Source organism: Microbacterium sp. dk485, from assembly GCF_004570445.1.
GTDB classification, from domain to species: Bacteria; Actinomycetota; Actinomycetes; order Actinomycetales; family Microbacteriaceae; genus Microbacterium; species Microbacterium wangchenii.
The window spans coordinates 1,908,822-1,965,115 of sequence record NZ_SPQW01000001.1 but is presented as its reverse complement, the minus strand read 5'-3'; the positions used below and the strand labels follow the sequence as shown (position 1 = coordinate 1,965,115).

Sequence of the window (56,294 nt, the reverse complement as noted above, 5' to 3'; positions counted from 1 at the left end):
ACATCCCGGTCGGCGTGACGATTTACTTGAAGGCGTCCTTGACGTTCTCGCCGGCCTTCTTCAGGCTCGCGCGAGTCTGATCGCCCTTGCCCTCCGCTTCCAGCTTCTCGTCGTCGGTCGCCTTCCCGGTGCCCTCCTTGGCCTTACCGGAGAGGTCTTCGGCAGCATTCTTGATCTTGTCGTCGAGTCCCATGGTGGGCTCCTTCCATCTCGATCGTCGAGGCCGTGGCCTCCTGCCGCGAGAATACGGCGCGCTCCTGCGTGCGGAGGGGGGCTGGAATTCTCGCGCGAATGGGGTTATCGGGCGCTGCCCACCCCTCATCCGAGGCCGTCTCCGCGCGCCCAGGAAGCGACCTCGGCGATGGCAGCGGCGAACGGCCGCGGAGCCTCCTGCGGCACGTTGTGCCCCACGCCCGGGAGCATCCGGTGCCGGTACGCGCCGGTGAAACGGTCGGCGTAGGCCCGCCCGTCGGCGGCAGCACCGTCGAAGTCGCTGCTGATCGTGATCGCCGGCACGGGGATCTGCGGCCGGGCGGACAGCCTCGCCTCCACCGCGTCGTACTGTGCTTCCCCCTGCGCCAAGCCCAGACGCCACCGGTAGTTGTGGATGACGATGTCGACGTGATCCGGATTCTCGAACGAAGCGGCCGTGCGGGCGAACGTGTCGTCGTCGAAGGCCCACAACGGGGACGCTTGCCGCCAGATCAGTCGCGCGAACTCCCGGCGGTGCCGTTCGTACCCGCGCCTCCCGCGTTCGGTGGCGAAGTAGTACTGGTACCACCATCCGAGCTCGGCCTGCGGGGGGAGCGGCTGCTGATTGGCTTCGAGGTCGACCACGATGTAGCCGCTGACGGACACCAGTCCGGCACACCGCTCGGGCCACAGCGCGGCGAGGATCACCGCGGTGCGCGCCCCCCAGTCGAAGCCCGCCACGATGGCCGTGTCGATCCCGAGAGCATCCAGCAGACCGATCGCGTCGAGGGCGACGACCGACTGCTGACCGTTGCGGACGGTCTCCTCCGAACGAAACCGCGTGCCGCCGAACCCGCGCAGGAACGGGACGACGACGCGGTGACCCGCCGCGGCCAGCTGCGGGGCCACCTCGGCGAAGCTGTGAATGTCGTACGGCCATCCGTGCAGCAGGAGCACCGCCGGGCCGCTCGCGGGGCCGGCCTCGACGAATTCGATGCGCAGCGGACCGGCATCGACATGACGCAACTGGCCCCAATCGACGTCCATGGTCGGCTCCCGTCATCAGGGCGGGCGCCCTTGCGGCATCCGCTGACACCCACCGTGCGCGGTGCGGAAGCCGATGGCGTCGGTGGAAACGCCCAACTCCCCCGCGCGGTGGCGGGCGGATGCGGACAATCCCCCAACTGCGCGCTCCACCGTTGACACCCCGCATCCACGCGCCGACATTCGATGCAGGAGGCCACGATGTCCACTCGCGCGAGCGCACCACGACCGGAGCAGGCGCCACCACCGGATCAGGGTCCAGCACGGTTGCCCTCGTTCGAGCGCGGCACCGGCTGGCTCGGCTCTGGCCCGTTGTCTCCTGCCACCCTGCAGGGGCGGGTGGTCCTGGTGGACTTCTGGACGTTCACGTGCGTGAACTGGCTCCGCACCTTCCCGTACCTGCGCGCATGGGAGGAGAAGTACCGCGACGCGGGTCTCACAGTGGTCGGCGTTCACACGCCGGAGTTCGACTTCGAGCACGACCCTGGCAACGTCGCGGCCGAATGCCGGCGTCTGGGCGTCGAGTATCCGGTACTGCTGGACGCGCGCTACGGGGTCTGGGAGGAGTTCGCCAACCACTACTGGCCCGCCGTCTACGTCGCCGACGCCACCGGACGCATCCGGTACCACCGCTTCGGAGAAGGCGAGTACGCAGCCACGGAGATGGTGATTCAGCGACTCCTGACCGATGCGGGAGGGGAGATCGGCGCCGACCTGGTGGAGGTGGCGCCGCAAGGGCTCGAAGTCGCCGCTGACTGGCGGACACTGCGGTCGCCGGAGACCTACCTCGGCTTCGACCGCAGCACCGGTTTCGTCTCGGAGGGGGTGGCCTCCTTCGGTCGGACCGGCCGCTTCGAGATCCCCGACCGCCTTCCCCTGAACGCGTGGGGACTCGACGGAGACTGGACGGTGTCGGCCGAGTGGGTGCGGCTGGATGGGCGGGCCGGCCGCCTGGCGATGCGCTTCGGCGCCCGTGACGTGAACCTGGTGATGCGCGCGGGCGGCGACGGGCCGATCCCGTTCCGGGTTCTGCTGGACGGCAGAGCCCCCGGCGAGGATGCCGGCACCGATCTCGGTCCGGACGGCCGGGGCGAGTTGGCCCGGCCGGGCACCTATCAACTGATCCGCCGCGCGGATGCTCCCGGAGACCGTCTCTTCGAGATCGAGTTCTCCGGCCCCGGCGCCCACGGTTACTGCGTCACATTCGGGTGAGCGCTCCCGCTTCCCGGCATCGGGATCGCGGCCGCGATGGGCGGCGGCAGGCGCCGTTGTGCCGGGCGGAGGCGTGCGTTACTGTCCCGACAGCGGACCACGATCTCGCCCGGACCTCCGTCCCGCAGGAGTGTTCGACCCGGCGCGAGGCTCCTCCCCATCACGGGTCCACCACGGCGGATCGAGCGATCGATGAACACACCCCCCAGCGGCGACGCGCCGCCCGTCACCTTCGCCGGCGGAGTGCTGGACAGATACCGGCACGTCTGCGCCTTCATCAACTCCGAGGACGAGGAGAGTGTCGTGCTCGACCCGTTCCTCGCCCAGAGCGTGGAGGCGGACGACCGGCTGCTCTTCCTCGTGGACGCCACTCGGGCAGGCGAGCCCATCAGGCGTCTGCGCCACCTCGGCTTCGACACCGCCGACCTGCTTGCCCGCCATCGATGCGAGGTGCGGACCTGGGCGGAGACCTACCTCCGCGGAGGCCGATTCGACCAGCAGGCGACGCTCGAACTGCTCCGCAGGCTCCTCGCCGGGACACCATCCCCACCGGTGCGGATGTGGGCAGACATGGGGTGGGCGGTCGGTCGGCCCGACATCGCCGAAAGCCTCATTGAGTTCGAGGCCAAAGCCAATTTCATCCACGCCCACCATCGCAACGTCGTCATCTGCACGTACGACACCGCGAAGTTCGACGGCGCCTTCATCGTGGACATCCTGCGGACGCACCCCATGGTGCTCCTGGGCGGCGTCCTGCAGGAGAACCCGTACTTCGTCGCGCCGTCGGAGTTCCTGCAGGAACGAGGCGCGCGTGCCGACCGCTGAGGCGACCGGACGCGGCGGCGCCGGGTCCCCGGACGGCCGCGACTCGCGCAGATGGCTGCGCGATATGGCGGCACTGTTCGCGCTTCCCGCGATGTGGATGGACCAGACGCCCGCCGAGATCGGCGCCGGTCTGCTGAGCGTTCTCACCGGCATGCTGGACGTGCGCGCAGCCTTCGTGCGGTTCGACGGAGCGGGAGCGGACGCGCCCGTCATCGCCTGGCGCCCTGAGGACCCGCAGATCGCGCCCGAGTTCACCGCCGCGCACGAATCGCAGGCGGCAGCGGCAGCGGGAATCACGACGACGGCCGTCGAGGTGCGCGGCGCGATCCTCCGCGTCACGCGAGTGCCCCTCACGCTGCCCTGGGAGAGCGCGGTCGTCCTGGTCTCCTCCGATCGACCCGATTTCCCCACGCCCGCCGAAACGCACGTGCTGCGGGTGGCGGTCGGACAGGCCGTGATCGCCTTCCACACCGCCCGGCGACTCGCACTCGAACAGCGCGCCCGGCGTGCCGCGGAGACGGCGCTTCAGCGCCGGGACGCGCTCGTGCACTCACTGACCCACGACATCGAACCCGCCCTGGCGTCTCTGTCGCACCGGATGCGGGACGCGCTGCACGAACTCTCGCGGACGGAGTCCACGCCACCTCGCAAGACCGCCGACATCACGGCGGAGGAGGTCGCCGCGGACCGGAACGCCGCGATCGTGCAGCCGCCGGCCGCGCTCACCCGGCGCGAGGCGGAAGTGCTCGGCCTGCTCGCGCAGGGCCTGAGCAACAAGGAGATCGCGGGCGTGCTGTGGCTGAGCGACCGCACCGTGGAGCGGCACATCACGAGCCTCTACCGGAAGATCGGGGTCGCCAGGCGCAGCGAGGCGACGGCGTTCGCCCTGCGCCATCCCGCTCCCCCGTCGGCGGAGGGGGACGCCGCCCACGGTTGAGGGGTTCTCCCCCACACCGCCGGAGCGGCCCCACAGGTTGGGGAGTCCTCCGGACGAGGTACGGCCGACGGTGCGGAATCGTCGATCACGACGTCATCCACGACGCCGCAGCATCGAAAGGACCCGTCCCATGACCATGACAGAAGCCGCATCCGCGGTCGAGACCACCGGTGAGAACCACGCCATCCGTCCCTTCCGGTTCGACGCGCCCCGTCGAGAACTGCACAACCTGCGCCGCCGCATCCATGACACGCGATGGCCCGAGCGCGAGACCGTGGTCGACGCCTCGCAGGGCGTGCAGTTGGACGTCGTGAAAGCGCTCGCGGAGTACTGGGAGGACGAGCACGACTGGCGTGACGTGCAAGCGCGCCTGAACGCGCTGCCGCAGTTCACCACGAGCATCGACGGTCTGGACATCCACTTCATCCACGTGCGATCGTCCTCGCCCGGCGCGCTCCCGATGATCGTCACGCACGGGTGGCCGGGCTCCATCATCGAGCAGATGAAGATCATCGGCCCGCTCACCGATCCGACGGCGCACGAGGCGGCGGCATCCGACGCCTTCGACCTGGTCATCCCGTCGCTGCCCGGACACGGGTTCTCCGGCAAGCCGCGGGAGACCGGCTGGGACCCCATCCGCATCGCGCGGGCATGGATCGAACTCATGCGGCGTCTGGGCTATGACCGATATGTCGCGCAGGGGGGCGACTGGGGCAATGCCGTGACGGAGCAGATGGCGCTTCTGCAGCCCGAGGGGCTGATCGGGATCCACACGAACATGCCCGCCACGATCCCCGCCGCCATCGCCGACGCCCTCGCGAGCGGAGCGGACATGCCCGCGGGACTGTCGGAGGACGAGCGGACCGCCTGGGATCAGCTGTCGTTCTTCTACGCACACGGCCTCGGCTACGCGCAGGAGATGGCCAACCGGCCGCAGACGCTGTACGGGATCGCCGACTCGCCCGTGGGCCTTGCCGCATGGATGCTCGATCACGACGCTCGCAGCTACGACCTGATCGCCCGGGTCTTCGCCGGCCAGTCGGAAGGCCTGACCCGCGACGACGTCCTGGACAACATCACGCTCTACTGGCTCACCGAGACCGCCGTGTCATCCGCACGGCTGTACTGGGAGAGCAAGCTGGCGTTCTTCGCTCCCAAGGGCGTCACACTGCCGGTCGCGGTGAGCGTGTTCCCGGATGAGATCTATGCCGCCCCGCGCAGCTGGACCGAACAGGCGTATCCGAACCTCATCCACTACAACCGGCTGGATCGCGGAGGGCACTTCGCGGCATGGGAGCAGCCCGCGCTGTTCGCCCAGGAGATGCGTGACGCGTTCAGATCACTGCGCTGAGCCGCCGCGTGTGGACGCGGCGGCTCAGGAATCGGTGACGACTAGCCGGCCGTGACAGGCACGCCGAGCCGCCCGTCCACCATCTCCAGCACGCGGTCGCAGTGCTCCAGAACGTCGCGGTCGTGCGTGACCATGACGACGGCGACATCGGAGGCGTGCGCGCGGTCGGCCAGCAGCTCGACCACTTCGTGGCTGCGGCGGCGGTCGAGCGCCGCCGTGGGCTCGTCGACGAGGAGCAGCGAGGGGTCGTTCACCAGAGCCCGGGCGATACCCACGCGCTGACGCTCGCCACCGGAGAGCTGACCGGGACGATGCCCGGCGCGGTGCGCCATCCCCACCGAGGAAAGCAGCCCGGCCGGATCGACCTTCCGGTTGCCGGCGAGCCGCCCGGCGAGGCGCAGCTGGTCGGCTGCCGTGAGGGAGGGCAGGAGGTTCCCCGACTGGAAGACGAAGCCGATGTTGCGAAGGCGGAAGCGGGTGGCGGCGCTCTTGGAGAGAGTCCCGAGCTCGGTGCCGTGCACGCGGACGACACCCCGGTCGGGCCGTGCCAGCGCGCCGGCGACGGCGAGCAGCGACGACTTCCCCGATCCGGAGGGGCCGACGATGGCGACGAACTCGCCGGGCATGATGGTGAACGACACGTCGTCCAGGGCGCGCACGCGGGAATCGCCGTCGCCGAGTTCGAGGACTGCGCCCGAGACATCCAGGGCGGGTGTGGTGGCGGAATTCATCGCTGACCTCCCAGGGCGCGAAGCGGGTCGATTCGGGTGATGCGGAGCACGGCGATCGCCGCGCCCAACAGGCCGAGGCCGATGGTGAGTGCGGAGGCGACGGCGATGGGTGCGACTTCGAGGTCGAAGGGCATGGCGTCCGGCATCGCCGCGCCCATCCCGACTCCCGCCGCGACCCCGAGCGCCGTGAAGCCGACCAGAAGGATGGCGGCCTGCACGAGGCTGTCGCGCAGGAGATAGCCGCTGGATGCCCCCGTGGCCCGCAGTACGGCGAGGTCGTGGCTGCGCTGGATGGTCCAGACCGTGAAGAACGCACCGACGACCAGGGCGCAGATCGCGTAGAGGAAGACCTGGATCATGCTGAGGGTGAGTGTCTCGGCTTCGTACCCCGGCGACGCGTTGAACGACTCCGTGAGGGTCATCGTCGTGGTGGCGGCCGTCTCATCGATGCCGGCGAAATCGGGCGCGACATCGTCCTGGGCGAGCAGGGCCACGACACTGGCGAACGGGAAGTCGAGCGCGTCGAGTTGCGCAGCGGTCGGGGCGCCGGGCTCCGCCATCCCCGCGGCCATGAGGCGCCACGTGTCGATCGGCAGGTAGGCGACGTCGACGTGACCGAAGGTCGCCTGCCCCTCGGTGAAACCGACGACGGTCAGTTCGACGTCCAGCCGGTCCAGGGTGACCACGGTCCCGATGTCGAGACCCTCCTCGCGGAGGGGCTCCGACACGATGATGCCGTCGACCCGGCCGAGTTGATCGCCGGCCGAGACCGGCGGAGACAGGAAGCCCCGGGGTTCAACACCGAAGAGGGTGAGATCGATCTGAGTGTCGTCATCGGTCACGCCGTTGACGATGTTGACGCCCATCGGCTCGGCCTCGGCGATGCCGTCCGCGTCCTGCCAGACCGACAGCTGTTCGTCGTCGACGACCGATCGACTGAACGCGTTGTCTTTCATGGTGCCCTCATCGAAGGCGAAAGCAGTGGCGGGCATGGCCTTCAGGCCGGAGACGCCGTCGTTCACGAGGCCGGAGGAGAGTCCGGAGAGGAGGACGACGAGGACGGAGATGAGAGCGATCACGATGCCCATGAGGGCGAAGCGACCGCGAGCGAACCGCAGTTCGCGTAGAGCGAGGAACATGAGATCTTTTCCGTCAGAGGTTTACCGACTGACTGTCGGAATCATACCGACAGTCTGTCACCAAAATCTCTCACGGCCAAATCGCCGGACGCCGGGTCAGCCGGTGAGCCCCCGGGCGAGGAGACCGAAGACGTCGCGCGCCACCTCACGGTGATCGGTGCCACGCGAGATCAACTGGATCCCCGCACCGAGCACTCCCTGGGCGAGCACGGCCGCAGAAGGCGGGTTCGGCACATCGAGATGGTCCAGCACGCGGACCAGCGGTCGCATGAGGGCATCGTGCAGGGCCATGAGATCGTCGAACCGGCTCGGGCTGAGATTCGCATCCCGCAGCGCGCCCGCGATGGCGTGCTTGCCATCCGCGGTCATGGCCATCGTGGCGTCCACGAAAGCGCGGAGTTCGTCCAGACCCGGCTCGACCCCCACCAGCGCTTCGTCGATCTCCGCATCCCACCGCTCGATCGCGTCGATCGCGATCGCGACGAGCAGATCGTCCAGCGAGGGGAAGTAGTCGTAGAAGCTCGACCGCGACATCCCCGCACGCTCGCACACACTGCGCGGCGATACGCCCGCGAGCCCGGACTCGGCCAGGAGTGCCTCCCCGGCACGGACGAGGGCCGCGCGCTGCGCTGCACGGTGCTCGGCGACGGTGGGTGCGGAGATCTTCGGCATCACGCAATTATGCTCGCCGCGCGGCCCCGCCGCTCCGAGTGCGAGAATCGAGGATGCCGCGCGGCGCGCGCACGGTCTACTTCCAGACGGTGGCCAGAACGACGTTGAGCACGGTGAGCCCGCCGATCGCCGGCAGCACCCACGTGGCGACGGCCTCGCGCTTGCGGTGGATCAGGGCGATCACGATGATCGCCACCAGGACGACGAGCTTCACGCTGATCTTGACGTTGTTCACCTCGTTGCCCAGGGGGTACTGCAAACCCACCAGCAGAACGCCGGTGACGAGCATGGTCCACGCGCCGTGCATCATCGCGGGCAGCACGCGGGCCTTGCCCTGGCGCATCGCGGCGATCTGGTACAGCACACCGCCGAGCAGAGCGGCGACACCGATGATGTGCAGGGCCAGGACGACGTTCTTGAGGATCTCCATACGTTCCAGCTTACCGACATGCTGTCGGCTAATTCGCCAGGCGGCGGATCACGACGCGGTTCTGTTCGGCACCGTCGCGACGCAGGATGGCAGTCCGCAGGGGGTGCGGCGGAGCGAACCGTCGGCTACGGTCGCGGCATCCGAAAGCACACCCGTGCGCGAGAGGAGACCCGGATGGATCCGGAGGTCTTGGTCGTGGGCGCCGGCCCCACGGGACTCACGACCGCCCTGGAACTGGCGCGCCGCGGCATCGGCGTCCGGATCATCGACCGGGCGGCGACTCCCAACACCCAGACACGAGCGCTGGGGGTGCAGGCCCGCACGCTGGAGCTGTTCGCCCGGACCGGCGTCACGGACGAGCTCCTCGCACGTGGGCTCCGGGCCGACCGCTTCAACGTCTTCAGCGAGGGCCGCCGCATCCTCCGTGCGGATTTCAGCGGACTGCCGACGCAGTATCCCTTCCTGTTGATGGTGCCGCAGAACGAGGTCGAAGACGTCCTCATGGGCGCCCTCGCGCGGTTCGGGGTGACGGTCGAGCGCGAGGTGGAGTTGACCGCTCTGACGCCGAGCATCGATGGCGTCACCGCCACGGTCACCTACGGCGAGCACCCCGCCGACGCCCGGACCTACCCGTGGATCATCGGCGCCGACGGTGCGCACAGCACCGTCCGCTCGCTGCTGGGCGTCGGATTCCTCGGCAGCGCGTTCGACGAGCACTTCGCCGTCGCCGATCTCCGTGTGGACTGGGACCGGCCGCCGACGGAGTTCTTCGCCTTCCTGAACCGAGGACGGTTCGCCGCGTTCTTCCCCATGCTCGGCGGTTGGCACCGCGTCGCGATCGCCCGGCCCGCCGGCGAGGAGGGATGGGAGCGCGGCAGCGTCCCCACCGAGGATCTGCAGGCCGCCGTGGACACGATCGTGCCAGGTCGCCCCCAGATCGTGGAGGTGCGGGAGTCCGGTCGGTTCCGCATCAATCAGCGCCGCGCCGCCGCGCACCGCGCGGGCCGCGTGTTCCTCGCGGGCGATGCGGCGCACATCCACTCCGTGATCGGTGCGCAGGGCATGAACACCGGCATCCAGGACGCGGTCAACCTGGCGTGGAAGCTCGCCGACGTCATCCACGCAGACGCGCACGCCGGGCTGCTGGACAGCTACGAGGCCGAGCGCGCCCCCGTCGCGGCCCGCCTGGTGAAGGGCACTCGGGCCGTGACGCGGATGACACTGCTGCGCAATCCGATCGCGCTGGCCGCCCGACGCACCGTCGCGCCCAGGATCCTCGGCCGTCCCCACACGCAGCGCGCCCTCACGCGTGCCGTCTCCCAGCTCGACGTCTCCTACCACGACGCCCGGGGCGCCGCACCGGCCGGCCGCGCGGCCGTCGGAGATCGCGCACCGGATGCGGATGCGGGCGGCCGCCGCCTCCACGAGCTGCTCGACCCGGTCGGCTTCACCCTGCTGGAGTTCGGGACCGACACGGCAGCCACGACCGGCCTCGCCCTCCCCGGCTCCGCGGCGGTCGTGCGGGTGCCGGATGCATCGCAGGCCTCCGCGGCGTACGGCATCACCGACCCCACCTTCGTGCTCGTGCGCCCCGACGGCTACATCGCCGCGCGCGGCGGGGCGGAGGAGATCCGTCGGTATGTGACATCGCGCGCCCGGATCGTCGCCGAGAGCAGCCGGGGCATGCGGTGAAGGACGTCCGTTCGGCGGAACCGATGCGAAAGGAGCATGCCCATGCCCGGTGACACGACCGTGCTGATCTCGGGAGCGGGGGTGGCCGGACCGGTGCTGGCCTACTGGCTCGCCCACCACGGATTCGCCCCCACCGTGGTCGAACGGTTGACGTCGATCCGCCGGTCCGGCGGGCACGCGGTCGACCTGTGGGGCTCGGCGGTGGACGTCGTGGAGCGGATGGGGATCCTGCCCAGGATCGCGGCGGCACGGACCGGCAACACCGCGGCGTCGCTGATCCGCCCCGGCAAGCCGCCCGTGCACATGCAGGTCGGAGACCTCACCACCCCCCTCACCGAGCGATCGGTGGAGATCCCGCGCGATGACCTGACGTGGCTGCTCAACGACGCGGCCGGCCCGAACGCCGAGTACATCCTCGGCGACTCGATCGCCGCGATCGAGGAAGGCCCCGACGGCGTCACCGCGACTTTCGAGTCCGGGTCGCGACGCCGGTTCGACCTGGTGGTCGGCGCCGACGGCCTGCACTCGCGCGTGCGGCGACTGGCATTCGGGGACGAATCGCAGTTCCGCCGCTACCTCGGGGGGTACATCGCCATCTGCTCCGTCCCCGACTTCCTCGGGTTGGAGGGGCGCATCCTCAACTATCGCGACGTGGACCGCACCGTCGTGATGTACCCGGTGCGACAGACCGGCGACGTGCGCGCCGTCTTCATGTTCCGCCGCGCGGAGGAGTTCGACGGAGACCACCGGGACATGAGCCGGCAGAAGCGCCTGCTGCGTGCGGCCTACGCCACGAGCGGGTGGGAGGTGCCGAGACTGCTCGACTACGTCAGTCGCAGCGACACCCTCTACTTCGACTCGATCAGCCAGATCCGGATGGATGCGTACACGCGGGGCCGCATCGCGCTCGTCGGCGACGCCGGGTATGCGCCCGGCTCCGGCGTCGGCGGTGGGACCAGCCTGGCCACCACCGCCGCCTACATCCTCGCCCGGGAGCTCGCGGCGGCCGACGGCGACCACCGCGTCGCGTACGAGCGGTACGCCCGGGCGCTGCGCGAAGTCATCCCGAAGACGCGCGCCATCGGGCCGGCGCTGGTGGCCTCGCTCATCCCCCGCTCGCGAGTCGAGCTCGCCCTCGGGACGCAGGTCGCCCGCGCGTTCCCCCGCCTCCCCCGGCGCCTCCGGCAGGCGATCCCCCTGCTTCCCCGGCCCGCCGCCGAGGGCCTCCGGGCGATGGCGGCGCTCCCCCTGGCGGACGAGATGCCGCAGAAGACCTGACCGGGATTGCACGGCGCCGGCGGATGCGGGCGTCAGCCTCCAGGATGACCCCCGGCGGCAGACCTCATTCCTGCGAGCGACGACGCGGGCGCCACCGCTGACGAGGCTGTAAGCATGACCTCCTCAGTGCTACAGGCCACCCGACTCGTCAAGACCTTCGGATCCACCACCGCCCTGGCCGGAGTCGACCTCACCATCCGCCGCGGAGAATCCGTCGCCGTGATGGGAGCGTCCGGCTCGGGCAAGACCACCCTTCTGCACGTCCTCGCCGGCATCACCACCCCGGATCAGGGCGAGGTGACGTTCACCCCCGCAACCGGCGCCGCCGTGCAGGTCACCACCCTCGGCGAGACCGGACGCTCGAAGCTGCGCCGTGACAACTTCGGCTTCGTCTTCCAGCAGGGGCTGCTGATGCCCGAACTCACCGCGGTGGAGAACGTCGCGCTGGCTCTCATGATCACGGGGGTCGGGCGGGCCGAATCGACCGAGCGCGCCGCATCCTGGCTCGCCGCCCTGGGCCTGGGCGGCATGGAGGACCGGCGCATCGGCGAACTCTCCGGCGGGCAGGCGCAGCGGGTCGCCATCGCACGCGCCCAGGTGACCGGCGCAGAGGTCGTGTTCGCCGACGAGCCCACGGGGGCGCTGGATTCGCGCACGTCTGGTGAGGTCATGGACGCGCTGCTGTGGGCGACGACGCAGCAGGGGCGCACGCTCGTGGTCGTGACGCATGACGCCGACGTGGCCGCCCGGTGCGCGCGCACGATCTCCGTGCGCGACGGCCGCCTCATCACGGCGGGGGCCTCGGCATGAACCCGCGCGTCCTGGCCCTGTTGATGCGGCCGACTCCCGGGCAGAACGATGTGCTGGTCCTCCCGCTCATCGCGTTCGCCACCGTGAGCGCACTCGTGCTCACCGTCATCGGCGGCGCACAGTCGTTCTGGGGATGGGATGACCCGGAGGCGCCGATCTACCACGCCCTCGCCGCCATCGCGCTGGTCCTGCTGGTCGTGCCGCTCCTGACCCTCGGGGGTGCCGCCGCGCGACTCTCGGCCCGTCGCCGGGACGAGCGTCTGTCCACTCTCCGTCTCCTGGGAGTGACCCCCGCCGGCGTCGTCCTGGCGACGGTGGTCGAGTCCGCCCTCCTCGCCGCCGTCGGCGCCCTGGCCGGGCTCGTGCTCCACATCCTCCTCGTGCCACTGGTGGGCCTCATCCCCTTCCGAGGCGCCGCCCTGGGCGCGGGAGCGGTCTTCGTACCCGTGCCCACGACCCTCGCGATCCTCGTCGGCATCGTGCTCCTGGCCGCGGGCAGCGCGGCCATCGGCCTGCGTAAGGTCGTCATCTCCCCGCTCGGCGTGCGCACGCGCACGGTCGTCACGAAGCCGCACTGGATGCGCGCGGTTATCACGGTCGCCGCCCTCGTCGCGGCGTTCGTGCTGATCTCGCTCGTGCCCTCGGCCGCCAGCATGCTGCCGACCATCATCGTGCTCACCGCCGTCTTCGCGATCGCGTTCGCCGTGCTCAACGTCATCGGTCCGTGGGTGCTCGGAATCCAGGCGCGCCGGCGGCTTCGCCGCGCGGATCGCCCGGATCAGCTGCTGTCCGCACGCACGGTGCTCGAGTCGCCCAAGGCGGCCTGGCGGCAGGTGAGCGGGATCGCGATGGCGAGTTTCATCGCCGTCTTCGCCGGCAGCGCCGTGGCGGCCCTGGAGATCATGGGCAGCGGATCGCGCGAGGACATCCAGCTCGCCGCTGACATCCGCACGGGCGTGATCATCACCCTGGTCGCCTCGTTCCTCATGGTGGCGGCATCCGTCGGTGTGAACCAGGCCGCCGAGATCCTGGACCGGCAGGAGCTGCACCGCAGCCTCCACCGCCTGGGCATGCCGGTCGAGACGGTCGAGCACGCCCGCCGCGGGGCGATCATGAGTCCCCTCCTCATCACCGCCATCGGCTCGGCCGTGTGCGCGGGCGTGCTGATCTTCCCGCTGCTGGGCATCGCGCTCATCACGGCCCCCGCGTCGCTCATCACGATCGCGACCGTCATCACCGCCGGCATCGTCGTGGTGTGGCTGAGCACGCGGGCAACGGCGCCGGTCCTGCGCCGCGCCTTCGCCGCCGGCTGAACCGCCGCCCGCGCTGCGCGGGCTCAGCGGTGTGCGGCGTTCCGGGTCAGTTCGGCCCGGAACGCCGCCGCGCGGTCCACAGCAGGTACCCGCTCAGCGTCGTGACCACGGTCACGCCCGCGCTCACGAGCGCACTCTGCCGTGACTTCCACCGGCTGTCACGCGCGATGAAATTACCCACGGCGTTGATCAGAGCTGCCGTGATGACGCCGGCGACCAGCCGGTTCCCGATCCGCTCGGCCCGGCCGACCAGCGGCTCCAGCTCCGCCGCCCGCAGGTGCACCTCGAGCCCGTTGCGGTCCACCGCGGCGATCGCGCGCCGCAGGCGCGTGGGCAGCTCCAGGGCGAGGGTGCCGGCGTCGGCGGAGGCACGCGCCAGCCGGGTGGCGATGGCCGCCGGGGCGAACCGTTCGCGCACGAGGCGCCGGGCATACGGGGTGAGCACGGCGGTCAGATCGAACTGCGGATCGAGCTGGACCCCGATGCCCTCGATCATCATGAGGACCTTGAAGATCAGCGCCACCTCCCGCGGCAGCTGCAGCCGCTGCTCCCGGAGGAGCGCGAGCATCTCGCCGGCCAGGCGGGCGAACCCCACCTCGGTGAGGGAACGGTCGGAGTACAGCGCCACGAACGAGCGCAGCGCCTCCCGGAATTCGTAGCGATCCACATTCCCCCGGGTCACCGAGACGCCCTCCAGCGCGTCGGCCAGGGCGTCGGGGTTGCGGAGGGTGAAGGCGATGAGGAAATCCGCGAACCGATCGCGCAGCTCCTCATCGATCTCGCCGACCATGCCGAAATCGATGAGGGCGATGCGGCCGTCGGGGTGCACGAAGAGATTGCCCGGATGCGGATCGGCGTGGAAGAAGCGGTGCTCGAAGACCATGCTCAGCACGATGTCGGCACCGGTGCGCGCAAGCGCACGCCGGTCGACGCCCGCGGCGTCGAGGGCAGCGAGATCGTTGATCTTGATGCCCGTCATCCGCTCCAGCGTGAGCACGCGCGAGGTGGTCCGCTCCCAGAAGACGCGCGGGATGAGGACCTCGGGCCGGTCGGCGAACTGCGCGGCGAAGCGCTCGGCGTTGTGAGCCTCGCGGCTGTAGTCCAGCTCGGCGCGGAGGGTCCGGGAGAATTCGCGGACGATGCCCCGGACGTCGTATTCCCGCGCCGGCGCCCACGCGCGGTCCACCCGCGTGGCGAGGCCGTTGAGGATCTCCAGATCCTCCTGCACCTGCCGCACCGCGTCGGGGCGGCGCACTTTCACCACGACCGAGGTGCCGTCCTCCAGCTTCGCGGCATGCACCTGACCGATCGACGCGGACGCGAGCGGCGTCCACTCGAACTCCGCGAACAGCTCCTCCGGCTCGGCTCCGAGCTCGCGCTGGATGGCGTCGCGGATGTCGGCCGCAGGCACCGGGGGCGCCGCATCCTGCAGCTTCGACAGTTCGATGATGTAGGCCGGCGGCAGGAGGTCGGGCCGGGTGGAGAGCAGCTGGCCGAGTTTCACGAAGGTCGGGCCGAGCTCCTCCAGCGCGACGCGCACCCGCTGCGGCACCGTGTACGACCGGGTCTGCGCGTGGGTCGCGTCGCCACGGCGCGCCGGCACCCACTTGGCGAGACCTGTCGCACCGGCGAGGAAACCGAGGCCGTGACGCGTCAGCGTGTCGGCGATCTCCTGATACCTGCTGAAGTGGACCCTCACCGGCGGGCTGACCCGGTGCCGGAAGGGGACGGGATGCAGGGGGGAGTCACCCTCGTTTGCGCCATCGTCTCATTGTCGCCGAGCCCATGTGCGCGGGCAAGGATACCCCGTGTGCCGCGTCCGCGCTGGCTGGGCTGGACGCAGATGTGCGGAGCGTAAAGTTGCTCTCTTGATGGACCGAGCCAGATGGGTGCGTTCGACGGAGGTTCTGTGGCCGGAAATGCGACCACTCGCTTTGACAATGTCTCGCTGCTGTCGGTGGCGAGCACATTGCCTGGACGAGTGACGACATCCGAGGAGATCGAGGATCGTCTCTCGTCGGCACTGCGGCGGCTGAAGCTGCCGGGGGGCCTGCTCGAGCGCGTCGCCGGGGTCCGCGAGCGCCGCAACTGGGCGCCCGGGGAATCCTCCGACGACGCCACGGTCGCGGCGGGACGGCGAGCCCTGGCAGAGGTCCGCGTCGACCCTTCGGACGTCGGTCTTCTGATCAACACCTCCGTCTCGCGCAAGCACCTGGAGCCGTCCGTGGCCGTGCGTCTGCACCACGGGCTCGGGTTGCCCAGTTCCGCCATCAACTTCGACGTCGCCAACGCGTGCCTCGGCTTCGTCAGCGGCATGAGCCTGGCGGCGAACATGATCCAGTCGGGTCAGATCCGCTACGCCATCGTCGTCAACGGCGAGGACGCCGACGAGATCCAGACCAACACGATCCGCCGCCTGTCGGGCACCGACATCGGCCGATCGAGCTTCATGAGCGAATTCGCCTCACTCACCCTCGGCTCCGGGGCAGCCGCCGCGGTCCTCGGGCGCACGGACGAGCATCCCGACGGCCACCGGATCCTGGGCGGGGTCACCCGAGCGGCGACGCAGTTCCACGACCTGTGCGTCGGCAGCGTCGACGGCATGTTCACCGATGCGAAAGCGCTCCTCAAGGGCGGCCTCGACCTCGTGGTCTCCGCCTGGAAGGAAGCGTCCGGCCCGTGGAACTGGTCGTCGATGGACCGGTACATCACCCACCAGGTCTCCTCCGTGCACACGAATGCGATCGTGAAGGCGGCGAGGCTGGACCGCGCCCGCCTGCCCGTGACCTTCCCGAAGTACGGGAACGTCGGACCGGCGTCGATCCCCATCACCCTCGCCGAGGAGCAGGCGACGCTGAACCGGGGCGACCGTGTGCTCCTCATGGGCGTCGGATCGGGCCTGAACACCGCCATGATGGAACTGGCCTGGTGAGCGCCGGCGCGACGACGCCGCCGCCGGGTCTCCCCGGTCTCGAGCCGGGGTTCAGCCGGATCGTGGCGGTCCCCGGCGTCGGCGTGGATTCCGGCGCCGTGCGGGAATGGCACTGTCTCGACACCGGCCCGGAGCTGGCACGCCTGGGCGTCCCGGTGGTGGGCACCATCCTCGCGGTGCACGGCAACCCGACCTGGTCCTACCTGTGGCGTGCGCTCGTGACGCAGTCGGTGCGCGCGGCCGAGCGCGGCGACCCGGCATGGCGCGTCGTGGCGGTCGACCAGCTCGACATGGGCTTCTCCGAGCGCACGGACGAGGATCGACCGCTCGCGCAGCGCGTCGCCGACCTCGGCGCCTTCACGGCGGCGCTCGGTCTGGACGCGCCGGTGGTCACGCTCGGCCACGACTGGGGCGGGGTGGTGTCCGCCGGCTGGGCGGTCGATCATCCGGAATCCCTCACGGGCGTCATGCTGCTGAACACGGCGGTCCACCATCCCGAGGGCGTCCCCATCCCCGCACCCCTGCGGCTCGCCGGTGCCCGCGGAGTCCTCGCCGCTTCGACGGTGGCCACCACCGCGTTCCTGGACACCACGCTCGCCCTCGCCACCCCCGGAGTGGATGCGGCGACCCGCCGGGCCTACCGGACTCCCTACGGCTCGGCCGCCCGGCGTCGCGCGATCGGCGGCTTCGTGGCCGACATCCCCGCCGACCGCCGGCACCCCAGCCACTCCGAGCTGGAGCGCATCGCCGCGGGCGTCGCCGAGCTCGAGGTGCCGGCGCTCCTGCTGTGGGGCCCGGAAGACCCCATCTTCAGCGACCGCTACCTCGACGATCTCCTGGACCGCCTGCCGCACGCCGACGTGCACCGGTTCGAAGGCGCGAGCCACCTCGTCGCCGAAGACCGCCCGTACGCGGAGGCGGTGCTGGCCTGGCTCCGCGAGCACGGTGATCGGCTGGCCGCCCCCGGCACGACCTCGCCGGCGCGTCCGGGACCGGATGCCGACGACTCGGTGTTCACCCCCATCTGGCACGGGCTGGAGGAACGTCGCGCCGACGACGAGACCGCCATCGTGGACATGTCCCCCACGCGCACCGGCGCCATCCGCCGGGTGAGCTGGCGGCAGCTGGACGATCGCGTCCGGCGCCTGGCCGCGGGCCTCTCCCGCATCGGCGTCCGCAAGGGCGACCGGGTGTCGCTCCTCGTGCCCCCCGGCCCGACGCTCTCCGCCGTCGTCTACGCGTGCCTGCGGATCGGGGCGGTCATCGTCGTCGCCGACGCCGGCCTCGGCATCCGGGGCCTGACGCGCGCCGTCCGCGGGTCGTGGCCCGACTTCATCATCGGCGAGACCCTCGGACTCACCGCCGCGCGCGCCCTGGGCTGGCCGGGGGTGCGGATCTCGGCCGCGCGGCTGCCGAAGGCGGCATCCGTGGCGCTCGGCGTCTCCTGCAGCCTCAGCGACATCCTCGCCACCGGCACCGGCCAGCCGCTCCCCGAGCCGCCCGGGCCCGGCGACGTCGCCGCCATCCTGTTCACGTCGGGGTCCACCGGCCCGGCGAAGGGGGTCGCCTACACGCACGGCCAGCTCGCGGCGCTCCGCGACGTGCTCGCCGATCATTTCGGGGTGACGCAGGAGACGGGCCTGGTGACGGGGTTCGCGCCGTTCGCGCTGCTGGGCCCCGCCCTGGGAACGCGCTCGGTCACGCCCCGGATGGACGTGTCGTCGCCGCGGACGCTCACCGCGACGGCGGTGGCCGCCGCCGTGCGCGAGTCGGGTGCGGGCATCGTGTTCCTCTCCCCCGCCGCCGTCCTCAACGTGGTGGCGACGGTGGATGCCCTCACGGCCGAAGACCGCGCCGCGCTCGCCGGCGTCCACACGTTCCTCTCCACCGGCGCCCCCATCAGCGCTCGCCTGCTCGAGTCGGCCGCCGAGATCATGCCGAACGCGACCCCGCACACGCCCTACGGGATGACGGAGTGCCTTCTGGTCACCGATGTGACCCTCGACGGGGTGCACGACGCCGCGCAGGCTCCGGATGCGGGCGTGTGCGTGGGCATGCCGATCGGGGCCAACCGCGTGCTGGTGAGCGCGCTGGACGCGGACGGCCGCGCGACGGGCACGCCGACGGCGGAGCCGGGGGTCCTCGGCGAAATCGTCGTCTCCGCCCCCCACCTGAAAGACCACTACGACCGCCTGTGGCTCACCGACCGGGAGTCCGCCCGGGGCACCGAGGGGCTCGATCCCTTCGAGCCCGGCGCGCGCTGGCACCGGACCGGCGACGTGGGGCACCTGGACGAGCACGGCCGCCTGTGGGTGGAGGGGCGCATGCCGCACGTCCTGGTGACCGCGGACGGCCCCCTCGCCCCCGTCGGGCCGGAGCAGGAGGTCGAACGCGTCGAGGCGGTGCGCCGGGCGGCCGTCGTGGGGGTCGGCCCCCACGGGCTGCGCCAGGCCGTCGCGGTCGTCGAGACGATCCCGCCGACCAAGCGGGCGGCCCTGGCCGACCCGGGCCTCGCCGCCGCCGTGCGGGAAAGCACCCGCACCCCGCTCGTCGCCGTCCTGGCCGTGCCGCACCTGCCCACCGACATCCGGCACAACTCCAAGATCGACCGGTCCCGGCTCTCCCGGTGGGCCGAGGGGATCCTCTCCGGCGGAAGGCCGACAGCACCGTGATCGTCCTCGTCACCGGAGCCTCGGGCTTCCTCGGACGCGCGGTCGCCGCGCAGCTCATCGCCGACGGCCACCGCGTGCGCACCCTGCAACGACGTCCCTCCGGTGTGGACGGAGCCGCCGACGTCCTCGGCTCGATCACGTCGCCCGCCGACGTCGAGCGCGCCGTCGAGGGGGCCGAGGCCGTCGTGCACCTCGCCGCGAAGGTGTCGCTGGCAGGCGCCGCATCCGAATTCCGCGACGTCAACGTGGGTGGGACGCGCGCCCTCCTCGACGCGGCCGAACGGGCCGGAGCATCCCGGTTCGTGCAGGTCTCCTCCCCCTCGGTCGCGTACGCCGGCGCGGCACTCGCGGGCGTCGGGGCAGAACCGGCCGATCCCGCCAGGGCCCGCGGGGACTATGCGCGTACGAAGGCGGAGGCGGAGCTCATCGCACTGGGACGCCATTCGCCGTCGATGCACGTCGTGGCGGTACGCCCGCACCTCGTGTGGGGTCCGGGCGACACGCAGCTGATCGAACGGATCGTGGCGCGGGCGCGAGCGGGGCGGCTCCCCCTCCTCAACGGCGGCACGGCTCTCATCGACACGACCTACATCGACAACGCCGCGACCGGCATCCGCGCCGCGGTGGAGCGGGCCGAACAGGCCGGCGGCCACGCCTACGTCCTCACCAACGGCGAGCCCCGGCCCGTGGGCGACCTGCTCGCGGGCATCTGCCGTGCGGCCGGTGTGCGGCCCCCGCGGGTGAGCATCCCGGCGTGGGTCGGGCGCACCGCGGGCTCGGTCATCGAGCGGGCGTGGGCGGTCAAGCCCGGCGTGGACGAGCCGCCGATGACCCGGTTCCTCGCCGAGCAGCTCTCGACCGCGCACTGGTTCGATCAGCGCGACACCCGCCGGGCACTGGACTGGTCCCCGGCGGTGTCGATCGACGAGGGCCTGCGCCGCCTCGCCCTCGCCTACGCACCCTGACGCCCCCTCCCCCTCCCCCTCCCGCCCCCGCCCCCAGCCGAGACACCACATTCCGGCTGAGACACCGCGCGTCGCCGGGTGTCTCAGCCGTTTTCGCGTGTTTCGTGGTGCGGTCGCCTGCCGGCCGCTAATGTCGGGCCGCAACGCAGGGGCGGATAATCCACCACGAGGAGGCGCCATGCTGCTGGCAGGAAAGACGGCCGTGATCTATGGCGGAGGCGGCTCCATCGGCTCGGCCGCCGGCGAGGTGTTCGCCCGGGAAGGGGCGCACGTCGTCCTGGCGGGACGCACCCTCGATTCCCTCGAGCGCACCCGGGAGACGATCCGCGCACAGGGCGGCCGGGCGGATGCGGACGTGGTCGATGCGCTCGACGAAGACGCGGTGGCCCGCCACCTCGCCGACGTCGCGCGGACCCAGGGGCGCGTGGACGTCGTGCTCAACGCCATCGGCGCCGACCACGTGCAGGGCCATCCGATCGGCGAGACGTCGCTGGAGCAGTTCCTCGACCCCGTCGTGACCTACCTCAGCGCGGCGTTCGTCACCGCGAAAGCGGCTGCCGCAGTCATGACCGTGCAAGGATCCGGCGTCATCCAGAACATCTCGACACCCGGTGCCCGGCTGGGCGGCGTCGGGATCATCGGCAACGCCGCCCAGAGCGCCGGGCTCGAGGGGTTCTCGCGCGCGCTCGCCGCCGAGCTCGGACCGGCCGGGGTGCGGGTCCTGTGCGTGCGGCCGCACGCGCTGGCCACCGGAGCATCCGGTTCGTACACGCGCCGGATGTTCGGCCGCATCGCCGCGCGCGCGGGGATGTCGACCGATGACTGGCTGTCCGGCGCCGCGGCCGGATCGGCGCTCGGCCGCCTCCCGGGGGCGCGGGATGTCGCGGAGTATCTCGCCTTCGCCGCATCCGACCGCGCGGCGGCCATGACGGGCGTCGTCGGGAACCTCACCGCCGGAGCCATCCTCGACTGACCCTAGGCCGCCCGTCCCAGCCGAGACACCAGAAAACGACTGAGACACCGCGCGTCGCGCGGTGTCTCAGTCGTTTTCGCGTGTTTCAGCGTGCCCGGGTGCTCACCCAGGCCCCGGGCGCGAGCTCGCTCAGAGGTCGCGTCGGCGGATCGCCACGGTCGCGGCGGCGAGGATGAGGGCGACCCATCCGGCCAGCCCTGCCAGCGCGACCAGTGAGGGGATCTCCGACGGCGTGCTCCCGATGGCGGCCTGGCTGAGCGTGAGCGGCAGCGCCTGCCCCCACAGCGGCCACGCACCGGTGGCGAGCACGGCGACGCCCTGCGTCATGAGCTCCAGCACGACGGCGCCGAGCATGATCAGCACGCCGGCGAGCTGGCTGCGCGCCAGGACGCCGATGCCGAGGCCCAGGAGCGCGAGCAGCGCCACCACACCCGTTCCGCGCGCCATCACGGCGGCGATGTCGGGGATCCCGATCTCCAGCGTCGTGCCGGTCGCGGGCAGCGACACCAGCAGTGCGACGAGGCTCACGATCGCATACGCAGCACCCAGGACGAGCCCGGTCACCGCCGTGGCGCCGACCTTCGCCGCCAGGATCCGTCCGCGCCGAGGTTCTGCCAGCGCGGTGGGCACGATGCCCCCGAACCGGTAGTCCGTGGTGCCGGCGAGCACACCGAGCACGAGGACGGCGAGCGCCGCGATGCTGAGCGATCCGCCGCCGCCACTCGCGCCGAGGGGGCTCAACGACGCCAGCTGGGCGGATGCTGTCGCCACACCGGATGCGGGCAGGTCGTCGCCGAGGGCGTCGGCGCCGGGGCCGATGGTGCCGCTGGCGAGGGCGGGCAGCAGGACGACGAGCACAAGCTGGGTGGCGACCAGGCCGAGCACGCCGACGGCGAGGGCGACCTTGGTCGCAGCCGTGGTGGTCAGCTTCAGGAGTTCTCCGCGGAACATCAGCGCACCCCCGCCCGGCTCGCGGTGACGTCGAGATAGAACCGCTCCAGATCCCCGCCGTGGGCGGAGACGAGGGAGGCCATGTCACCCGCGGCGACGACGCGCCCGTGCGCGATCACCACCACATCGTCGGCGACGAGGGCCACCTCGGAGAGCACATGGGACGAGAGCAGCACCGCGCCGCCCGCATCCGCGAAGGCCCGGATGCGCTCGCGCAGCCAGTGCATGCCCTCGGGGTCGAGGCCGTTGGCGGGTTCGTCGAGCACCAGCACCGTGGGCTCGCCCAGGAGTGCGGCGGCGATCGCGGTGCGCTGGCGCATGCCGAGGGAGTACCCCGCCACGCGACGGCGGGCGGCGGCCGTCAGCCCCACTTCCTCGAGCACGGCGTCGACCCGTTCGGATGCGGCGCCGATCTGGGCGGCGACGATGCGAAGGTGATCGCGGCCGCTCCGGCCGGGGTGCAGTCCCCCGCCGTCGAGGACGGCGCCGACGGTCCGGGCCGGATGCGGAAGCTCCGCGTACGGGCGACCGTGGATGTCGGCGGTGCCGGCGTCGGGGGACGCCAGGCCCAGGAGCATGCGGATGGTGGTGGTCTTGCCGGCCCCGTTGGGTCCGAGCAGGGCCGTGACGCGCCCGCCGCGGGCGTCGAATCCGACGTCGTCCACGGCGGTGTGCGCACCGAAGCGCTTGGTCAGCCCGCGCGCGGCGAGGGCTGGTGTGTGGTTGTTTTCTTCCATACCGCCAGCGTCGTCCTCGCGGCGGACGAGCACCCCGTCCGCGAGGACAGTCGGCCCTGGCCGCCCGAACAGAACGCTCGGCCGGCGAGGGCTCCGCCGTCACGCGCCGGCGCGGACGGTCAGCCGAGTGACCGGCAGACGCGCCGCGGCATACCTCAGCACCCGCGGGGCGAAGAAGCGATGGAGATGCGAGATGACCGCCCACATGCGCCTGCCGGACGGGGTGGCCCGGTGCACCGCCGTCACCAGCGACACGGAGTCCCCCGCCACCACGACGACGACCTGATCCGCGGAGCGCGGAGACTCCACCCTGCCCCGCAGGACGCCGAGCTCCGACACGGCGATGGTGTAGTCGCCGATCCGGTCCGGCGATCCCGGCCGACTCAGCATGACGCCGAGCAGCCCGCGCGTGACCGCCCGGAGGAGCAGCGGACGGTCGTCGATGAACATCGCTCGCGCCCACTGCTCGGCCGACCAGCGGTCGGCTTCCGGGAACTCCAGCGTGAAGGCGTCGAGGTAGTCGTAGCGGGGCAGGGTCACCAGCTGCGCGAAATCCGCCGGCACCTGGCCGACCCCCACCACGGACCGAACAGACCACCGCGAATGGCTCATGTGAATCCCTCCTCGTCTCCGCCAGCCTCCGCCGCGGAGCCCGCCGGCGCCCTCCCGCGACCGCCACGGTGCATCGCGATACTGCCGTGTCACGGCGACCGCGGTCATGCGGATACCGGCCGCGGGTCAAGCCCACCGCGATGGGGGCGGAGTGCCGGTACCGTGCTGGCATGAAGGCCATCGTGTACTCCTCCCCCGGCGACTCCTCCGTCCTCTCCCTCGTCGACCGCGATCCGGCGGAACCGGGCCAGGGCGAAGTACGCGTGCGCGTCGAGGTGTCCGGCGTGAACCCCACCGATTGGAAGGCGCGGGTGGGAACCACCCGCCGCGACGACTTCGCCGAGATCGTCCCGAATCAGGATGGCGCGGGGGTGGTGGATGCGGTCGGCGACGGTGTCACGGATCTCCGGGTCGGCGACCGGGTGTGGCTGTACCTCGCGCAGCACGGGCGCCCCACCGGCACCGCGCAGGAGCAGGTGGTGGTGCCCGCCGCGCGCGCGGTCAGGCTGCCCGAGGGCGTCGACATGGCGGTCGGGGCTTCTCTCGGCGTGCCCGCCATGACCGCGCACCGCGCGCTCACCGTGCACGAGCACGGCCCGGCACGACTGCATCCCGGCGCCCTGGAGGGTCGCACGGTCCTGGTGGCCGGCGGCGCGGGTGCGGTGGGGCACGCCGCCATCCAGCTCGCCCGATGGGCCGGGGCCACCGTGATCGCGACGATCTCGTCGCCCGCCAAGGCGACGCTGGCCCGTGCCGCCGGCGCCGACCACACGGTCGACTACACCTCCGAGGATGTCGCCGCCCGCGTGCGCGAGCTCGCCCCCGACGGCGTCGATCACATCGTGGAGGTCTCGATCGCCGCCAACGCGGAGGTGGATGCCGCCATCGCCGCCGATCACGGGTCGATCGCGTACTACGCCGACGACGGCGGCGAGACGTTCGCGATGCCCATCCGCCCGAGCTTCGCGAAGAACCTCCGCATACAGGGGGTCCTCCTCTACACCGTGGGTGCCGAGGCGTGGGAGGCCGCGGCAGCCGACATCACGGCGGCGCTGGAGGACGGCGCGCTCCCCGTGGGAGAAGAGGCGGGTCTGCCCCTCACGTGGTTCTCGCTGGCCGAGACGGCGGCGGCGCATGACGCCGTCGAACAGGGGACGGTGGGCAAGGTCCTCATCCGGGTGTGAGCCCCGCAGCGCTCAGCCGCGCACGTGGACGCCCAGGTGCGCGGCGAACATCTCCGCCATCATGGCGAGCTGGTCGTGGTCGATCGTGGCTCCGGCCAGGCCCGCCGGCCCGTCCACGGCGTCGAACCGCAGCCCCCGCAGGTCCACGTGTTGGAGCCGGCTGGCCGCCAGGTCGAGACGGCCCGCCGTGCAGCCCTCGAACGCCACGCGGTTCAGCCGCGCACCGCTCAGGTCGATCTCGTCGAACCGGCAGTTGCGGAAGACCACGTCGCGAAGCTCGCCGGCGCGCAGGTTGATCCAGCCGATCTTCGAATCGGCGACGACGACGTCCGAGAGCGCTGCGTCGTACAGCTCGACGGAGCCCAATCGCGACGCGAGGATCTCGACCTCGCGCAGGCGCGTCCGCCCGGCGCGCAGGGTGGGCGCGTTGAGGCGGTCGATGCGCACCTGCGAGAACTCCGCGGCCTGCAGCACCGCGTCGTGAGCCGACCACTCGGAGAGCTCGCATTCCAGGAACCGCGCGCCGGAGAGGTCCCTTCCGGCCACATCCGCGCCGGTGAACCGGGATGCCTCGTAGGAGCCGCCCGCGCGCAGATCGCGTGCGTCGGCATCGGCCAGAGCCGGAAGGTTCGGGGATTGGATGCGGGGCTGCTGCAGCGGGGTGGGTCGGGTCACATCATCCAGTCTGCGCCCCGCCACCACGCCGCTCGTCCCTCCCCGGCACACACCGCCGACGATCAGACGGCGAAGCCCAAGGAGCCGAGGGCCACCGTGACCATGTCGACGAAGGTCGTCTCGCGCTGCTGCGCGGTCATCTCCTCCTCGCGCAGCAGATGGTCGCTGATGGTGCCGACCATGAGCGTCTCGATGCCCTCCGCCGCACCGACGGCGTAGAGGCCGGCGGCCTCCATCTCCACGGCCAGGACGCCGTGCGCGGTGAGGCCGGCCGTGGTCTCCGGGCGGACGCCGTAGAAGCTGTCGCTCGTGAACACGGCGCCCACGTGAGTGCGCAGGCCCCTGTCCGTGGCGACGGCGACGGCGTCGCGCAACAGCGCGAACGAGGGGGCATGACTGAAGTGCACACCGGGGATGCGCAGCTCACTCATGGCCGAATCCGTGTGCGCCGCGGAGGCGATGACGACATCGCCGATCGCGACGTCCTCCTGCATGGCACCGAGCGTCCCGGTGCGCACGATGCGGGTGACGCCGAAGGCCCGCGCGAGCTCGGTGGCGTAGATCGACACCGACGGCATACCCATCCCCGATGCCAGTACCGAGATCGGGCGGCCGCCGATGGATCCGGTGAACCCCAGGATGCCGCGCACGTCGGTGACCAGCCGCGGCTCGTCGAAGAACGTCTCCGCGATGCGGCGCGCGCGGCGGGGGTCGCCGGGCAGGAGGACGTCGGAAGCGAAGTCGCCGGGGGCGGCGGCGATGTGAGCAGTGGTCATGGCGACCTTTCGGGTGGGGACGGGGCTCGTCAAGGCGACGGCTCGAAGACCAGGGTGACAGCAATGGCACCCATCGGCTCGCCCGCGGGCGCTCTCTGTGCAGCCTCCGCGCTGCTCGAACTCCTCAATTCCGCCGCCGTAGGCGCTGGTTGGGACGGTTTCGACCGCACTCACTCACGGTTTTGAGGAGTTCGGAACTGCGCGGGCTCAGGGCAGGCCGGGGAGGGTGTCGGCGAGGACCTCGAGCACGTGCCGGTAGGCGTGCCCGGTCGCCCGCGTCATGCCGAGCTCGCACGTGCGGTTGAGCGAGGCGTGCGCCACCGACCCGCCGGCTGCGACCTCGGCGGCCTCCGGCGCGGTGGCCGAAGCGGTGAGTTCGGGATGCAGCATCCCGCGATCTCCGGCGAAGGCGCAGCATCCCCAGTCGTCGGGGACGTGCACCTCGTCCGCGGCGGCGGCAGCCACTCGGGCGAGGGCGGGGTTGATGCCCATGCGGGTCGACGAGCACGTCGGGTGGATCGTGAGCGAGGCGACGCGATCCCCGGCCGGAAGACGCTCGAGCACCACCTCGTCGACGAACTGGACGGCGTCGAGAACGCGGATGCCCGCGTCGCCCGCCGCCTCCAGCAGCACTTCCAGGCCCTCCGTGCAGGACGAGGCGTCGCACACGACGGGCAGCCGGCCTTCGCGCGTGGCCGCCCGCAGCGATGCGGCGACACGGTCCTTCATCGCCGCGTACCCGTCGGTCAGTCCCTTCGACTTCCACGGCGTCCCGCAGCACAGCGACGGGATGTCGGCCGGCGTCGCCAGCGGCACGTCCGCTCGCGCGCACAGCTCGCGGAACGATTCGGATGCGCCGCGCGCACCGGGTTCGGCGGGGCCGAACATCGTCGTGGTGCAGCTGGGGAAGTACACCGCGACGGCGCCCGGTTCGGTGAACGGCCGGCGCTTCGCACCCCCCGCGGGCAGGTCTCCGCTGTACTTCGGAACCACGTCATCCCCGAGCACGGCCCGCGCGACCGTCGTGGCCGCCGCCGGCAGTGCCCCCGGAACGGCATCCGCCACCGACAGCGCCATCCCGCCGACGCGACTGACCGTGCCCCACTGCTTCGCTGCGAGCGTCCACCCGGCCTGTGCGAGCGCGTTCTGGTTCTCCGCGCGCAGACGCCGCACGAGGTCACCGGTGTTGATGAGCACGGGGCACGCGGTCTGGCACATGCCGTCCACGGCGCACGTCTGCACGCCGTCGTAGTCGTACTCCGACCGCAGCTGCTCGGCGAGCGCGGTGTCGCCGGCAGCTTCGGCCCGCGCCATCTCCCGCCGCAGGACGATGCGCTCACGGGGCGTGAGGGTCAGGTCCTTGCTGGGGCACACCGGCTCGCAGTAACCGCACTCCACGCACCGGTCGACCTCCTCCTCCACGGTGTGGACGATCTTCAGGTCGCGCACGTGGGCGCTCGGGTCCTCGGCGAGGAGCACCCCCGGGTTCAGGAGCCCCTCCGGGTCGACGAGCGCCTTCAGCTCGCGCATCACGTCGTACAGCTCGTCGCCGTACTGGCGGCGCACGAACGGCGCCATGATGCGGCCGGTGCCGTGCTCGGCCTTGAGCGTGCCGCCCTGGGAGAGGACGAGTTCGACCATCTCCTCCGTGAAGGCCTCGTAGCGCAGCAGCGACCGGGGGTCGTCGAAGCGTTCGTTGAGAAGGAAGTGGATGTTGCCGTCCTTGGCGTGCCCGAAGATCACGCTGTCCTCGTAGCCGTGCCGGTCGAACAGCTCGATGAGGCTCGTGCACGTGTCGAGCAGTCGCTCCACGGGGACCGCGATGTCTTCCAGGAGCGCGGTCGTCCCGGAGGGACGTGCCCCCGCCACCGCGGTGAACAGTCCCTTGCGGATATGCCACAGCTGCGCGCGGATCGCCGGGTCGGTCGTGAGCACGGCCGGCACGGCCAGCTCCAGCGCCGACAGCAGCGGACCAGACGCCGACACGAGCTCGTCCAGCCCGCCGGCCGTCTCGGCCTGGTGCTCGACGAGCAGCGCCGCGTGTCCGGCGACCTCGAGCCCCCGCAGCTCGGCCGTGGCGTCGGGGTCGCGTTGCGCGACGCGCAGGCTCGTGGCATCCATCAGCTCGATCGCGGCGAATCCCGCTGCCACGAGGGCCGGAAGGGCCGCGGTGGCCGCATCCAGCGTCGGGAACACCAGGAGCCCCGTCGCGACGTGGGTGGGCATCGGCACGGTGCGGAAGGTGGCCTCGGCCACGAACGCCAAGGTGCCCTCGCTGCCGATGACCAGGTGCTCGAGGATGTCGATCGCGCGATCGTGGTCGACGAACGAGTTGAGGCCGTAGCCCATCGTGTTCTTGATGGCGTAGAGCTTCTCGATCGTGCGCAGCGAGGCGGGGTCGGCCCGAACGCGGTCGCGCAGGGCGAGGAGTCCCGTGTGGATGCGCGGCTCCCGGGCCCGGAGGATCTCGTCCGCATCCGGCGACGACGTATCGATGACGGTGCCGGAGGGCAGGACGAGGACCGCGGAGTCCAGCGTGCGGTACGTGTTGGCGTGGGTGCCGCAGCACATGCCGCTGGAGTTGTTGGCGACCACGCCCCCGATCGTGCAGGCGATCTCGCTCGCCGGGTCGGGCCCGATCTTGCGCCCGTGCCGCGCGAGGCGGAGGTTGACCGCCCGCACCGTGGCGCCCGGGCCGGTCTGCACGCGGGCGCCGTCGTCGAGCACCGTGATGCCGCGGAAGTGCGTGCGCGTGTCGATGAGCACACCGCCGGTTCCGGCCTGACCGGACAGGCTCGTCCCGCCCGAGCGGAAGGTGACGGGGACGCCGGACTCGTGCGCGGCGCGCATGGTCGCCGCCACGTCGGAGGCGTCCTTCGCCTTCACGACGGCCTGGGGGGTCAGGAGGTAATGGGATCCGTCATGGGCGGCCGCGAGCCGGTCGGTCGCGCGGGTGCGCACGTCGACACCGGCCGTGCCGAGGTTGCGCAGCAGCTCTGCGGCGGGCGCGGGCAGCGTCGCCGTACCCGTGGGGTCCATTGCCATCGTGCATCACCCTTCGCAGTGATCGACCGGGGAACGTCGGGAACGCGTCAGGCCATGATCCATCCGCCGTCGACGCCGAGGGTCTGTCCGGTGATGAATGACGCGTCGTCTCCCGCCAGGAACGATACCGCCGCAGCGATGTCGGCCGGCATGCCGCGGCGCGGGAGAGCCTGAACCTCCGCCTGCGCGGCGGCGATGGCGTCCTGATCGGGGAAGTTGGCGATGTCGGCCTCGGTCTGGATGGATCCCGGCGAGACGGCGTTGACGGTGATGAAGTCCTGCCCCACCTCCCGCGCGAAGGCGCGCGTGAAACCGACGACGCCTCCCTTCGAGGCGACGTAGTCGACGAGGTTCCGCATCCCGAGCGCGAACGTCACCGACGAGATGTTCACGATCCGCCCCCATCGGCGTTCGCGCATGTCGCGCGCAGCGGCCCGCGAGCACAGGAACACCGAGCGGAGGTTCACGGCCATGAGCTCGTCCCAGTCGGCGACCGAGACGCTCTCCCACGGCCGGTGCACGCCGGTGAGCGCGGCGTTGTTCACGAGCACGTCCACCCGCCCCTCCTGCTCGAGGATCGACGCGAAGGCCCCGTCGACGGCGGCCTCATCGGAGACGTCGGCCACGATGCCGCGCCACCCGGCCGACCGGGCGACCTCCTCGACGGCGGCATCGACGTCGATCACGACCACGCGATGCCCGTCCGCGGCCAAGCGCTCGGCGATCGCACGGCCGATGCCGCGGCTTCCTCCGGTGACGACGGCCACCCGTCCTGTTGCGCCCTCAGTCATGGCTCGCACCCGCCTCCTGTTCCGGTGTCCATCTGGATTCGGCTTTTCCCGCGACATCGACACGCGCACGGAACACCGCACCGGCGTGCGGCTCGTCGACATCCTCGGCGGCCGTGGTGAGGAGCACTTCGTCCAGCTGCGGGCCGCCGAAGCACAGCGACGTCACCTGCGACGCGCCGGGGGTGCGGATGACGTGCGTGCGCCGGCCGTCACTGTCATACCTCTCCGCGCGGCCCCCGCCCCACAGGGCGATCCACAACCCGCCGCCGGCGTCGAGGCACAGCCCGTCGGGGAGCCCGTCGACGCGCACGGCCTCCTCGACCTGCGCGATACCGCCGTCCGGATCGAGGCGGTAGCGGTACACCACGCGATCGAACGTGTCGGCGTGGTATGCGGTGCCGTCGGCGTCGAAGTCCAGCCCGTTCGACAGCGTGAGTCCGGAGCGCACGACGGTGGGCGCGGCCGCGTCGAGGCGCCACAGCACCGCGGCGCGGGCGTCTGCTCCTCGTCCCACCGTGCCGACCCACAGCCGCCCCCGCGGATCGACCCGCGCGTCGTTGGTGCGCCCGTGCCGGTCGGCGAGGTCGGGGAGAGGGTGCTCCCGCTCGATCCGCCCTTCCCGCAGCACGAGGATGCGGTCGCCGGCGACGACGCCCTCACATCCGTCGCCCGCGTCGAAAACGGCCGAGACCGTTCCCCCGAGTTCGGTGCGCTCGAGAGGTCCGTCGGATCGGGCGCGCAGCACCGATCCGGTCTCGATGTCCACCCAGTGGTAGGCACCGCCGAACCAGCGCGCGGACTCCCCGAGTCCGTGCCCCGTGGCCCACCAGAGTTCTGCGTCTACGTCCATGTCCTTGCGCCTTCCGGTTCAGCCCGCGGTGGCCGTGGGAGTGAGTGCACGGATGAAGAGATCCGGGTGGTCGACGAACACGCCGTCCACCCCCGCCTCGAGGAGCTCGCGCCACTCACCGACGTAGTCCCCGTGGGCGGCCGGGTCGTCCCCCCGCCGGTAGCGGGGTGCGAGGAACGTGTTCTCGGGGCGCAGCGTCCACACGAGAGGCCGCCATCCCTCGCCCCGGATCGCGCGGACCGCCGCCGCGGCGCCCTCCGGATGCTGCAGGACGAGGTCCTTGTCGATGCTGAGGTAGGCGGGGCCATCCCCGTCGCGCCCTGCGGGACCGAATGCGGCCTCGGCCTGCTCGAGGACCTGGGCGAGTGAGCCGCCCTCCCGCAGGAGGGCGCTGTCGCCGCGAAATCCGGCTGCGCGCATGCGCCGGAGCGCCTCCGGCTCGAAGCTCTCCACCAGAACGGTGCGCGTGCGGCCGTCCGGCCGCGGGGAGGCGGCGAGCACGTCGATCACCGCACGCTCGAGATCCAGCCCGTGCGCGCGCAGGTGGTCCGAGTGCTTCAGCTCGATGACCAGCGCGCACTCGCCCCCGGCGGTGTCGTCCACGAGACCGATGAGCTCGGCGAGCGTCAGGACGGCGCCGCCCTCGCTCGCCGCGCTGCCGGGGCGCAGGTGCGGCCAGCGCTCGTGCCGGCGCAGCCCCTGCAATTCGACGCTCGTGAAGTCCTCCGCGAACCACCCGTCGCGCGAGGATCCGTCGACGACCTTGACGGTGCGGCGCTCGGCGAACTCCGGCCTGCGGGCGACATCGGTCGTGGCCGACAGCTCCGTCTCGTGCAGCACCATCGGCACGCCGTCGGCCGAAAGCACGACGTCGGGTTCGACGGCATCCACGCCGAGCCGGATCGCCGTCTCATACGATGCGCGGGAGTGCTCGGGGCGATGTCCCGGTGCCCCGCGGTGGCCGATCACCCACGGTGTGCGGAGACGGCTTCCTCGTTCAGTCATCCGCGCCGGCCACGACGCGCCGCGACTGCGCGCCGAGCCCGTCGATCTCCACCTCGACACGGTCGCCGTCGGCGAGGTACGGGAACCGTCCGGACAGCGCGACACCCTCGGGCGTGCCCGTCAGCACCAGATCGCCAGCCTCCAGCCGCACGTACTGGCTGAGGTGCCACACCAGGAACTCGACGGGGAAGATGAGATCGGCGGTCGTGGAGTCCTGCCGGACCTCTCCGTTGACGCGGCTGCGGATACCGAGGTTGCCCGGGTCGATCTCGTCGGCGGTGACCAGGAAGGGGCCGGCGGGCGTGAATCCGGGCGAGATCTTGCCCTTGGACCACTGTCCGCCGGGACGTTCGAGCTGGTACTCGCGCTCCGAGACGTCGTCGGCGAGGACGTATCCCGCGATGTGCGCCCACGCGTCCGACGGGTCCTTCAGCCGGTACGCCGGCGTGCCGATGACAACGCCGAGCTCGACCTCCCAGTCGGTCTTGCGGCTTCCCGGAGGGAGCACCAGGTCATCGTCGGGACCGCACAGGGTGTTGGGGGTCTTGAGGAACAGGATGGGCTCGGTCGGAGCGGCAGCGCCGGACTCGGCGGCGTGGGCTGCATAATTCAGCCCGATGCACAGCAGAGCGTGGGGCCGCGCGATCGGCGGTCCGAAGCGGCGAGCTTCGTCGGCGGGCAGCTGCGGGAGGCTCCCGTCCTCCAGCGCGACGGCCACGCGCGCGCGGGCGGTGGGGTCGGCGAGGAAAGCACCGTCGATATCGGCCGTGATCGGCGTGAGGTCGAACAGGGCGTCGCCGCGCGCCACGACCGGTTGCTCGGCCCCGGGTCGGCCTACTCGCGCGAATCTCATCCGTTCCTCCTGTTTCGGCATGCGGGTGTTACAGTTTACTTATCAAACTTTCAATGCGCATCGCGAATCGCGGTGTGCAGAGGGGGAACAACATGGCCGCATCCGATGAGACGGTCACGCGACCCAGATCCCACACGGTCGGTGTGCTCTCGAAGGCGGTGGACGTTCTCGAAGCGCTGGTCTTCGGCGAGGCGCAGACGTTGCGCGAGATCGCCGAGGCGAGCGGGATCGAGAAGGCTGCCGTCTACCGCATCCTGAACACGCTCGAGGAACGCGGGCTCGCGATCCGGGATGCGCACAAGCGCTACGTGCCCGGTCCGCAGCTGCTGGCCATGTCGTCGGCCCTCATGAAGGGGCAGGACGTCGTCGCCGACCTCCTGCCGGTCATGAACGACCTTCGCGACGAATTCCACGAGACGGTCAACCTGGGCGTGCTGGTCGGCGATCACATCCAGTACCTCGCGATCGTGGAGAGTCCCCTGAGCCTGCGGATGACCGCTGAGGTCGGCAGTCTGCACAGCGCGCGGTCCACGGCACTCGGCAAGGCGATCCTCGCCTCGCTCGACGACGACCAGCTGCGCTTCGCACTGGGTGCGGACATGCCCGACGGCGACGAGGCACGCATCCTCCAGGACGATCTGCAGCAGACCCGTGATCGTGGGTATGCGATCGACTTCGAAGAGAACGAGCGCGGCGCCATCTGCGTCGCCGCCATCGTCGGCGGCGCCGGCCACGGCAGGCAGCACGCGCTGAGCGTCTCCGGACCGATCACCCGCATGACCCCGCCGGTCATCGAACGCCTCGGCGCGCGGCTGCGGGAGCTGAGCGCCCGCAGCCGCTGAGCGCTCACCCGCACGACCCGCCCGGGACGTTCGGCGGCAGCACCGGCCAGCCCGGCCGGCTCCACGCCGGCCCGCAGCGGAAGTCCACGCGGTCCGTCGCCGGCGGCGTCACGACATCCTGTCCGCCCCACCAGGACGTGAACGCGAAGTAGTCCATGTCGGAGCGGACCGGGTCACGCGGGTCCGCCAGCGCCGGAAAGCCGTCCATTCCGAGGGCCAGGCGCGACGACATCGACACCACGTAAGAGTGATGGGCCAGTAGAGGCCGGCCGTCGACGCGCACGCTCTTTATGCGCTGACCCTCCGGCTGCGTCGGGTTGGCCACAACCGTGACGCCGGAGAGGCCGAGGGGCACGTACTGCTCGGCGCCGGCCGCATCCGTCCGCCACTGCTGCTCGAGGACGTCACGGATCTGCGCCCCGGTCAGCCGCCCGGTGACGATCGACGATCCGCGGCCCTGAGCCGCCCATGCCTCGCCGAACAGCACGCGGGCCGGAGCATCGGCGGCGTTCGTGCCGACGGCGTGGGAGATGCCGCCGCGCACCTGATAGGGCTCGACCATCGCCAGATCGGGACGCGTGCCGAGGTTCTCGCCGCCGATGTCGCGGTAGGCGTCGGCGACGAGGTTCTTCATCGGGGATTCACCGGTGTCATCGAGGGTCATAGGCACGTCGGCGGTGACGGTGCCGAGCGGATCGGCCCACAGCTGCCCGCCCACGCCGTTCCAGTAGTCCACGGTCGCGGCGATCCCCGCGTCGGCGGGGATGTCCCGCGTGACCGGGACGTTCGTCGCCGCTGCCGTGCCGGGCACGACGTCGCCGGTGACCGCATCGACGTCGAATCGGATGTCGGCGAACAGCCGCCCGTGGTGCCCGGGCGAGATCACCGGCCGCTCCGTGCCGTCGGGGCCGGGCAGCATGCACGAGAAGGCGGTGTGCCAGTGGCCACCCACGATGACGTCGACGAGGGGGCTCGCGTGCGCCGCCAGGTCGACGATGGGACCCTGCACATCGGCGCACTGATCGAACGTGCCCGTGGTCGAGGCACCCTCGTGCGCGAGCACGACGATCGCGTTCACGCCCTGGGCTGCGAGGCGCTCTGCCTCGGCGTCCACGGCGTCCAGCATCTCCCCCGCCTGCAGCGCACCCACCTGATACGACGCGAAGATCCGCTCCACGGCCGGCGTGGTGACGCCGATGACGCCGACCTTGCGCGTACCCCGCCCTCACCGCGGACCTCGCGCACGTAGGAGGCCGCGAAGGGCTCGCTCCCATCGGGCGTGCGTGTGAGGTTGCCGGCGAGGAACGGGAAGTCGGCCCCGGCGAAGGCGGTGCCGTCGGACTGCGGGAAGCACATCCCCGGATCGCCGTCGCAATCGCCGGCGGCCATATGGTCGGCGAGGAACCACTCGGAGATGTCGAGCTCGTGGTTGCCGACGGTCGACGCCTCGATGTCCAGCGCGTTCAGAACCTCGATCGTCGGCTCGTCGCGGGTCATCGTGACCTGCCACTGCCAGCCCGTGAAGCTGTCGCCGTTGCTGACCCGGAGGGAGTTGTCCACGCCCTCCGCGGCGGCGTCGAGGTGCGTGGCGAGGTACGCCGCGCCGCCGACGCTGAGCACGCGCCCGTCCGAGGTGCCGATGGTGCCGTTGGCCTGGTCGGCCGGCGGACTGAGGTACCCGTGCAGATCCGTGATCGCCAGGACCTGCACGTCGATGGGTGCGGCCTCGGATGCGACGGCGGGTGCGGCGAGCGCAGACCCGGTGAGGACGGCGGCGACGACGGTCGCCATCAGCGCGCGGCGGCGGGTGGATGCCATGATCGCCCCCGTCAGCTCTCGAGTCGCGTGGTACGCACCACGACATCTTCGCCGGCGAGGAACTCCGGGCTCAGTTCCGTGCCGAGGCCCGGCGCCGTGGGCAGCGCGAACGTGCCGTCGGTCACTTCGGGCACGTAGGTGACCATCGTCGGGTAGACCGAGCGCAGGTATGCGCGCACCGACTCCTGGTACCGGAGGTTGGGGGTCGCAGCCGAGAGGTGGATGCCCGCCAGGAGCGTCAGCGGACCCGTGCAGTCGTGGTACGTGACCGGCAGCCCGAACGTGTCCGCCAGCACCGCGATCTTGCGGCTCTCCGTGATGCCGCCGGCCCACGTGGGATCGATCATGATGAGATCCGCGGCATCCTGCTCGAGGATCGGCATGTACTCCTGCCGCGTCACGAGGTACTCGGAGACGGAGATGGGCGTTCGCGACGATGCGCGCAGACGCGCGAGCGTGCGCGGGTTGTCGGCGAGCGTGAGGTCTTCGGCCCACGCGAGGTCGTACTGCTCCAGGCCCTTGGCGATGCGCATGGCGGGCGTGAGATCCCACAGCCCGTGGCCGTCCACCATGATCTCGATGGCGTCCCCGACGGCGTCGCGGATCGCAGCGACCGTGGACAGACCGGCTTCGAGGTCTCCCGCCTCGATCGCGCGCGAGCCCTTGGCCTGGGCGAAGCGGTCGAAGGGCCAGATCTTCATGCCCTTCGCACCCTCGGAGACGAGATCCTGCGCGAGCTCCCCCGGACGGTTCAGGAACGCATCGAAGTCATCCCACATGCCGGCCACGCGCGAGCTGCCGTAACCGGCCTGCGATCCGCCCTCCACGGAGGCGTACAGGGGGCCGCCGCACGTGTTGTAGGTGGGGATGCTCTCCTGTGCCGTGCCGAGGAGGCGGTGCACGGGCTGGCCGGAGGCCTTGCCGAGGATGTCCCACAGGGCCACGTCGACCGCCGACAGCGCGCGGATCTCCGCTCCCCGCCCGCCGAAGCGCGCGTAGGCGCGGTACAGGTCGCGCCAGTGCCGCTCGATCGCGAGCGCGTCCTGGCCGAGCAGGACGGGTGCGATGTGCTCGTGGATGAGCGAGATGCAGGTCTGCGGCAGGTAGAACGTGTCGCCGATGCCCTGGATGCCCTCATCCGTGTGGATGCGGACGAACACCAGGGCCGGCATGGCGCTGCGGGCGCCGGGGTAGATGGTCTCGACGGCGGTGATCTTCATGGGCGGAGGCTCCGTTCGTTGTCGATGGCAGGGCGCGGCGATCCCGCGCGGTCGTGCTCGGTCTCGAGGGGGAAGAGGGGACGCCGGCGGTGCCGGTAGTCCAGGGCGGAGAAGTCGTTGGCCGTCGCGCCGGGCGTGTCCGCGTACGCGATCCGGTCGACGTAGGCCCGGTAGCCGGCCACCGGGGAGTGCACGCCCTTGGCGATGACGATCTCGTGCGCGCGCGGATCGACGCCCAGGCTCAGCAGCTGCTGAGCCGAGGAGGGCAGGATGGCGCGGCTGCACAGCACGAGCGTCTGACCGCCGTCCAGGGCCAGCGCCGCGGAGGGTCCGGCATCGAAGTAGCGGTGCCCCACGTGCGTGGGACCGGGGTCCTCATAGCGGCCGTCGGAGATCGCCGTGACCGTGCCGCGGACGGACAGGGCGGGGTCGCCGACCGCGAGTTCCACCGCTGCGCCGACACCGGCCTGGTGCGCTCGCGCGGCGGCGCCCCGGTCGCACACGATGCCGACGACGCTGCGGCGTCCCGTGGCGATGGCATGCCGGAGGAGATGCGTGCGGGCCCCGGTGCCGCCGGCGCCGATGTTGTCGCCCACATCGAGCAGGAGTGTCGTCGCGTCCGCGGGCGCATCCGCGAGGGCGGCAGCGGGAGCCGCCGGGTCGGAGCGGAATCCGTCCCGGCCCGCCCACATCACCTCTGCCAGCCGCTCGGCACTGTCGCGCGCGGTGGGGTCACCGAGCGGTGCCACGACGAGCACCGACATGCCCATCTCCGGGACGTCCGCCCACGGGAATCCCTGGAACAGCGATACCGACAGGATGCCGGGCAGCCCCCGGGCCTCGTCCGCGGCGCGGGCGAACCGCGCCCAGGGCTCGGCTGCGGTGGCCTGCGCGAGGATCCCCATCACCGCCGGCACCGTCACCAGCTCGCAGCGGGGGCGCATGCCCTCCGCCAGGGCACGCGCCACGATATCGGCGGCCTCCTGGCCGCGATCCTTCGCGTCCACATGGGGGTTCGTGCGGTAGCCGACCAGCACGTCCGCCGCTGCCGCCATCCGCGGCGAGACGTTGGCGTGCAGGTCGAGGACGGCGGCGATGAGGGTCTCCGATCCCGCCGCGGCGCGCAGTGCGTCCAGCACCGCGCCGTCGAGGTCGGGTTCGGCGGTGGACACCGCCGCACCGTGCAGCGCGACCAGGAGCGCATCGAAGGGGCCGTGCTCGGTCACCGCTTCGCGCAGTCGCGCGATCACCTCGGCGGCTGCGGCGGCATCCAGAGGCGCAGACGGCACGAACTCGATGTAGGTCAGCGGGACGGCCTCCCACCCGTGGCGTGCGGCGCCGGCGAGCAGCCCCGACACGGCGGTGTCGGCATCCGCGTGCTCGTCGAGGATCCGTGCGCCCGTCAGCGCGCGCGGCTCGACGTCCTCGAGCCGGATCGCGCCGGGGGCGAACGTGTTGGACTCGTGGAAGAAGCCCAGGACCCCGACCCGCACGCGCCTGGCCGTCATGAGCCGGCGTGAGCGGCGAACGCCCGATCCACACGCTCCTCGGTGTCAGCCAATTCGGCGTCCGCGTGCGCCGCGCTGACGTACCAGACGCCGCGGGCGGCCACCCACACGCCGTGACGGATGAGCTCGCGCGACAACGCCGCATAGCGGGGCGCGTCGCACGCCAGGATGTCGCGGTTGTCCTTGAGGGTGCGGCCGCCGCTGAAGGAGACGTGGAAGGCCATCGGCACTCCCTGCACGTGCAGCGGAAGGTCGTGCGTGGCCGCGGCGGCGCGGATGATCTCCTGCAGTGCCCGGCCGTAGTCCTCCATGCGCTGATACGGCGACGTCTCCTGCAGGATCCCGGTGGCCGACAGCACCGCGGCGGTCGCCATCACGGAGGCGTTGAAGGTCCCCGAGTGGTTCACCTCGCCCGTACCGAACCGCTCCATCAGGTCGCGGCGGCCGGCCAGGGCGCTGACCGGCCAGCCCGCAGCGATCGCCTTACCGTACACGGCGAGGTCGGGCGTCACGCCGTAGCGCTCCGCCGCGCCGCCCAGGCCCACGCGGAAGCCGGTGATGACCTCGTCGAAGATGAGCACGACGCCGAACTCGTCCGCCAGCGCGCGCAGTCCCTGGAGGTATCCGTCCTCCGGCGGGATGGAGCCGGCGTTGAGCATGATGGGCTCGGTGATGATCGCGGCGATGTCATCGTGCGCCTCGAGTCGCTCCCGCACGGCGGCGAGGTCGTTCCAGGGCGTGGGCACGAAATCCCCCAGATAGTCGGCGATCTGACCGGCGCCGGCGACGATCGCGTGACCCTCGGCGTCCCAGTTCGCCAGCGTGTTGTCGAGCCACCCGTGGTACTGCCCCTCGAACCGGATGAACCGGCGCTTGCCGGTCGCCGCGCGCGCGAGGCGGAGCGCCGCCTGCACGCTCTCGGTGCCGGATACCCCGAATCGGACCATGTCCGGCCAGCCCAGGATCTCCACGACCCGCTCCGCCGCGCGGACCTCGGCCTCGTGCTGAGCACCGAACAGCATGCCCGCGCTCACCGCGGCGGCGACGTCGGCCTGCAGCTTCGCCGGCGCGTGTCCGAGGATGTTCGGCCCCTGGCCGAGCAGGTAGTCGATGTACTCGTTGCCGTCGACGTCGTACAGCCGCGCCCCTTCGCCGCGCTCGAAGTAGATCTTCGGCGCCGCGAGGCGCACGTTGGAGTTCACGCCGCCGGGCAGCGTGCGGTGGGCACGGGCATCCAGGTCGGCGGAGGTGGCGGAAACGCGGACGCCGTCGGCGGCCGTGCTCGAGGAGCGGTTCACGGTGATTCCTTGCTTGTTCGTCGTCGTGGGGGCGATCAGATGGGTCGGTAGGGCGCGGCCAGCAGCGCCTGGAGGACGCGGGCGGCCATCGGCTCGTCGGACAGGGTCGACCACACCAGCAGCTGGCACACCAGGACGAGTCCGCCCAGGCGGCTCGCCTCCTGAATCGCCGACATCTGCAAGCCGTGTCCGCATCGGGCCCACGCCGGCGTCCCACGGCGGTCGATGCCCATGAGCGGATTGGTCAGGACCCGGCCGTCGGGCGTCGCCCAGCGGCTGAGGTCGTCGGTGGTGAGGCCGGAGTCGCGCATCGAAAGCTCCACGTTGGCGACCTCGACCGGCTGGTCGCCGGTGACGGCGAGTTCGATGTGCTTGCCGATCCACCCCAGGTCATCGCCCGGGCGCCGTTCCAGCAGTACGACGATCCGCCCATGCTCGGTCGCGGAGCGCAGCTCGTGGATGACCTCGGCGGTGAGCGCCACGTCCGGCGTCACCACCACCGGGTGCGCGTTGTCAGCGGCGTAGGGCCGAAGCCGCGGCATCCATGCGCCGGCGCGCTCGACGAACCCGTCCAGATCGCCCAGGACGTCCACGTCGCCCTCCCACACCGGTGCGGCGGGGTGCACCTGGACCGACTCGGCGGCCTCCACCCACGCACGTCCCTCGATGCGGAGGCGCGCGGTGAGGACGATCGCGCCGGCCTCGTCCACCGCCGGAAGGACGATCTCGGGCGTGGCCACCGCGACGGCCGAACCCGCGCCGAGGCGGGCGGCCACGGTTTCGGCGGCGACGACCTCGCCGGCCTCCGTACGCGCGGTCCACTCGAGGTCGACCGCGATCTCGGCGGGCAGGTCGTTGCACACCCAGATCTCCGGGTTCAGGGAGGAGCGGCCGTACGCGCGATTCGGCAGGCCCGTCACCTCGAGCGACACCGGGCGCAGCGCGTCCCGCAGCGCGGAGAACCCGCCGGTCAGCTCGCCGGCGTTGTCGATGACGTGCAGGTCGACCCACGGGTTGTACATGACGTCGCCGGGGTTCTGCAGGTAGTGATGGATGACACCTGAGACATGCCGGCGGTCCCGGCGCATGCGGCCGGTCTGCCGCGTGAGCACGCGTGACTGCGCCTCGCCACTGACGCGGTGGTACTCGGCGAACGAGTCGCGCCACCCGATGACGCGCTGGTGCGTGCGCACCATCTCCCCCGTCATCTCGTACAGGCTGGCCTCCGCCGTCCACCGGCCGTCCTCCGTCGGCGGGAGGGTGATGGTCTCTCCGCGGCGGGCGTGTGCATCCTGGGTGCGCCTCATGGCCTCCCAGCTCGGCACGACGCCGCCGCCGTACTCCGAGACGATCGCGCGCACGCCGGGATCCACCTGCTCGTTGGCCGGGTCGTCGAAAACCCCCGTGAGCGCCCCGGTCGTGGCGTAGAAGTAGCCGGGGTAGTCGTGCACGGCCTGCGGCAGCGCGCGGGGGCGCGTCCCCCCGGACCAGTCCTGCAGGTGCACCGCGCCCGGGGCCTGCTCGCGGAGCACCTCCGCGGCCCGCTCGACGAAGGCGACGTCGGCGTCGTGGAACGGCACCTTCATGTGCATCTCGTTCGGAACCGACACCACGACCACACTGGGGTGACCGGCGACCGTGCGGGCGAGCTCCTCCACCTGGAGCAGCTCCTCGTCGAGCTCCGCCTCGCGTGAGGCGAAGCAGTGCCACTGGAACGGTCCGTCCTGGTAGATCATCACGCCCACGCGGTCGGCCAGCTCGAACACGCGCGCCGGCGGGACGGCGACGTGCACGCGCAGGACGTTGCCGAACAGCGCCTTAACGATGAGGAGCTGGCGGATGACGTCCTCGTCGCGGCCCTCGCGCGACGCGTCCCACACGCACCCGATGGTCGTCGTGCCGCGCAGGAGAACGGGGGCGCCGTTGAGCGACAGCGAGCCGTCGGCAGCGCGCTCGAACGTGCGGAAGCCCATCGGGCGGCGGATCTCGTCGACCAGCTCATCCCCCGACCACACCTGCACGGTGAGGCGGTAGAGCACCGGGGCGACGGGCGACCACGGCGTGATGCCGGCGGCCGACAGCGCCACGGACGTGCGCGTTCCCGCCACGACATGCCGTTGGCGCGCGACCACATCGCCGTCCGCCGTGGTCACCGTCACCACGAGCGAGAGTCCCTCGGTCGCCTTCTCGGCGCCCCCGACCTCGATCGCGACGTCGGCCGTGCCGTCGGCGCGGGCATCCGCGGCGACGTAGGCCAAATGCACGGGCGGGCGCAGCTCGAGCTCGACGGCGTCCAGCGCAGCACCCGCGGTGACGGCATCCGCCACGACCGAGCCGAGCCCCTTGCCGTGGGCGTCGCCGAAGTTCTCGCCTTCGCTCTCGCCGGACCACCGGTACCTGTCGCGGGCGCGCCGGATGACGATGTCGATCTGCCGCGCCCGGCGGGCGTCGATCTCCACCTCCAGCGTTCCGAGGTAGCCCCGGCGTCGGCCGGCGGCCCGGCCGTCGACGTACACGACGGCTTCGTAGTCGGGGCGGACCACCCGCAGCACGGCCCGCTCCGCCCACGCGGCGTCACTGGGGACCGTCACGGCACGGAAGTGCAGGTACGCGTCTTCGGTGCTGTGCGGGAGCGTCACCGGCGCGAACTCGGAAGCGTCCGCCGCGGCGGGATCGGCGGGGCGCTCCGCACACGCCCGCACGTTCCACTGTGTGAGGGCGTGGACGGTGCGCAGGGGTCGTTCGTTCTCAATGACAGCGGCCGGGACATCCGACCGCAGCCGCTCGACCTCGGCGTCCAGCTCCGCGCGCGTGGTGATCGCGGCAGGAGCGTCGAAGTCGACCACTTCGTGAGCGAAGCGGTGGCGGGTGGGGGTGGCGCTCACTTGACGGCTCCCAGGGTGAGTCCGCTGCGGAGGTACCGCTGCAGGAAGATGAACACGATGATCAGGGGGATGATCGACAGCAGCGATCCGGTCACGACGAGGCTGTAGAGGACCTCGGCGCCCGTCGAGGGGAACAGCGAGACCCGGTTCCAGCTCGTCAGGCCCAGCGTGATCGGCATGAGCTCAGGAGACTGGAGCACCAGCAGCGGCAGCAGGTAGTTGTTCCACGTGCCGACGAACGTCAGCAGGAACACCGTCGCCACCCCGGGCCCGATGATCGGCAGCACGACGCTGCGGATGATGCGGGGCTCACGCGCGCCGTCGACGCGGGCGGCGTCGATGATCTCGTCGGGCACCGCCGAAGAGATGTAGACCGTCAGCATGTACATCGCGAAGGGGCTGACCATCGAGGGCAGGATGACCGCGAGCGGGGAGTCGACGAGCCCCATCGCGGAGACCAGCTGATAGGTCGGGACCGCCAGAGCGGCGCCGGGCACCATGATGGCCACCAGCACGAGCCAGAAGAGGGCGTCGCGGCCGCGGAATCGCCACTTCGCGAAGGCGTAACCGGCCAGCACGGCCAGCAGTGTGGCGCCGACGGCTGCGGCCAGGGAGTACCCGACCGTGTTGAGCATCCACCGCCCGAAGATGCCGTCGTCGTGCGTGAAGACCTCCACGATGTTCTGCCACAGCTGCGGCTGGTCGGAGAACCAGAACCCGAAGGTGGAATAGAGGTCGGAGGTGGACTTGGTCGCGTTGACGACCAGCCAGTAGATCGGCACCAGGATGTAGATGCCGAAGCCCGCGAACAGGATCGCGGCGATCACCGAGGGGCGCTTGAGGGCGGGGTTGTTCACGATGCACCCTTCTCCGGCCGGTTCATGAACTTGCTGTACACGACCGACAGTGCGACGACGACGAGTCCCATGAAGAACGAGATCGCGGCGACATAGTTGAGCTGCTGCCCACCGGCGGCGAGCGAGTAGGCGTACATGTTGGGGGTGAAGTTGTCCTCGATCGACCTCGGCTGCAGCGGCTGCAGTACGAGCGGCTCGGTGAGCAGCTGAACGGTGCCGATGATGGAGAAGATGACGACCATCGTGATGACCGGCTTGATCATGGGCAGCTTGATGCTGAATCCGATGCGCCACCGCCCGGCGCCATCCAGGATCGCGGCCTCGTAGATCTCCTCGGGGATCGCGCGCAGCGCAGCGTAGAAGATCATGACGTTGTAGCCGACGAACGCCCAGATCCCGATGTTGCCGATGGCGAAGAGGACGAACTGCGGAGACAGCAGGTTCAGGCCCTCCAATCCCACAGCCTCGGCCATGTCGGTGAAGGGACTGATGGTGGGGCCGTACAGGAACCCCCACATGAGCGTCGCGACCACGCCCGGGATCGCGTACGGGATGAAGTAGAGGGCGCGGTAGAAGCCGCTCCCCCGCACCGCACCGCTGTCGACGACGACCGCGATGAGGAGGGAGAGCCCGATGGTCAGCGGCGTGAAGATCACGCCGTAGAGCAGCAGGCGGCCGAAGCCCTCCCAGAAGTTCGCGTCGGTCAGGGCTCGCGCGTAGTTCTCCAGGCCCACGAAGGTGATCCCGCCGATGAGCCGTTCGACGAACAGCGAATTGACCATCGAGATGAGGAGGGGGCCGAGGATGAACACCGCCAGCGCGAGCAGGAAAGGCGCGACGAGGACGTAGGGAATCCATCGCCCCTTCTGCCGCCGCGCTGCGGTAGGCGGTGCGTGTGTGATCGTCATGCGGGATCGGTTCTCCTGGACGAGGCGGGTCCCCCGGCGCATCTCGGCCGGGGGACCCGCGGTGGCGTGCTAATCGGCGACCGTGAAGCCCTGTTTGGCCGCGTAGTCGCGCAGGCTGGTCTCGATGGTGGCCAGGGTCTTCGAGGTGTCCTGTCCGTCCTCGAGGATCGCGTTGTACTCGGCGTCGGAGACGTTGGTGACCTCGCTGTTGAACGGGGTCCACTGCCAGTCCGACACGCTCTCCAGGGCGGAAGCCAGCACCTGGTTCACCGGCTGGTCACCGAAGAACGGGAAGGGTGACGCCAGGAACTCCTCATCGGCGATGTAGGTCTTCAGCACCGGGAAGGAGCCGGTCAGCTCGAACAGGAGTTCGTAGGCCTGCGGGTCGTGGTTGACCCACTTCACGTACTCGGCGGCCGCGGCCTTGTTCTTGCTCTGCTCGGTGACGGTGTAGGCGCTGCCGCCCCACTCCGCCGACGCCGGCTCCCCGTCCCACGACGGCAGCGGCGCCACCGCCCACTTGCCCGCGGAGCTCTCCGCGTTCGAGCCCAGGATGACCGGGCCCCACCCGGGGCCGACCCAGGAGGCGATGGTGCCGTCCGCGAACGCCGCGTTCCACTCCGGGCTGTAGATGGGCAGGTCTGCGGTCAGGCCGTCGTTGTGCAGACCGGCCCAGTAGTCGAGGACGTTCTGGATCTCAGGCTGGTCGTAGTCGATGGCGATCGTCTCGCCCTCGACCGAGACCGGCGCGATGCCCGCCTGCCAGTACATGCGGTTCATGCTGCCGTCGGCGAAGGCACTGTTGGCGATGTGGCTGCCCGGGAGCGCGGCCTGCAGCGTGCCGGCGTCCTGCGCGAACTCCTCCCACGTCGCGGCGGGCTCGATGCCGGCCTGGGCGTAGAGGTCGGTGCGGTAGTACAGCGCCATCGGGGACGCATCGATCGGGGTCCCGTAGACCTCGCCGTCCACGGTCAGCTGCGACATGATGCTGTCGGCGAAGTCGTCCTTGATCTCGTCGATGCCGAAGTCGGTGAGCGGCACGATGTAGCCCGACATGGCGTTCTGCAGAATGCCCGGGTACTCGATCATCGCCACATCCGGCGCACCGCTGCCGGCCTGGAAGGCGGTCTGCAGGCGCTCGCTTCCCGTCGCGGCGTCGCCCGGGTTCACCAGGTTGACCTTGATGTCGGGGTGCTCCTCCTCGAACAGCTCGGCGATGTCCTTCGCATTGGTCGACCACGACCACACGGTGATCTCGCCCGACGCTTCACCGTCGGCACCCTCGTCTCCACCTCCCCCGGAGGCACAACCGGCCAGGGCCGCCGCGGTCATGGCAACGACGCCGATGCCGAGCAGGCGCGTGAGCTTTCGCTGTGTGGACATGGAATTCCAATCGGGAGAGCTGTGAAGGTGCGCGTTCGCATCCCGAGATAAATATTCACCATACAAGCTCAAATGGCAACTGCATTTGCCTATCGAATTCCGGGACTCCGTCCCTTTCAGATGGCGCGCGCATTTGCTCCTGCGGGTTGCATGGCAAACGTCGTCGCAGAGACCGTAGGTTGCCTGCCGCTCCGGCGAGCGGCTGCGCTCGATGCCAACTGTTGACAGTTGTCACTTCAGCCCGATAGAAAGGGGTCCACGTCCGCAGGGACGCCGACGAAGAGAGGGACAGCAATGGCTGCTGACACACGCCCGGCGGATTCGACCGCCCCCCGTAAGATCGCACCCCGCGTGGTCATCGCCGGAGCAGTGGGATCCGTGATCGAGTATTTCGATTTCGGCGTCTACGGCTACGTCGCCACCATCCTCGCCGTGCACTTCTTCGCCGCCGGCGATCCGATCGCCGCGCTGCTGTCGACCCTCGCCACCTTCGCGGTCGCCTTCGTCCTGCGGCCGGTCGGCGCGCTCCTGTTCGGACACTACGGCGACCGGTTCGGCCGTAAGAACGCCCTGGCCGCCACCGTCATCCTGATGGCCGCCGCCAGCGGTCTGATCGGCATCCTCCCCTCCTACGCCGCGATCGGCCTGGGTGCGACGGTGCTGCTGGTCCTCGCCCGCTGCCTGCAGGGCCTCGCCGCCGGCGGTGAGCTGGGCGGCGCCGCATCCTTCGTCGCCGAGCAGTCCCCCAACCACCGCCGCGGCCTGTTCACCTCGACGACGCAGATGGGTGCGCTCGGCGGCTCGCTGATCGCGTCGCTGACCGTCCTGATCCTCAACCTCACGCTCGGCGCCGAGACGATGCAGGACTGGGGCTGGCGGATCCCGTTCCTGATGGCGATCCCGATCGGCCTGTTCGGCCTGTGGATCCGCAGCGGCCTGGAGGAGTCCGAGGAGTTCGAGAAGGCCCGCGCCGCCGCAGCCGAGCTCAAGAAGAAGCAGCAGCCCATCCGCACGCTCTTCACCCGGTACCCCGTCAAGCTGCTGCAGGTCGTCGCCCTGTCGGTGCTGCTGTTCTCGGCGTACTACATCGCCTACGTGTACGTGAACATCCACATGCAGACGGCGCTGGAGTTCTCGGCCGACTTCGCCTACCTCTCCACGACCCTCACCCTCCTCGTGTCGGTCATCCTGATGCCCTACTTCGGGTACCTCTCCGACAAGATCGGGCGCAAGCCGGTGTTCGTCGTCGCCTCGATCGCCGGGATCGTCCTGGCCGTCCCCGCCTTCATGCTGTTCGAGTTCGGCGGCCCCGTCGCCGTGATCAGCCACATCATCCTGGGCCTGGTCGACTCGGCGCTCATGGGCGTCGCGCTCTCCACCTACGCCGAGATGTTCCCCACGCCCGTCCGCTACACCGGCATCGCGTTCGGATTCAGCGTCGGCGCGGCCCTGGCCGGCGGCACCTCGCCGTACATCGCGACGTGGCTCGTGGACGCGACCGGCAACCTGCTGGCCCCCGCCTTCTTCCTCATGGGCACCGGTGTCATCACGCTCATCGCCGCATTCATGCTGAAGGAGACGCGAGGCATCGAACTGCAGGACGTGGCGTAGCCATGTCGCCCGATCGCGCCCGGGCCGTCTCGCGGACGTCGCTGCCCTCACAGGCGGAGGACCTCATCCGCGAGATGATCCTGGACGGAACCCTCGGTGCCGGTGAGCGCCTCAACGAGGTCGCGATCGCCGAGTCGATCGGGATCAGCCGGGGACCGCTGCGCGAAGCGATCAAGAGGCTGTCGGGGCAGGGATACCTCACGAGCGAGACCCACCGCGGGGCCTTCGTCAAGCAGTACACCCCGCAGGAGATCGTCGACCTCTACGAGCTGCGCAGCGCCCTCGAGCTGCACGCACTGCGCCTCGCAGTCCAGCGCGCTGCCGACGCGGATCTCGAGGCGCTCGCGAGGCGGCTCTCGGACGAGTACGCCCGCCTCACACGGCACGCGGCGGATGCCGCGGAGCAGCGCGAGCCGTACGTGTCGGAGCTGGACTTCCACGAGCAGCTCGTCGCGCTCAGCGGCAACCGCGAGATCCGCGATCAGCTGTCCCACGCCAACCACAAGCTGTATCTCGCCCTGCGGCCCACGGCACGCACCTCCACCCGCGAGGAGCACGCGGTCTCCGCGCACCGGCAGATCCTCGATCGCGTGCTCGCGCGGGATGCGGACGGAGCGGTCGAACTCCTCGCCGCCCACCTCGCGGACTCGATGAGCAACAGCCTGAGCGTCCTGGGTCTTTCCGACTCGTCAGATCCGATTCAAAGGAGCGTCGACACATGAGCAGTCCCTACGATCTCAGGATCACCGGCGGGAAGGTCTTCCTCGAAGGCCTCGGCCCGAGCGATGTCGACCTGCTCATCCGGGACGGTCGCATCTCCGGCATCGTCGGACGGGAGCAGCAGGCGGATGCGGCGGAGACCGTCGATGTGACCGGCAAGCTCGTCCTGCCCGGCGCGATCGACCCGCACGTGCACCTCGGCAAGGACATCCGCGTGCCCCGCGATCCCGACGACGCCGAACGGGAGTCGGCATCCGCGGCCGCCGGCGGCGTGACGACGATGCTCGTGTACCTGATGAGCTCGAGCTCCTACACGGGCGAGTTCGCCTCGGCGCGCGCCGCCATGGACTCCAACTCCCACATCGACTACGGCTTCCACTTCGTCCTGGGCACGCCCGAGCACCTGGAGGAGTTCGCCGACTACATGGGGCTCGGGGTCTCCTCGTTCAAGTTCTTCATGAACTTCCGCGGCGACGAGGGCAAGTACCTCGGGATGCCGGGCAACGACGACTCGTTCATGTACGACATCCTGCGCAAGAGCGCCGAGCACGGCGCGATGATCAACCCGCACCCCGAGAACATCGAGCTGGTGAGGATGTTCCGCGACGAGCGCGGCGACGAGTCGGCCGGTCCCCTCGCGGTGTGGAACGCTGCCCGCCCGGCGTTCGTCGAGGCGGAGGCGGCGCAACGCGTCGCCTACCTCGCCAGCGTCACCGGGGCATCCGTCTACTGCGTGCACACCAGCAGCCGCGAGGCCGTCGAGGCCATCGCGCGCCAGCAGGCGTCGTACCCAAACATCTTCATCGAGACCTGCACGCAGTACCTGACGCTCGACACGACCTCCGACGCCGGCGTGTACGCCAAGGTGAACCCTCCCGTGCGTCCGCGGGAGGACGTCGAGTTCCTGTGGAAGGCGTTCGAAGACGGCCTCATCGACGCGGTGGGCTCCGACCACAACGCCCGGCACCGCTCCAACAAGGAGAAGGACATCTGGAGCGCGTCGGCGGGATTCCCCGGCCTCGGGGGCCTGCTGCCCCTCACGCTCGCCGAGGGGCTCCGCCGCGGTGTGAGCCTGGACACGATCGTCGAGGCGGTGAGCACGCGAGCCGCCAAGCTCTTCGGCATGTACCCCCGCAAGGGGACCATCGCCGTCGGATCGGATGCGGATCTCGTCGTTCTCGACATGGATGCCCCGTCCACGATCACCGCGGAGACCCAGCACTCGGCAGCCGAGTACACGCCCTGGGAGGGCACGGAGCTGCCCCTGTCGGTGGTGCACACCATCGTCGGCGGGCGGTTCGCCCTCCGGGACGGAGTCCTGACAGACCAGCGCGCGGGGAGCTACATCCCCCGCGCCCACAGCGGCGCGGCCGCACTAGGAGGATGAGCGCATGTCCCGGTTCACATCTGACCTGATCGATCCCACCACCACCGAGCGCTACGCCGCCGCGGGGTTCGGCCGACCGGTCGGCATGGGACGGAAGCCCGCCCTGCTGATCATCGACGTGCAGTACCGCACGACCGGGACCACGCCGATGCCGTTCGACAAGGCCATCGAGGAGTTCCCCACGAGCGTCGGCGACGTGGCGTGGGATGCCGTCGGCAACATCAGCCGACTCCTGGAGGTGTTCCGCAGCAACGGCTGGCCGGTGCTGTACCCGCACGTCGCGCCCAAGAAGGGGTTCGATCAGGGAGCGCTGGGGGCGAAGGTGCCCGGCATCATGAACATCGCCGAGCGCGGTTACGACTTCGTCGAGGAGATCGCGCCCGTGGACGGCGACGTCCTCCTGCCCAAGAAGCACCCGAGCGCCTTCTTCGGGACTCCGCTGGCCTCGTACCTGATCCAGACCGGGGCCGACTCCCTCGTCGTGACGGGGTGCTCGACGTCGGGATGCGTCCGCTCCACGGTCGTGGACGCCTTCTCCTACAACTACCGGGTGAGCGTCCCGAGCGACGCGGTCTACGACCGCAGCCGCATCATCCATGACGTGAACCTGTTCGACATGGACCAGAAGTACGCAGACGTGAGCACGACCGAGGACCTCGTCCGCACGCTCAACGAGATCGGAGAGAACCGCTGATGGAACGCGACGTCGACGTCATCGTCGTGGGCGCCGGCGGCTGCGGCCTGACCGCCGCGATCGCCGCCGCCGAGGCCGGCGCATCCGTCGCCCTCCTGGAGAAGGAGGAGCGCGCCGGCGGCAACACGTGGCTGAGCACGGGATCGGTGCCGGCTGCCGGCTCCCGCTTCCAGAAGGAAGCCGGCGTGGCGGACAGCCCCGAGATCATGGCCGCCGACCTCCTGCGCAAGAGCGGCCCGCACGACGCCGAATCCACCGTCGAGCTGCTCGCCCGCGAATCCGCCTCCCTCGTGGAGTGGCTGGTCGACGATCACCAGGTCGACCTGCGGCTCATCACCGACTACAAGCACGTCGGCCACAGCATCACGCGCCTGCACGCCCCCGCTGCGCGCAAGGGCGAGTTCCTCGTGAAGGACCTCGTCGCCGCCGCCGAGCGGCTCGGGGTGGAGGTCGTCACCGGCAACCCCGTCGCGGGTCTGCTGATCGAAGACGGCGCGGTCGTGGGCGTGCGCGTGGCCGGGGAGCGCAGCGGCGAGTACGAGCTGCGCGCAGGTGCCGTCGTCCTCGCCGCCAACGGCTTCGGCGGCGACCGGGAGATGCTGCGGCAGTGGATCCCCGAGATCGCCGAGGCTCAGTACTTCGGTGCCCACGGCTCCACCGGTGAGGCCATCGCCTGGTCGGAGGAACTCGGCTCGCAGGTGGGGAACATGGGCGCCTACCAGGGGTACGCGGCCGTCGCCTATCCGCACGGCTCGATCGTCTCCTGGACCACCGTGGAGATGGGCGCCTGCCTCCTCTCCCCCTCCGGCGAGCGCATGGGCGACGAGAGCGTCGGATACTCGGCGTTCGCACCCGTCGTCTCGGCCGTGACGGAGGAGTCGTGGGTCGTGCTGGACCAGCGCATCCGCGATTACGTCCTCGGCAACGAGGAGGAGTTCCGCGACCTCGTGGAGATGGGCGGTCTCGCCGAGGCCGCAGACGAAGCCGCCGTCGCCCGCATCATCGGGGCCGATGACGCCACCGTCGCAGCATCCCTGGAGGAGTTCGCCCAGGCTGCGCAGGGGAACCGGCCCGACCCGTTCGGGCGCACGGACTTCGGCTTCGGGCCGCTGGGCCGGCCGTACTACGTGGTCCGCTCCGTCCCCGCGCTCTTCCACACGCAGGGCGGGGTCACCGTCACCGACACCGCCGCGGTCGTCCGCGCCGATGGCGCGACGATCCCCGGCCTGTTCGCCGGGGGCGGTGTGGCCGCGGGCGTGTCCGGCCGGGACGGCGCCGACGGGTACTCCTCGGGCAACGGGCTCCTCACCGCCATCGGGCTCGGACGGATCGCCGGGGTCAGCGCGGCCCGGACCGCGGGCCAGGAGTAACCAGCGCCTGGCCGGCGCGCTACGCCGGCCAGGCGCGAAGAGTCGTCTCCACGACCCGGTCGAGATCCTCACGAGCGACTCCGTTCGCGGCCTGGACGGCGAGGCCGAACACCACGGTCATGATGTACCGGGCGAGCCCTGCGGCGTCCGCATCCGCGGGCAGATCCCCCTCGTCCATGGCACGCCGGAAGCGCTCGGCGAGACGATCCCCCGCTTCGCTTCGCACCCGCACGAGCAGCTCATGCGCGGGCCGGGCGCCGTCGCTGGCTGCCAGAGCCCCCTGGACCGTCAGGCATCCCTGCGGGCTGTCCGGCCGCGTGGTCGTATCGAGCACCCCGCGCAGGAACGCCTCGGCGACGGCCCGCGCGGTCGGTTTCTCGAGCGCGTCCATCTCGTAGGCGGATGGCCCTCGCAGGTAGCGATCCAACGCCTTCCGGAAGAGCTGCTCCTTGTTGCCGAACGCCGCGTACATGCTCGTCTTGGTGATGCCCATGGCGCCGGTGAGATCCGTGAGACTGGATCCCTCGTAACCCCGCTGCCAGAACGTCCTCATGGCGCTGTCGAGCGCGTCATCCATGTCGAATTCTCTCGGGCGGCCGACCGCGGCTCCTGGTGACCTCGACATCCCCTCACTGTACTTTTGCCCGGGCGTGTTGCGGACGGGCCCGGGCCGCGCGGTGCAGCACCACGACGGTGGACGCCACGACGGCTGCGGCGATCAGGACTCCTGCCACCAGGACGACGCCGCGCGGGTGGACGATGGACTGTCCTAGGAGGGCCTGCACCGTCACGTTGACGAGCGATGCGGCGAACCCGAGCACCACGATCATCAGCACGCGGTACCGAGCGCGCGGAAGTGACAGCACGGGCACCCACCGGCCGAGCAGCTCGAGGGCCAGGAGCGTCAGCGGGATGGTCTGCAGGGCATGCATCCCGAGGAAGTGCGGGATGCGCAGATCCCCGCCCACCGTGCTCCAGCCCAGCAGCGGAAGGCCGGGACCGCCATCGGGCACACCGACGGCGTGGGCGCCGACGATGCCCTGGAAGTCGCCGATCTGCCCTGGGGTGGGCAGCGTCATCAAGAACCCCAGCCCCATTCCGGCCAGGGACAGGATGATTCCGGCCCTGGCCGCGAGGGTGCGGGCGGCATCGGGGCCGGGGTTGCGGACGACGGCGATCGCGACCAGCAGGGTCATGACCCAGACGAGGGCGATGGATGCTGCCATGACGGCCCAGACCGCGGTGTGGAACGGCGTGGAGATGTTGAAATGGCTCGACTGCGCCGCGCCGGCCAGCGCGAAGATCAGCACGATCTCCACGGACAGCGCGATCGCCACCCACGTACCGGCCCGATCCGCGACGCGGCGCCCGCGCCGGACCTGGCCGATGAGCCACGCGAGCGTGAGCGTGTAGACGGCGCCCGAGATCGCGAACTTCAGAGGCTTCAGCCACACCCCCGCGCCGGTCACCTGGCGCTGGTCCAGGACGGCCATCAGCGCCGCTCCGACGGCGAGCACGACCATCGCCGCGGCGAAGACGAGGAGAGGGCGATGCCAGTGGGCCGGTTTCGGGATGGGGCCGGCGACCAGCGTTTCAGTCATGGCGTCGATCCCGCGACGATGAGGCCGATCCCGGCGGACAGGAGCCCGAGCACGAGCACGCCGGCTCCGACCCAGAGCAGAGCCACCGCCCGGTTCGGCCGCGCAGGGTCCTTGCCGATCACCGAGACGAAGAACCCCGTCGGCATCAGGATCGCCGCCACGAAGACGGCCAGCGACAACGTCGCGAAGGGCTCCGGCACGTCGCTCGTCTCCACGAGCAGCATGGTCACGAGGCCGAGGATCACGAGCACGCCGGCGTGAGCGTGGCCGGCGCGGAAGAACGACTTCTGAAGGTCATTGGCGGGGAACCTGCCCGCCACAGTGGTGAACACGAAGCGGCCACCGTAGGCGACTCCGATGACGGTGAGGAGGACGACTCCGGCGATGATCTGGTGGACGCTGTCGATCATGATGGCTCCTTGGCAGAGGTGGGTGCGGGAATAGAACCGTACCGACCGGAACAAAATTCCACCACCACCTGCACAAGAGTGCGCCGGAGTCCGCCTCAGCCCGCCCGTCCGGGCCGCTGCGCGCGCTGGAGATTGCGGATGAGCTCCTCCCGGCTCTGTCCGTCGACACTGTGGCGCCACATCGGCGTGCCGGGCGCGCTGCGCCACGATTCGCGCAGCGGGCTGTTGTCGACCGCGTCGAAGCCGAATTCGTCATAGAGGCGGGTGACCAGCTCCACCGCATCCGGATGACCGCTCGAGACCACCAGCGCCTTGCGGTCGGGGGCGCCTGCCGGGCGGGCGAGCCGGATGAGCGCGGGCAGCGCGTCACTGGGAACGCGGATCTGGACGCGCGGGTGGAACTGGACGTGCGAGAACGCCTTCACGACCTTGGCGGCGGGCAACTGCTCCTGCCGCAGTTCGTGGACCGTCTTGCGGCCCGAGTCCACCTCCGGATAGTTGCCATCTCGCCAGGTCATGTAGTTGTTGTTGTCGAGGACGATCTTCCCCGCCAGGTCGGCGACCGGCAGGGTGGAGTGGGGCGCGTACGGGAACGCGACGAACGCGAAGTCACCCTGCGCCGCCGCATCCGCCACCGTCGCCGCCCGCGCCTTCGGTCCGAGCTGCGCGACCAGGGCCTGCAGCGTCTGCGGTCCGCGGGAGTTCGCGATGACGATGTCGTAACCGGCCGCGATGGCGACGCGCGCGAAGGTGCTTCCCGCCTGTCCGGCGCCGAGGACAGCGATGGTGGTCATGACGGGTTCTCCCTGCTGAGAGGCGGATGGGGCTGGGAATGGCCCACGCGCCAGCACACAACGCCCTTCGGGAGCGCGCTGTTCCACCGGCCTCGGAACCGCGGTGCTACGCGGGCCACACCAGCTCGTCTTGCCGGCTGAGGACTTCCTGGTGCAGAGACAGACGCACCGCCTGGACGTCGCCCCGATCGACGGTCTCGCGGCGGATGGCGAGGGAGACCTCCACCCTGGCGGGGCGCAGCGGGGCCGCGACGCGACGGAGCTCGGGGGCTGTCACGGCCATGAACTTCGGGAGGAATGCCACTCCCCCGCCATGTCGAGCCGCTTCGACCAGGGCGAAGATGTTGGTCGAGGCGAAGCGGATCTCGGCGCCCGGCACGTAGGCGTTCAGTTCGTGCTCCCGCACCCGCTCGAGCGAGTCGACCAGGTAGATCAGCGCGTGACGCTGCAACTCCTCCGCCGAGGCGGGGTCGCCGTGCTCCGTCAGGTACGGCCCGCTTGCGTAGAAGGCCGAGTCGTAACTGCACAGTCTCTCGATGAGCAGCCGGCTCCGGGGCGGCGTGCCGATGACAAGCGCGACGTCGAAGTCGGCCTGGCCGAGGGTCAGCCGGTGGGCGCCCGTGAGCAGTTCGACTGCGAGTCCGGGGTGCCGGGTCCGCAGCCTCGTGAGGGCGGGAACGACGAAACGCGATCCGAAGCCGTCCGCGGCCGTGACCCGGATCGTGCCCGTCATGCCGTCGGTCGCGGCCGTCGCGACGGATCGCGCCGCGGACTCGACGGCTTCCCCGATGGCGCGGCCATGCTCGGCCACGATGCGCCCCTCCGCGGTGAGCACCCAGGTGTCGTGGCCCCGTCCGATGAGCCGCGTCCCCAGCGCCGCCTCGAACCTGCGCAGGCGACGGGAGACGGTGCTGTGGTCCACACCGAGGCTGCGGGCTGCAGCGACCAGACGCCCCGTCTCCGACACCGCGGCCAAGTACCGCAGGTCGTCTGCGCGAATGTTCCTGATGTCGGCTTCGTCGACCACAGCGACCTCTCCCCCGAGCAGGCGCACGTCTGCACAGCTGGTGTGCACTTCCGCTCATATCCGCGCAGGCTACCGCAGTCCTACAGTCGGTCAAGCCGTCGCCGCCCGGTCGATCGGCCACACAGGATCAGGAGGATCCCGATGAGCAGACCCACCATCGTGCTGGTGCACGGAGCGTTCGCCGATGCCGCGAGCTGGACGCCCGTCACCCGGGCGCTTCTGGACGCGGGGCACCCCGTCATCGTCCCCCCGAACCCGCTGCGCACGCTCTCGGGCGATGCCGAAACGGTGCGCCGGGTCGTGGAGGCCGTCGACGGGCCCGTCCTCCTCGCCGGTCATTCCTACGGCGGCGCGGTGATCACGGTGGCGGGGGCCGCTGAGAACGTCGTCGGGCTGGTGTACGTGGCCGCGTACGCGCCGGACGAGGGCGAGAGCCCGGCAGACATGGATGCGCGCTATCCTGCGACGGACCTGCGCGATCACCTCGTCGCGCTGCCGAACCCGACCCCCGGGCGGGAAGACGGCGTCGACCTCTCCGTGGCGCCGGATGCATTCCTTCCCGTCTTCGCGGCCGGCCTCGACCCGCGCATCGCCGAAGTGCTCGCGGTGTCTCAGCGTTCGTTCGCCGATGCGGCCTACACCGAAGCCGCTTCCACCGCCGCATGGAGGGTCAAGCCGAGTTGGGGCATGGTGGCGACGGCGGATCGGACCGTTCAGCCCGACGTCCAGCGACACGGGTACGAGCGCGCCGGCACGCACATCGTCGAGATCGACGGTCCGCATCTGGCCATGCAGACGCATCCGCGCGACGTCGTCGCCCTCATCGAGACGGCGGTGAGCGCCACGGTCGCTGCCGCCGCATGAGGCGGCGCGACGGGCCGCACGGAGGGCCACCGACTCGCGGGGGCCCTCCGTGCGCCGGTCACGCGTTCGCGGTCACCCGTCGGTGTGCCCGGCCGCCGAAGTGAAGGTACGTCGGGAGGCCGTCGGCATCGGCCGGGTTGAAGAAGACCGCGAGCAGGGCTGCGTCGGAGATGGGCAGGTCGAGCAGGAACGAGTCCTCGCGGGCGACCGGCTGCAGGGGCAGGTCGACCATCGGAGGCCAGCCCTGATCCTGCGCGACGCCGTGAGAGGGCGTCACGGTGGCCAGCAGGCGGCCCTCCTGACCCGCGGAGATCTGCAGGCTCAGCCCTTCGCGTTCGTACGTGCCGACGTAGCGGCCGACCTCCGCCACTCCCGCATCCTCCAGCGCCGCGGGGTCGGGGCGCGGGCCGACCCCGAGCCGTCGCCCGAACAGCCAGTCTGCGAGCTCGC

General features: G+C 70.9%; 52 protein-coding genes (1 of these 52 only partly in view). 20 read left to right on the top strand and 32 right to left on the bottom strand.

Translation table 11 applies throughout. The annotated features are described in order from the left end of the window. Nucleotides 1-22 precede the first annotated feature (22 nt). Complete coding sequence (locus tag E4V99_RS09225; RefSeq protein ID WP_135069030.1) at nucleotides 23-193, bottom strand: CsbD family protein; 171 nt, start codon at nucleotides 191-193, stop codon at nucleotides 23-25. 125 nt (nucleotides 194-318) lie between these two features. Then, complete coding sequence (locus E4V99_RS09220; protein WP_135117023.1) at nucleotides 319-1,239, bottom strand: alpha/beta hydrolase; 921 nt, start codon at nucleotides 1,237-1,239, stop codon at nucleotides 319-321. Between the two features lie 264 nt (nucleotides 1,240-1,503). On the opposite strand from E4V99_RS09220, the gene E4V99_RS09215 reads away from it, so the two are divergent. From E4V99_RS09215 to E4V99_RS09200, 4 genes are all read left to right on the top strand, one after another. Beyond that, nucleotides 1,504-2,448, top strand: coding sequence for a redoxin family protein (locus tag E4V99_RS09215; protein ID WP_167758108.1), 945 nt, complete (start codon nucleotides 1,504-1,506; stop codon nucleotides 2,446-2,448). A gap of 192 nt (nucleotides 2,449-2,640) precedes the next feature. Then, nucleotides 2,641-3,273: an MEDS domain-containing protein gene (locus E4V99_RS09210; RefSeq protein WP_135117021.1), complete on the top strand. Its 633-nt coding sequence runs from the start codon at nucleotides 2,641-2,643 to the stop codon at nucleotides 3,271-3,273. Beyond that, complete coding sequence (locus tag E4V99_RS09205) at nucleotides 3,260-4,210, top strand: LuxR family transcriptional regulator (RefSeq protein ID WP_245233148.1); 951 nt, start codon at nucleotides 3,260-3,262, stop codon at nucleotides 4,208-4,210. Before E4V99_RS09210 ends, E4V99_RS09205 begins: the two co-directional genes overlap by 14 nt. Before the next feature lie 130 nt (nucleotides 4,211-4,340). Then, a complete protein-coding gene (locus tag E4V99_RS09200) occupies nucleotides 4,341-5,561 on the top strand; it encodes an epoxide hydrolase family protein (protein WP_187270475.1) in 1,221 nt (406 codons plus the stop codon). Between the two features lie 41 nt (nucleotides 5,562-5,602). Here E4V99_RS09200 and E4V99_RS09195 read toward each other — a convergent pair whose 3' ends face one another. The 4 genes from E4V99_RS09195 to E4V99_RS09180 form a co-directional block, all read right to left on the bottom strand. Then, entirely contained in the window at nucleotides 5,603-6,292 is a 690-nt protein-coding gene (locus E4V99_RS09195) for an ABC transporter ATP-binding protein (RefSeq protein WP_135117020.1), read from the bottom strand. Next, nucleotides 6,289-7,431, bottom strand: a complete 1,143-nt coding sequence (locus E4V99_RS09190; RefSeq protein ID WP_135117019.1) for an ABC transporter permease — start codon at nucleotides 7,429-7,431, stop codon at nucleotides 6,289-6,291. The genes E4V99_RS09195 and E4V99_RS09190 overlap by 4 nt, the downstream gene beginning before the upstream one ends. Nucleotides 7,432-7,527: 96 nt before the next feature. Then, nucleotides 7,528-8,103 (bottom strand): TetR/AcrR family transcriptional regulator, encoded by a 576-nt coding sequence (locus E4V99_RS09185; RefSeq protein ID WP_135117018.1) that lies wholly within the window; start codon nucleotides 8,101-8,103, stop codon nucleotides 7,528-7,530. A gap of 76 nt (nucleotides 8,104-8,179) precedes the next feature. Beyond that, nucleotides 8,180-8,533, bottom strand: coding sequence for a hypothetical protein (locus E4V99_RS09180; RefSeq protein ID WP_135117017.1), 354 nt, complete (start codon nucleotides 8,531-8,533; stop codon nucleotides 8,180-8,182). Between the two features lie 174 nt (nucleotides 8,534-8,707). On the opposite strand from E4V99_RS09180, the gene E4V99_RS09175 reads away from it, so the two are divergent. The 4 genes from E4V99_RS09175 to E4V99_RS09160 all read left to right on the top strand — a co-directional run bounded on the left by E4V99_RS09175 (nucleotide 8,708) and on the right by E4V99_RS09160 (nucleotide 13,626). After that, complete coding sequence (locus E4V99_RS09175) at nucleotides 8,708-10,225, top strand: FAD-dependent oxidoreductase (RefSeq protein ID WP_167758107.1); 1,518 nt, start codon at nucleotides 8,708-8,710, stop codon at nucleotides 10,223-10,225. A gap of 42 nt (nucleotides 10,226-10,267) precedes the next feature. Continuing rightward, the gene (locus tag E4V99_RS09170; protein ID WP_167758106.1) at nucleotides 10,268-11,503 is read left to right on the top strand and encodes an FAD-dependent monooxygenase; all 1,236 of its coding nucleotides are present in this window, start codon (nucleotides 10,268-10,270) and stop codon (nucleotides 11,501-11,503) included. Nucleotides 11,504-11,617: 114 nt separating this feature from the next. Continuing rightward, nucleotides 11,618-12,313 carry an ABC transporter ATP-binding protein gene (locus E4V99_RS09165; protein ID WP_135117014.1) on the top strand — a complete coding sequence of 232 codons (696 nt, stop codon included), beginning with the start codon at nucleotides 11,618-11,620 and terminating at the stop codon, nucleotides 12,311-12,313. Continuing rightward, entirely contained in the window at nucleotides 12,310-13,626 is a 1,317-nt protein-coding gene (locus E4V99_RS09160) for an FtsX-like permease family protein (protein ID WP_135117013.1), read from the top strand. Before E4V99_RS09165 ends, E4V99_RS09160 begins: the two co-directional genes overlap by 4 nt. A gap of 46 nt (nucleotides 13,627-13,672) precedes the next feature. On the opposite strand, the gene E4V99_RS09155 is transcribed toward E4V99_RS09160, so the two are convergent. Further along, entirely contained in the window at nucleotides 13,673-15,325 is a 1,653-nt protein-coding gene (locus E4V99_RS09155) for an AarF/ABC1/UbiB kinase family protein (protein ID WP_135117012.1), read from the bottom strand. A 186-nt stretch (nucleotides 15,326-15,511) separates the two neighbouring features. Here E4V99_RS09155 and E4V99_RS09150 point away from each other — a divergent pair, with 186 nt between their 5' ends. From E4V99_RS09150 to E4V99_RS09135, 4 genes are all read left to right on the top strand, one after another. Continuing rightward, on the top strand, nucleotides 15,512-16,558 hold the full coding sequence (locus E4V99_RS09150; RefSeq protein WP_135117011.1) for a 3-oxoacyl-ACP synthase III: 1,047 nt from the start codon (nucleotides 15,512-15,514) through the stop codon (nucleotides 16,556-16,558). After that, nucleotides 16,555-19,230, top strand: coding sequence for an alpha/beta fold hydrolase (locus E4V99_RS09145; protein ID WP_135117010.1), 2,676 nt, complete (start codon nucleotides 16,555-16,557; stop codon nucleotides 19,228-19,230). Before E4V99_RS09150 ends, E4V99_RS09145 begins: the two co-directional genes overlap by 4 nt. After that, nucleotides 19,227-20,195: an NAD-dependent epimerase/dehydratase family protein gene (locus E4V99_RS09140; RefSeq protein WP_135117009.1), complete on the top strand. Its 969-nt coding sequence runs from the start codon at nucleotides 19,227-19,229 to the stop codon at nucleotides 20,193-20,195. Before E4V99_RS09145 ends, E4V99_RS09140 begins: the two co-directional genes overlap by 4 nt. A 178-nt stretch (nucleotides 20,196-20,373) precedes the next feature. Further along, nucleotides 20,374-21,168: an SDR family oxidoreductase gene (locus tag E4V99_RS09135; RefSeq protein ID WP_135117008.1), complete on the top strand. Its 795-nt coding sequence runs from the start codon at nucleotides 20,374-20,376 to the stop codon at nucleotides 21,166-21,168. 129 nt (nucleotides 21,169-21,297) lie between these two features. On the opposite strand, the gene E4V99_RS09130 is transcribed toward E4V99_RS09135, so the two are convergent. The 3 genes from E4V99_RS09130 to E4V99_RS09120 all read right to left on the bottom strand — a co-directional run bounded on the left by E4V99_RS09130 (nucleotide 21,298) and on the right by E4V99_RS09120 (nucleotide 23,468). Next, on the bottom strand, nucleotides 21,298-22,119 hold the full coding sequence (locus E4V99_RS09130) for a hypothetical protein (protein WP_135069082.1): 822 nt from the start codon (nucleotides 22,117-22,119) through the stop codon (nucleotides 21,298-21,300). Further along, a complete protein-coding gene (locus tag E4V99_RS09125; protein WP_135117007.1) occupies nucleotides 22,119-22,856 on the bottom strand; it encodes an ATP-binding cassette domain-containing protein in 738 nt (245 codons plus the stop codon). The genes E4V99_RS09130 and E4V99_RS09125 overlap by 1 nt, the downstream gene beginning before the upstream one ends. 99 nt (nucleotides 22,857-22,955) lie before the next feature. Beyond that, on the bottom strand, nucleotides 22,956-23,468 hold the full coding sequence (locus E4V99_RS09120) for a hypothetical protein (protein ID WP_135117006.1): 513 nt from the start codon (nucleotides 23,466-23,468) through the stop codon (nucleotides 22,956-22,958). Between the two features lie 170 nt (nucleotides 23,469-23,638). On the opposite strand from E4V99_RS09120, the gene E4V99_RS09115 reads away from it, so the two are divergent. Then, a complete protein-coding gene (locus tag E4V99_RS09115; RefSeq protein WP_135117005.1) occupies nucleotides 23,639-24,652 on the top strand; it encodes an NADPH:quinone reductase in 1,014 nt (337 codons plus the stop codon). Nucleotides 24,653-24,664: 12 nt separating this feature from the next. Here the strand turns inward: E4V99_RS09115 and E4V99_RS09110 are convergent, their stop codons facing one another. The 7 genes from E4V99_RS09110 to E4V99_RS09080 all read right to left on the bottom strand — a co-directional run bounded on the left by E4V99_RS09110 (nucleotide 24,665) and on the right by E4V99_RS09080 (nucleotide 32,647). Then, nucleotides 24,665-25,327 (bottom strand): pentapeptide repeat-containing protein, encoded by a 663-nt coding sequence (locus E4V99_RS09110; RefSeq protein ID WP_167747812.1) that lies wholly within the window; start codon nucleotides 25,325-25,327, stop codon nucleotides 24,665-24,667. A gap of 62 nt (nucleotides 25,328-25,389) precedes the next feature. Further along, complete coding sequence (deoD, locus tag E4V99_RS09105; RefSeq protein WP_135069097.1) at nucleotides 25,390-26,103, bottom strand: purine-nucleoside phosphorylase; 714 nt, start codon at nucleotides 26,101-26,103, stop codon at nucleotides 25,390-25,392. 207 nt (nucleotides 26,104-26,310) lie between these two features. After that, nucleotides 26,311-29,142, bottom strand: coding sequence for an FAD-binding and (Fe-S)-binding domain-containing protein (locus tag E4V99_RS09100; protein WP_135071459.1), 2,832 nt, complete (start codon nucleotides 29,140-29,142; stop codon nucleotides 26,311-26,313). A 53-nt stretch (nucleotides 29,143-29,195) separates the two neighbouring features. Then, entirely contained in the window at nucleotides 29,196-29,939 is a 744-nt protein-coding gene (gene fabG, locus E4V99_RS09095; RefSeq protein ID WP_167747813.1) for a 3-oxoacyl-ACP reductase FabG, read from the bottom strand. Beyond that, nucleotides 29,932-30,789 carry an SMP-30/gluconolactonase/LRE family protein gene (locus E4V99_RS09090; RefSeq protein ID WP_135069103.1) on the bottom strand — a complete coding sequence of 286 codons (858 nt, stop codon included), beginning with the start codon at nucleotides 30,787-30,789 and terminating at the stop codon, nucleotides 29,932-29,934. Before E4V99_RS09090 ends, fabG begins: the two co-directional genes overlap by 8 nt. Before the next feature lie 18 nt (nucleotides 30,790-30,807). Next, nucleotides 30,808-31,794 (bottom strand): glycerophosphodiester phosphodiesterase family protein, encoded by a 987-nt coding sequence (locus tag E4V99_RS09085; protein ID WP_135069106.1) that lies wholly within the window; start codon nucleotides 31,792-31,794, stop codon nucleotides 30,808-30,810. Then, a complete protein-coding gene (locus E4V99_RS09080; RefSeq protein ID WP_135069108.1) occupies nucleotides 31,787-32,647 on the bottom strand; it encodes a fumarylacetoacetate hydrolase family protein in 861 nt (286 codons plus the stop codon). Before E4V99_RS09080 ends, E4V99_RS09085 begins: the two co-directional genes overlap by 8 nt. A gap of 92 nt (nucleotides 32,648-32,739) precedes the next feature. Between E4V99_RS09080 and E4V99_RS09075 the strand changes: the two genes are divergently transcribed. Beyond that, nucleotides 32,740-33,489, top strand: coding sequence for an IclR family transcriptional regulator (locus E4V99_RS09075; protein ID WP_167747814.1), 750 nt, complete (start codon nucleotides 32,740-32,742; stop codon nucleotides 33,487-33,489). Between the two features lie 4 nt (nucleotides 33,490-33,493). On the opposite strand, the gene E4V99_RS09070 is transcribed toward E4V99_RS09075, so the two are convergent. The 9 genes from E4V99_RS09070 to E4V99_RS09030 form a co-directional block, all read right to left on the bottom strand. Continuing rightward, nucleotides 33,494-34,666 (bottom strand): 5'-nucleotidase C-terminal domain-containing protein, encoded by a 1,173-nt coding sequence (locus E4V99_RS09070; RefSeq protein ID WP_135117004.1) that lies wholly within the window; start codon nucleotides 34,664-34,666, stop codon nucleotides 33,494-33,496. After that, complete coding sequence (locus E4V99_RS09065) at nucleotides 34,564-35,307, bottom strand: hypothetical protein (protein WP_135117003.1); 744 nt, start codon at nucleotides 35,305-35,307, stop codon at nucleotides 34,564-34,566. Before E4V99_RS09065 ends, E4V99_RS09070 begins: the two co-directional genes overlap by 103 nt. Nucleotides 35,308-35,318: 11 nt before the next feature. Further along, nucleotides 35,319-36,527, bottom strand: coding sequence for a mandelate racemase/muconate lactonizing enzyme family protein (locus tag E4V99_RS09060; protein ID WP_135069117.1), 1,209 nt, complete (start codon nucleotides 36,525-36,527; stop codon nucleotides 35,319-35,321). Next, nucleotides 36,524-38,035, bottom strand: a complete 1,512-nt coding sequence (locus E4V99_RS09055; protein WP_135069120.1) for a M81 family metallopeptidase — start codon at nucleotides 38,033-38,035, stop codon at nucleotides 36,524-36,526. The genes E4V99_RS09060 and E4V99_RS09055 overlap by 4 nt, the downstream gene beginning before the upstream one ends. Continuing rightward, nucleotides 38,032-39,333 (bottom strand): aminotransferase class III-fold pyridoxal phosphate-dependent enzyme, encoded by a 1,302-nt coding sequence (locus E4V99_RS09050; RefSeq protein ID WP_222707571.1) that lies wholly within the window; start codon nucleotides 39,331-39,333, stop codon nucleotides 38,032-38,034. Before E4V99_RS09050 ends, E4V99_RS09055 begins: the two co-directional genes overlap by 4 nt. A gap of 35 nt (nucleotides 39,334-39,368) precedes the next feature. Next, a complete protein-coding gene (locus E4V99_RS18625) occupies nucleotides 39,369-42,218 on the bottom strand; it encodes a hypothetical protein (RefSeq protein WP_245233147.1) in 2,850 nt (949 codons plus the stop codon). Beyond that, nucleotides 42,215-43,075, bottom strand: coding sequence for a carbohydrate ABC transporter permease (locus tag E4V99_RS09040; RefSeq protein WP_135069129.1), 861 nt, complete (start codon nucleotides 43,073-43,075; stop codon nucleotides 42,215-42,217). Before E4V99_RS09040 ends, E4V99_RS18625 begins: the two co-directional genes overlap by 4 nt. Continuing rightward, nucleotides 43,072-43,983 (bottom strand): sugar ABC transporter permease, encoded by a 912-nt coding sequence (locus E4V99_RS09035; protein ID WP_167758105.1) that lies wholly within the window; start codon nucleotides 43,981-43,983, stop codon nucleotides 43,072-43,074. Before E4V99_RS09035 ends, E4V99_RS09040 begins: the two co-directional genes overlap by 4 nt. Before the next feature lie 69 nt (nucleotides 43,984-44,052). Further along, the gene (locus tag E4V99_RS09030; RefSeq protein WP_135069135.1) at nucleotides 44,053-45,366 is read right to left on the bottom strand and encodes an extracellular solute-binding protein; all 1,314 of its coding nucleotides are present in this window, start codon (nucleotides 45,364-45,366) and stop codon (nucleotides 44,053-44,055) included. A 294-nt stretch (nucleotides 45,367-45,660) separates the two neighbouring features. Here E4V99_RS09030 and E4V99_RS09025 point away from each other — a divergent pair, with 294 nt between their 5' ends. The 5 genes from E4V99_RS09025 to E4V99_RS09005 are packed head-to-tail and all read left to right on the top strand — an operon-like array spanning nucleotide 45,661 to nucleotide 51,148. Next, the gene (locus E4V99_RS09025; protein WP_205805794.1) at nucleotides 45,661-46,977 is read left to right on the top strand and encodes an MFS transporter; all 1,317 of its coding nucleotides are present in this window, start codon (nucleotides 45,661-45,663) and stop codon (nucleotides 46,975-46,977) included. Nucleotides 46,978-46,979: 2 nt separating this feature from the next. After that, entirely contained in the window at nucleotides 46,980-47,699 is a 720-nt protein-coding gene (locus E4V99_RS09020; protein WP_135069138.1) for a GntR family transcriptional regulator, read from the top strand. After that, on the top strand, nucleotides 47,696-49,084 hold the full coding sequence (locus tag E4V99_RS09015; protein ID WP_135117000.1) for an amidohydrolase family protein: 1,389 nt from the start codon (nucleotides 47,696-47,698) through the stop codon (nucleotides 49,082-49,084). Before E4V99_RS09020 ends, E4V99_RS09015 begins: the two co-directional genes overlap by 4 nt. A gap of 4 nt (nucleotides 49,085-49,088) precedes the next feature. Continuing rightward, on the top strand, nucleotides 49,089-49,778 hold the full coding sequence (locus tag E4V99_RS09010; RefSeq protein ID WP_135069144.1) for an isochorismatase family protein: 690 nt from the start codon (nucleotides 49,089-49,091) through the stop codon (nucleotides 49,776-49,778). Beyond that, nucleotides 49,778-51,148 (top strand): FAD-dependent oxidoreductase, encoded by a 1,371-nt coding sequence (locus E4V99_RS09005; protein ID WP_135116999.1) that lies wholly within the window; start codon nucleotides 49,778-49,780, stop codon nucleotides 51,146-51,148. Before E4V99_RS09010 ends, E4V99_RS09005 begins: the two co-directional genes overlap by 1 nt. A gap of 19 nt (nucleotides 51,149-51,167) precedes the next feature. On the opposite strand, the gene E4V99_RS09000 is transcribed toward E4V99_RS09005, so the two are convergent. The 5 genes from E4V99_RS09000 to E4V99_RS08980 form a co-directional block, all read right to left on the bottom strand. Continuing rightward, on the bottom strand, nucleotides 51,168-51,725 hold the full coding sequence (locus E4V99_RS09000) for a TetR/AcrR family transcriptional regulator (protein ID WP_245233146.1): 558 nt from the start codon (nucleotides 51,723-51,725) through the stop codon (nucleotides 51,168-51,170). Between the two features lie 52 nt (nucleotides 51,726-51,777). Beyond that, nucleotides 51,778-52,749 carry a hypothetical protein gene (locus E4V99_RS08995; protein WP_135116997.1) on the bottom strand — a complete coding sequence of 324 codons (972 nt, stop codon included), beginning with the start codon at nucleotides 52,747-52,749 and terminating at the stop codon, nucleotides 51,778-51,780. Further along, nucleotides 52,746-53,159 carry a hypothetical protein gene (locus E4V99_RS08990; RefSeq protein WP_135116996.1) on the bottom strand — a complete coding sequence of 138 codons (414 nt, stop codon included), beginning with the start codon at nucleotides 53,157-53,159 and terminating at the stop codon, nucleotides 52,746-52,748. The genes E4V99_RS08995 and E4V99_RS08990 overlap by 4 nt, the downstream gene beginning before the upstream one ends. 95 nt (nucleotides 53,160-53,254) lie before the next feature. Continuing rightward, on the bottom strand, nucleotides 53,255-53,953 hold the full coding sequence (locus E4V99_RS08985; RefSeq protein WP_135116995.1) for an NAD(P)-binding domain-containing protein: 699 nt from the start codon (nucleotides 53,951-53,953) through the stop codon (nucleotides 53,255-53,257). A gap of 106 nt (nucleotides 53,954-54,059) precedes the next feature. Continuing rightward, a complete protein-coding gene (locus E4V99_RS08980; protein ID WP_209305603.1) occupies nucleotides 54,060-55,028 on the bottom strand; it encodes a LysR family transcriptional regulator in 969 nt (322 codons plus the stop codon). Between the two features lie 93 nt (nucleotides 55,029-55,121). On the opposite strand from E4V99_RS08980, the gene E4V99_RS08975 reads away from it, so the two are divergent. Continuing rightward, complete coding sequence (locus tag E4V99_RS08975) at nucleotides 55,122-55,844, top strand: alpha/beta hydrolase (RefSeq protein WP_135116994.1); 723 nt, start codon at nucleotides 55,122-55,124, stop codon at nucleotides 55,842-55,844. A 58-nt stretch (nucleotides 55,845-55,902) separates the two neighbouring features. On the opposite strand, the gene E4V99_RS08970 is transcribed toward E4V99_RS08975, so the two are convergent. After that, a protein-coding gene (locus E4V99_RS08970; RefSeq protein WP_167758104.1) for a serine hydrolase domain-containing protein crosses the window boundary here: on the bottom strand, nucleotides 55,903-56,294 show its 3' portion. The gene runs 1,009 nt beyond the window's last position; only the last 392 of its 1,401 coding nucleotides appear in the window; the start codon falls outside the window, past its right edge — the gene reads right to left on this strand; the stop codon is at nucleotides 55,903-55,905.

Coding starts and splice junctions, on each gene's coding strand:
- E4V99_RS09065 (WP_135117003.1), bottom strand. CDS start 35,307: ATGGCATCCACCCGCCGCCGCGCGCTGATGGCGACCGTCGTCGCCGCC.
- E4V99_RS09195 (WP_135117020.1), bottom strand. CDS start 6,292: ATGAATTCCGCCACCACACCCGCCCTGGATGTCTCGGGCGCAGTCCTC.
- E4V99_RS09130 (WP_135069082.1), bottom strand. CDS start 22,119: ATGTTCCGCGGAGAACTCCTGAAGCTGACCACCACGGCTGCGACCAAG.
- E4V99_RS09220 (WP_135117023.1), bottom strand. CDS start 1,239: ATGGACGTCGATTGGGGCCAGTTGCGTCATGTCGATGCCGGTCCGCTG.
- E4V99_RS09170 (WP_167758106.1), top strand. CDS start 10,268: ATGCCCGGTGACACGACCGTGCTGATCTCGGGAGCGGGGGTGGCCGGA.
- E4V99_RS09175 (WP_167758107.1), top strand. CDS start 8,708: ATGGATCCGGAGGTCTTGGTCGTGGGCGCCGGCCCCACGGGACTCACG.
- E4V99_RS08995 (WP_135116997.1), bottom strand. CDS start 52,749: ATGACTGAAACGCTGGTCGCCGGCCCCATCCCGAAACCGGCCCACTGG.
- E4V99_RS09150 (WP_135117011.1), top strand. CDS start 15,512: ATGGGTGCGTTCGACGGAGGTTCTGTGGCCGGAAATGCGACCACTCGC.
- E4V99_RS09000 (WP_245233146.1), bottom strand. CDS start 51,725: ATGGATGACGCGCTCGACAGCGCCATGAGGACGTTCTGGCAGCGGGGT.
- E4V99_RS09115 (WP_135117005.1), top strand. CDS start 23,639: ATGAAGGCCATCGTGTACTCCTCCCCCGGCGACTCCTCCGTCCTCTCC.
- E4V99_RS09190 (WP_135117019.1), bottom strand. CDS start 7,431: ATGTTCCTCGCTCTACGCGAACTGCGGTTCGCTCGCGGTCGCTTCGCC.
- deoD (WP_135069097.1), bottom strand. CDS start 26,103: ATGACCACTGCTCACATCGCCGCCGCCCCCGGCGACTTCGCTTCCGAC.
- E4V99_RS09080 (WP_135069108.1), bottom strand. CDS start 32,647: ATGAGATTCGCGCGAGTAGGCCGACCCGGGGCCGAGCAACCGGTCGTG.
- E4V99_RS09180 (WP_135117017.1), bottom strand. CDS start 8,533: ATGGAGATCCTCAAGAACGTCGTCCTGGCCCTGCACATCATCGGTGTC.
- E4V99_RS09125 (WP_135117007.1), bottom strand. CDS start 22,856: ATGGAAGAAAACAACCACACACCAGCCCTCGCCGCGCGCGGGCTGACC.
- E4V99_RS09085 (WP_135069106.1), bottom strand. CDS start 31,794: ATGACTGAACGAGGAAGCCGTCTCCGCACACCGTGGGTGATCGGCCAC.
- E4V99_RS09120 (WP_135117006.1), bottom strand. CDS start 23,468: ATGAGCCATTCGCGGTGGTCTGTTCGGTCCGTGGTGGGGGTCGGCCAG.
- E4V99_RS09025 (WP_205805794.1), top strand. CDS start 45,661: ATGGCTGCTGACACACGCCCGGCGGATTCGACCGCCCCCCGTAAGATC.
- E4V99_RS08985 (WP_135116995.1), bottom strand. CDS start 53,953: ATGACCACCATCGCTGTCCTCGGCGCCGGACAGGCGGGAAGCACCTTC.
- E4V99_RS09225 (WP_135069030.1), bottom strand. CDS start 193: ATGGGACTCGACGACAAGATCAAGAATGCTGCCGAAGACCTCTCCGGT.
- E4V99_RS09010 (WP_135069144.1), top strand. CDS start 49,089: ATGTCCCGGTTCACATCTGACCTGATCGATCCCACCACCACCGAGCGC.
- E4V99_RS09035 (WP_167758105.1), bottom strand. CDS start 43,983: ATGACGATCACACACGCACCGCCTACCGCAGCGCGGCGGCAGAAGGGG.
- E4V99_RS09160 (WP_135117013.1), top strand. CDS start 12,310: ATGAACCCGCGCGTCCTGGCCCTGTTGATGCGGCCGACTCCCGGGCAG.
- E4V99_RS08975 (WP_135116994.1), top strand. CDS start 55,122: ATGAGCAGACCCACCATCGTGCTGGTGCACGGAGCGTTCGCCGATGCC.
- E4V99_RS08990 (WP_135116996.1), bottom strand. CDS start 53,159: ATGATCGACAGCGTCCACCAGATCATCGCCGGAGTCGTCCTCCTCACC.
- fabG (WP_167747813.1), bottom strand. CDS start 29,939: ATGACTGAGGGCGCAACAGGACGGGTGGCCGTCGTCACCGGAGGAAGC.
- E4V99_RS09075 (WP_167747814.1), top strand. CDS start 32,740: ATGGCCGCATCCGATGAGACGGTCACGCGACCCAGATCCCACACGGTC.
- E4V99_RS09020 (WP_135069138.1), top strand. CDS start 46,980: ATGTCGCCCGATCGCGCCCGGGCCGTCTCGCGGACGTCGCTGCCCTCA.
- E4V99_RS09135 (WP_135117008.1), top strand. CDS start 20,374: ATGCTGCTGGCAGGAAAGACGGCCGTGATCTATGGCGGAGGCGGCTCC.
- E4V99_RS09030 (WP_135069135.1), bottom strand. CDS start 45,366: ATGTCCACACAGCGAAAGCTCACGCGCCTGCTCGGCATCGGCGTCGTT.
- E4V99_RS09100 (WP_135071459.1), bottom strand. CDS start 29,142: ATGGACCCCACGGGTACGGCGACGCTGCCCGCGCCCGCCGCAGAGCTG.
- E4V99_RS09015 (WP_135117000.1), top strand. CDS start 47,696: ATGAGCAGTCCCTACGATCTCAGGATCACCGGCGGGAAGGTCTTCCTC.
- E4V99_RS09200 (WP_187270475.1), top strand. CDS start 4,341: ATGACCATGACAGAAGCCGCATCCGCGGTCGAGACCACCGGTGAGAAC.
- E4V99_RS09165 (WP_135117014.1), top strand. CDS start 11,618: ATGACCTCCTCAGTGCTACAGGCCACCCGACTCGTCAAGACCTTCGGA.
- E4V99_RS09185 (WP_135117018.1), bottom strand. CDS start 8,103: ATGCCGAAGATCTCCGCACCCACCGTCGCCGAGCACCGTGCAGCGCAG.
- E4V99_RS09005 (WP_135116999.1), top strand. CDS start 49,778: ATGGAACGCGACGTCGACGTCATCGTCGTGGGCGCCGGCGGCTGCGGC.
- E4V99_RS09090 (WP_135069103.1), bottom strand. CDS start 30,789: ATGGACGTAGACGCAGAACTCTGGTGGGCCACGGGGCACGGACTCGGG.
- E4V99_RS09060 (WP_135069117.1), bottom strand. CDS start 36,527: ATGAAGATCACCGCCGTCGAGACCATCTACCCCGGCGCCCGCAGCGCC.
- E4V99_RS09055 (WP_135069120.1), bottom strand. CDS start 38,035: ATGACGGCCAGGCGCGTGCGGGTCGGGGTCCTGGGCTTCTTCCACGAG.
- E4V99_RS09210 (WP_135117021.1), top strand. CDS start 2,641: ATGAACACACCCCCCAGCGGCGACGCGCCGCCCGTCACCTTCGCCGGC.